We start from the raw sequence: 55,191 nt of genomic DNA, 5'->3' as shown, positions 1-55,191 counted from the left end.
AACGGAATGATCCGACTGTCACCACTCTTTGACTTTGCTCCCATGCGGTTGGCGAAAGAGGGTGTTGTGCGATCTACCCGTTGGGCCTCCATGCGTGACGGCGGCCTGGACCATTCTCCTGACTGGAAACGGATTTGTGCTGAGGTCTGGCCGGACCGCGATGTTCAGAGGAAGCTGATGTCAGAGCTGCAGGCTTTCGCACAGCGCCTCAGACTGGTGCCGAGCCATGCGAAAAAGTTGGGAGCGCCGGACGTCATCATCGAACGAGCCATGATGCGCTGCAGCGAGATCGCTGACGGTGTTGATGACGCGTTCTCTAAACCGGAAGGAGCCTGATCAAAGTGGCACGCTGGAAAAAGCCGACGAAAGAGCAGGTTTCGGTGATGCGCCAGGATCTTGCAGAACAGGCGCGACGCGGCGGCTTGCATTTGCCGGATGCTGTGGTGGATATGCGCAAAAGCATAGGCCTCACGCAGCAGGAGTTTGCCAACACCCTCGGCCTTACTCGTAGACAGGTCGCGGAAATCGAAGCGGGCACTGCTAACCCGACATTGGAGACGTTGGACAAGATTGGCCGGCTGTTTGGCTTCGCAGTGGGTTTCGTGCCGAAGCGACGGCAGGATCCTTAATCAGGTTCTCGCTCGACGTGTTGCATCCGTTCTGGAGGTTACCGGATCGGTTGGCCGAGATCCTGTGCAAACGCGAGCAGCGCTATGTCTGAAGCTCAACGGCGATTGGCGTCAGCAGGCTGATGGCATGAACTCCGATGCGCTGAGGGCCCAGGCCCCCAGGGCGAGCGTATACTCTCTGCTCCAAATCAGAGTGAGAGCTTGCAATCATCCACGCAGGTGACCAGGGGCAGACTCCAGGCTAATTTCCGCACACGATCAACAGACTGCAGGCTGATGCGTTAATTGATAGAATCATACTGTAGCGTGAATAGTGCATGTTGATAATCAGCCTGCATGCTGATAAAAGTTGTTGTACGATCAGCTCACAGTCTGAAGAACGTGGATGAAAAGCGATAGTCGCAAAAGGGGGCGCCTGCGCCTCGATGAAAGACTTCGGCCGCTCCAACCAATCGATCGGTTCAAGGCGCCGCCGAAAGGATGGGTGCGTGCACTGCGTGACGCGCTCGGGATGACGGGTGCCCAGCTCGGCGCGCGCATTGGGGTGCGACCCCAAACCGTAGAAGCCATAGAGAAGTCGGAAGCCGCAGGCACGATCCAACTCAAAACCTTGCGTCGCGCAGCTGAGGCGCTGGATTGCACGCTCGTTTACGCACTTGTTCCCAACAGTTCACTGGAGGCTCTCATCGAGGCGCGCGCAAGGAAGATCGCGACGCGGGAGCTTCACCGCGTCGCGCACACGATGCGGCTCGAAGCTCAGGGCACGGACGAAGCTGACCTCGAATCCCGTGTCCAGGCATACATTCGCGACAGGCTCTCCGAACGCGACCTCTGGAATGAGACATGACGGACCTGTTTCAGGAGCCTGAGGACGCAACACCCCTGGAACCAAATGAGCGCGAGGGGCTCCTTCAGACATGGATCACGCACCGTCGTGATCTCAACGAGGCAGAGCGGGAGAACATTGTCGAAGGTGCGGCCTGGGCGCGTGGTCGTCGACGCGTATCGCTTGAGCGACTGCTCAGCGAGGATTTCATGCGAACACTGCACAAGCGGATGCTTGGCGACGTCTGGGAATGGGCCGGCGTCTTCCGAACGACGGAGCGCAACATCGGCGTCCAACCCTACCGCATCGGAATGGAGCTGGCGGGCCTGTTAAGCGACGTCCACTATTGGATTGGGCATCAGACATTTCCGGCGGATGAGATTGCGATCAGGTTTCACCATCGCCTGGTTGCCATCCATCCATTTCCCAACGGAAATGGTCGTCACGCTCGCTTGGTAGCCGATCTTCTGATCGAGCGCCTTGGCGGCGAACATTTCAGCTGGGGTGGCGGGACGCTGGCCGATGTCGGCGAGCTTCGCACCCGTTACATGGCGGCACTTCGTGCAGCCGACAACCATGATATCGCACCGCTGCTGCTATTCGCGCGCACCTGACAAATGTCGCCACTGGTCATGGGTAGGGCTTGGGCCCTAGCCGACATAGATTGCGGAAATCGAAGCGGGCACTGCCAATCACCGGAGACACCGGAGAGGATCGGCCGGCTGTTCCTGGTTCACGCCCAGTGCGTTGTCGGAAAACCCAAATACTGCCGTCGGCGGCATCCTCCAGCATGCCGTTCGTCTAATTTAAAGTGATGTGGCGTCCAATTTTGAACCAAAGAACACCAATGCGGCAGATGCCTTTGCAACACCCGTGCTCAAAGTAGCCTACCGGAACGCTTCGGACGGGGGCAGTCGGTCCCGCTTCCCTTCGGGCCACTATGTTGAAGCTCCTGCGGCGGCCCTTTTTCCGCCTTCACGTAACGCGAATTCCCGCTTTCCCGCGAGGACGCGGCGCTATGCTGAAAGCTCCGATACGCTTCTTTGTGAAATGACCGAGCCTATCGGATCGGTTGAAGGGGGCCGAGGGACTTTGCCCCTTCTCTCCCCCAAACAGTCTTCCGCCCACCTTCCTTCGCTGCGCTTCCGTGCAGGCGGTTCCCCGCGAAGACTGCTTTCCCCCTCCGTCCCCACCGCTCGCGCGGCCCCGGGAAGCAGGACGCGGCCCTGCTTCGCGGTCCAAGGGAAAAGGAGATCTAAGTATGAGCATCTACGCCAAAACCGCCCGTTTCGACACGGGTCGCGCGCTCTCCGAGGATGAGATGCGCACCATTGCGCCTTCGATATTCGCGACTTCGGCACACGAAAGCCGCTCCAAGCGCTTCATGCCAATCCCGACAATCGAAATCCTGCGTGGGCTGATGAAGGAGGGCTTCGCGCCGGTCGGAGCGCGCCAGTCAGTCAGCCGCACGGAAGGAAAGGCCAACTTTACCAAGCACCTTATCCGTCTTCGTCGCCTCGATGACGGAAATGTCTACAAAGTGGGTGACACCGTCTGCGAAATTCTCCTCAAAAACGCAAATGATGGAACGAGTGCCTATGAGTTGCTCGCGGGGCTATTCCGAGTTTGCTGCCTCAATTCACTCGTGGCCCACACCGGAACGATTGACGCGATCAAAGTCCGGCACTCCGGAGATGTTCAAGGCAAGGTGATCGAAGGAACCTATCGCGTGCTCGCGGAGGCCGAACGAGCTCTGGCAGCGCCCCAAGACTGGTCGAGCTTCACAATGGGGCGGGATGCAAAGGAGGTGTTGGCGGAGGCGGCGCATCTGCTTCGCTTTGGTGACGCCGACGGCGCTGTGACGACACCGATCAAGCCAGAACAACTGCTTGTGCCCCGTCGCCAGGAGGATCGCGCTGATGACCTTTGGACCGTATGGAATGTCGTTCAAGAAAACAGCATCAAAGGTGGGTTGCGCGGTGTGGGCCGCGATGAAACTGGCAGGCCGCGCAGATCAACGTCACGCCCGATCAATGGCATCGATCAGGATATCAAGCTCAACAAGGCTCTTTGGCTTGTAGGGGAACGCATGGCCAGATTGCTGCGCAACCGATGATGGTTTCAATCGCCTCGCGTCCAGAACAGTCTGGATACGAGGCGATCTTCGACGGCAACTTCTTTTCCGGTTGGATTGCGTCAGATCCGGCACAAATCGGGATGGGCAAAGCACGCCTCCCAGCTGACGGATTGAGGGGCGCCCCAAAGCCCCGCCCCTCAAACACCCCTGCCCGCCCGAAAATTTATCCACATCCGTGCAAGCCGATGGTAATCGTCGCGTCGCGCGAAAACGGTTTTTCTTTCATTGCAGTAGGGTTTGCCTATCTTGTGGACGACCGGTGGAAAGACGGGGGATATTTAGTGCGTCCCCGCCGCAATCTTGTGCCCGCCCCAAGTTGACCTAGAGTGTTTGAGCGGTCGATCGAAACCGCGAGTGTAGCAACTATCAGATTGGGGCTGGCGTCGTCGCCGGCCCCTTTCCAACCTACATTCGGTTCGAACAACGATGCGACCGGCGTTGGGTTAACGTTGCTCGCTGACCTTAGCCGGAGCAGCCGCCTCCTGTCCGGTCCGTGTCGTTTCAAGCAGCTCGTCGCTCGCCCTGAGATCTAACTTTCCCCAGATCGACGTTTTCCGCGTGCCGGACTTCGGATTGCGCGACTGTTTAATCTCAACGATGAATGACGTTGTCTGCTGGCGCATGGTTCCCCCAGGTGACGAATCCCAATCGAACGATCGTGCGCTAGCCCATTGGCAACTCTGCCTTGATCGAGGATGGAGATGCGGTGCGAGCGGGCCGGTACAGAGACGAAGTCCGCAGGATGGTCCTGTTTCACCTACCTTGCCAGGGCAATGTTCTCTCTTGCTGCGGCAGCGTCCTGCGCGGGCTCGATGGGCGTGTCTGACCGGAAAGCGGCTGGAGCCTCGATCGTCCTCCCGCAACGGCATCCGCAGTTTTCTTACCCCTGGCGGCTCAAGCCGCCATTCCTCGCCATCGAACAAAACTGCTCCTTGCCGCCCTCCATTTCATTTTGGCCCTATGGGTGCGGTCCGATCGTCCCCGGTCCTTTCGACAGCCATCGAGGCCGCGAAGGGCGCGGCCCGAAACACGAGAAAGGAACTTCGACATGGCAACCATTGGCACTTTCACCTCCACCGACAACGGCTTCAACGGGTCGATCCGTACGCTGACCCTCAACGTCAAGGCTCGCATCGCACGGATCGAACACCCCTCCGACAAAGGTCCTCACTTCCGCATCTATGCCGGCAACGTCGAATTCGGTGCGGCCTGGCAGAAGAGCTCCGAACAGACTGGCCGCGACTACCTCTCGGTCAAGCTCGACGACCCGAGCTTCCCCGCTCCAATCTACGCGACGCTTGCGGAAGTCGAAGGCGAAGACGGCTACCAGCTGATCTGGTCTCGCTCCAACAGGGACTGAGGCAACTGGGCCCCGCCTCCAGGCGGGGCCACCTCTCGTGGTTCGCCCAAGCGATTACGACCACCGTTCGCGGCCGCATCGGTTCTCACTGCGTTCGGCGAACTTCGTCGTCACTTCGAGGGGCGTTTTACCGCTGGCCGATATCCCCGGGTGCGCTTCTTCCTGAGAACGTCGAGAAACAACGCGACCGCCTCTTGCTCGTTGTCGAAATGATGGACCATCGATTGGCCTCTTTGACCGATCCTTCCCCAGCGCCGCGTCAGGCAGGCCTCTCCAAATAGCGTCCGATCGATCGACAGCGCATAGAACCGGGCCATGTTCCTGTTTGCGTCGGTTCGTTCGACATATAGATGGTAGGGCTGACTGAGCATGGGAGTACCATCGGCGATGCCCGGATTCCCGTCCAACGAGTGTTTTGAATCGATCCGGCCTGATCGATTCATGATTGTGATGGATCGTCGGGAAAAATCAGGTGGTTGTCGGCGGAGTGCGAAATCTGTTTTGCTTGACGCAGCCTCGCATGTCGGCGCGCCTGAACCATATGGCGCGACCGCATCTCAAAGGCGCGTTTCCCGCCGTAAACACGATCTGCTCGTCAGCGCGCATTCGCAGCACTTCGTCCGGTTGGATGAGCGGCCGCGCCGCAATCTGCTTCGAGCGCGTACGTGACGACCCCCGCGATTGGAAACTGCGGCTCAGCTGATCGACTTCGACGGTCGTCGCGCCGCAGCGCCTTGAAACGTACTCGGCCGTTTCAGGATCGTTGATGGCGGCAAACGAGATCCAGCTCGCACTCTCGAACCATTTGCTCGTGGCGTCGCGGCCGCCGAAGGTCTCGCGCATCTGGCCGATCGACTGAAAGATCAGCGTGAGTGATATCCCGTACTTGCGGCCGGTGTCGCGTGCCGTCTCAAGAATGCGCAGGTAACCGAGGCGGGCCACCTCGTCGAGGAGGAACAGAGCCAGATCGTCGCCGAAGCGATTGCGATTGTAAATCGCGTTCACGAAGGATCCGATGATGACGCGAGCAAGGCCTGGATGCATTTCCAGTGTCTTCAGATCGATATTGATGAAGACGTCCAGCGATCCGTTCAAGAGCTGTTCCGTCGAAAAACTCTTAGCTGAGACCAGGCCTGCATAGTTTTCATAGGAGAGCCAATGCGTTTCCTTCACCGCGTTGGCGTAGACGCCGGAAAAGGTCTCCGGTGTCATGTTGACGAATGCAGCGACGTTTTCTCTCACGAAGTCCGAGCTCGAGTTCGCGTGAATTGCCTGCAGGCGTTCGCGCAGCTTCGGTTCCGGTTCCGCAAGGTTCTTGCGAACCTGCCTGAGCGTCTGGTCTTCTTTGCGCGTGTGACCAGACAAGCAGACATCGGCAATGAGTGCGGTCAGCAACTGCAGCCCGGATGCCCTGAAGAAATCGTCGCGCACCCCGATCGCGCGACCGCTGTCGCTCATGATCCAGGACGCAACCGCGCTGATATCCTCCTCCTTGGTTCCGCCATACCGGCCGATCCAGTCGAGTGCATTGAACCCCGCCTTGGGTTTCTTCGGGTCGAGTGTCCGAACGTCCCGGCCGGCGGCTTTGCGATGATCGACCACCATTGGCGCCACTTCATTGGAAGGGTCGAGGACGACGAGCGTGCTTCCCCATTTGAGCGCTGTCGGTACCGTTACCGAGGTCGTCTTGAAGCCGCCTGAACCAGCAAAGACGAGACCGTGCGACGAGCCGAAAGAGCCATCGAAGCACAAAAGCTGCGACCGACCGGCCGCACCCCAGGTCTCAGGCTTGTCTGCTCTAAACGGTATGGCCGCGACGCTGTCTTCATCGACCCGGTAGCCCTCGCCAATCACGATCCCCGCCGCCTCCGGAAAGAGCCTTTTTGCGTGTGAAAGCTTCATCCAGTTGGCTTCACCGTAGATCGCGCGCATGCCACGAACGCGCCTCGGCTTGGTACTTGCGAAGGCAGCGTTTCCGATCATCGCGACCCGCAATCCGAACCCTGACGATGTAAGTGCTGCGACCGCGCCAATGAGCGCCGACGGTTCAATGGGTATCATCTGGAACTGCAAAGGCAGGAATGGGTCTTGGTCGGTAGTGTGATGGTACCCGTCGATGAGCGCGAGCACGCAAGAAACCAGCCCTCCCCCGAATGCGCCCCATCCCGCGAAGCGGATGTTGGCGGATCCAGCGGCGGTAAACAGGAAGACGATGCCGGTGATCGCGGCGAGAACATAGGGCAACGCGGCACCTGCTCGGGCGAATAGCGCGCGCTGAGGTTCCGTCCTGCCGAACCCCACGAGCCAGTCCTCCGCCCCTGTCGTGGCGATTGAGGTTAGCACCATCAGAGTGACAGGCGCCGCCGCGAGCGCGATCCTACCCCCGCCCATTGCGAAAGGCCTCCGCGCCGATTGCTGTCAGGCGTGGACGCTCGCCTTCGTCGCGCTGCAGCCGCTCGCCAAGTTCGATCAATGCGCCGAGCAGCAGTGCGCGCGTCTCGTAACGCAAGCCCGCTTTGACGATGAGGCCGCCCAGTTCGATCTTTTCCCGGGCATCTTTTCGCCGGGCATCGGATTTGATCGCGCGTGCCATCCGCTCAAGCCCCGTCAGTGCGGCTCTCAGCCGCGCCAGCGTCGAGCGGCGGGGTCGCCTTGTTTCTTGCTGCCGTTGTTGCCCCGTTGTCGCGAAAGCGTGCCGCCAGTTTCTCGAAGGCGGCCTGGAGATCGGTCTCGTCGAGCTCGATCTCTCCGAGGCCCGCCTTCAAGGCAATACGACCGATCCGTTCGGCTTCGCGGGTTTCGGCCTGTCGCAATTGTTCCTGGAGTTTTGCGATCTCCTCTCGAATTCTCGAAGAAGGCTTTTTCATTCCGATTGTCCTTTCGTGCCGTGTTTCGAACGGCACGAGATTTCCCTGGATGGGTCGGCCCATCCAGGGACAAAACTGTCCGTTGGCACCGCCAACGCCTTTGACGATTATCCCGGTCGTTCCGAAGGAGCGGCATCCAAGGGCGCAATTATACGTCGCTGGCGCGACGTCCTGATTTGCGATCTCGGCAATCTTATCCCTCCTCTCGAAACGCGTTGATTTCGCTTGCGATCAGGAGTGTCTGTCGAAATGGCCGTCCCTCATTTCTCAGTCAGCATCGTCGCCCGCGGCGCGGGCCGCAGCGCCGTGATGTCGGCCGCCTATCGCCACTGCGCGAAGATGGACTTCGAACGCGAGGCCCGCGCTGTCGATTATCGCGCCAAGCAAGGGCTGCTGCATGAAGAGTTCGTGGTACCCGCAGATGCGCCAGCCTGGCTTTCCTCCTTGATCGCCGATCGCTCTGTGTCAGGCGCATCGGAGGCCTTCTGGAACAGGGTCGAAGTGTTCGAAAAGCGCTCCGATGCTCAGCTGGCCAAGGATGTCACGATCGCCTTGCCGATCGAACTTACAGCGGACCAGAACATCGCACTTATGCGCGAATTCGTCGCGAGCCACATCCTTTCCAGAGGCATGGTCGCTGATTGGGTTTATCATGATGCACCAGGCAACCCGCATGTTCACCTGATGACGACGCTGCGGCCGCTTACGGCCGAAGGGTTCGGAGCCAAGAAGGTACAGGTGTTGTCGCCGGACGGCCGGCCTTTGCGCAACGATGCCGGTAAAATTGTCTATGAACTGTGGGCCGGCGGCGCCGACGATTTCAACGTCTTTCGAGACGGTTGGTTCGAGTGCCAGAACAGGCATCTGGCACTTGCGGGCCTCGACATCCGCGTGGACGGGCGTTCCTACAATAGTCAAGGGATCGAGGCGGAGCCGACGATCCATGTCGGCGTCGGCGCCAAGGCGATCGAGCGGAAGTCAGCCGCATCGGAAAAGCAGCTTTTGCTGGACCGCCTCGAACTTCAGGAGGTTCGACGCCGAGAAAATGCGGGTCGCATCGTGCGCCGCCCGGAGATCGTCCTTGAAATGATCGCCCGCGAAAAGAGCGTCTTCGATGAGCGGGACGTCGCCAAGATACTTCATCGCTACATCGACGATGCGGGGCTCTTCCGATCGTTGGTGTCGCGCATCCTGCAAGACCCTCGGGCTTTGCGCCTGACCGGGGAGCGTATCGACTTTGAGACGGGGGTGCGTACCCCGGAACGGTACACGACCAGGGAGCTTATCCGGCTCGAAGCGGAGATGGTGAACCGCGCTTCCTGGCTTGCAAGGCGAGCGTCGCATGGCGTGCGGCGCGGGGTTCTGGATACGGCTTTTTATCGCAGCCCTGAACTTTCTGATGAGCAGAAGGCAGCGATCGAACGTCTGACCGAAAATGCCTCTCTTGCTGCAGTCGTTGGCCGCGCCGGCGCCGGCAAGACAACAATGATGAAAGCCGCTCGCGAGGTCTGGCAGGCGGCGGGGTATCGCGTTGTCGGCGGGGCTCTCGCTGGCAAGGCGGCCGAGGGACTGGAGAAGGAGGCGGGCATCGCCTCGCGCACGCTTTCGTCGTGGGAGCGGCGTTGGGCACAAGGTATCGACCGTCTCGACGACAGAACAGTGTTTGTCCTCGACGAGGCCGGCATGGTCTCGTCGAGGCAAATGGCGTACTTCGTCGAAGTCATCGTGAAGACCGGCGCGAAACTTGTTCTCGTCGGCGATCCCGAACAGCTTCAGCCGATCGAGGCCGGTGCCGCATTTCGCGCGATCGTCGACCGGGTCGGCTATGCCGAACTCCAAACCATCTATCGCCAGCGCACACCGTGGATGCGCAGCGCTTCGCTCGATCTGGCGCGGGGCAGGATTGGCGAGGCGGTGGATGCGTATCGCGCCAATCGCAAGATAATCAGTGCGGAGCTCAAATCTGAAGCTGTCGAACGCCTCATCACCGATTGGGACAGTGAGTATCTCCCGACAAAGACCAGTCTGATCCTCGCGCACCTGCGCCGAGATGTGCGCATGCTCAATGCGCTTGCTCGCGCGAGACTCGTCGAACGCGGCGTTGTCGGCCAAGGGGTTGCGTTCAAGACAGCAGACGGAAATCGCGATTTTTCCGCCGGCGATCAGATCGTGTTCCTGAGGAACGAGGCCAGCCTCGGCGTCAAGAACGGTATGCTTGGTCGCGTGGTAGAGGCGGCTCCTGGCCGCCTCATCGCAACCATCGGCGAAGGGACACATCGGCACAACATTACCGTCGAGCAGCGCTTCTACAACAATGTCGACCACGGATACGCGACGACGATCCACAAGTCGCAGGGCGCTACCGTCGATCGGGCGAAGGTGCTGGCTTCCCTGTCACTCGATCGCCATCTCACCTATGTCGCCATGACACGCCATCGCGACGAACTCGCCGTCTATTACGGCCGCCGCTCCTTCGCAAAGTCAGGTGGCCTGGTGGCGATCCTGTCACGTCGCAACGCCAAGGAAACGACGCTCGATTACGGGACGGGACCTCTCTATCGCCAGGCCCTGCGGTTTGCAGAGGCACGCGGCTTTCACCTGATGAGCGTTGCCCGCAGGATCGTTCGCGACCGGCTTCATTGGATTATCCGGCAAAAGCAAACGCTCACGGACCTGGGCGCGCGACTGGCCGGTGTCGCTTCCTCAATCGGGCTCGCGCGGGGCAAGCTTGAGTACGCGGCCTCGGTGTTCGTCGTTCAAGGACCCATGGTTTCCGCGACTACGGTTTTTGCGAGATCTGTCGAGCAAGCGGTTGAGGATAGGCTCGCGTCGGACGTGGGCTTGAGAGAGAGATGGCAAGACGTCTCGACACGCTTCCAGCTCGTCTACGCCGAGCCGGAGGTCGCGTTTGCGGCCGCCAAGGTCGATGCCATGCTGAAAGATGCGTCGCTCGCTGCGGCCGTCCTGCAAAAGCTCGCCAGCGAGCCTCAGCGTTTCGGCGCGCTCAACGGCAGGACCGGAATGTTTGCGGGCCGATCCGACAAGCACGATCGCGACACGGCACTTCTCAATGTGCCGGCGCTCGCTCGAAACCTCGCGGATTTTATTCACGCACGCACTGAGGCCGAACGCATGTATGTAGCGGAGGAAAATGCCCTTCGTTCGAAATTGGCGATCGAGATCCCAGCTCTCTCTCCGGCGGCCAAGCGGTCGCTCGAACACATGCGCGAAGCGCTCGACCGGCATGATCCGGCACGCCTTGAACGCACATCGCTCGACCCGTCAGTCAGAACAGAACTGGAGCGATTTTCAACGGCGGTTAGCCAAAGGTTCGGCGAGCGCACCTTCCTCGGGGTTGTTGCCAAGGTGCCGGATGGCGAGATCTTTGCGTCCGTCACCGCGGGTATGACCCCTCAACAGAAGACTGAAGTGCGACTGGCCTGGGACCTGATGCGCACGATCCAGGAGCTTTCTGCGCGTGATCGCCTCGCCAAGGGCCTGAAACTGTCTGAAACGCACCGCCAATCGCAAACGAAGGGGCTCGGCCTCAAGTGACAAACGTCTCCCCTCGTTCAGGAACAACGCGCCAATGGCGTCAAAGACCGATCCTGGTGATGTTGGCCGGATTGCTGCCATCGCTCACCATTCTCTTTTACGGTTTGGCTTGCGGCTATCGGCTCAACTGGACGCCAAGCCAATCGCTCGGTCTTTGGCGCATCCGTCCGCTCACGGGTGCGGTCGCGACTGGTGACCTCGTCTTTGTTTGCCCGCCTGACGCCCCCCGGTTTCGCGAGGCGCTCTTGCGCGGCTATCTCAGGGGCGGCCTTTGCCCTGGCGGATACGGTCCGCTCATAAAGACGGTGATCGCGCTTGAAGGAGAAGGCTTTGAGATCGGTCGCGTCCTTCGGATTGACGGTCGCGTGATCGAACACAGCGATGTTCGAAGCAGCGATGGTCGTGGCCGCCCGCTTTCGTCTTTTAAGAGCGGAATTGTGCCGGCCGGCCACGTGTTCCTCCATTCCCGTTTTTCCGCTTCCTGGGACTCCCGGTACTTCGGTCCGGTACCTGCAGACGGAGTTCTCGGTTTGGCTGAGGCGGTGCTGACCTATGCGCCCTGATCTCATGCTAACTGGAGTGCTGGCGATTGCTGCCATTCTGGCCGGATGGATCGGTTGGAGCGGAAATGTGCTGCTGTTGCCGGCGTCTTGTGCGTTCGCTCTGATCTGGTCGAGGGCGCCGAACAGGATGGCGGTCGTGCTCGTCTCCGCCGGGTATTTTATGGCGGCATCGCGAGGGCTTCCGCATGGAGTTTCACACTTCTATTCAACGGACGTCTGGGCGGGCCTCTTCTTCTGGCTCGTAGCGTCCGTGAGTTTCGTCCTGGTTCATCTGGCGGCCTGGAGCAAGCGCCAGGCCCGAAGGCCGCTTGGCTTTCTTGTTGCGATGCTGGTGATGGCGGTTCCACCCCTCGGGATAACCGGTTGGGCACATCCGGTCACCGCCTCGGGCGTTCTGTTTCCAGGCTGGGGATGGTGGGGATTGGCGGCCATGACAGCCGGGCTCATGGGCCTCGCAACCCGCATGGGACCGGCTGTCGCCGTTGCTTTGACAGGCTTTTGGTTTTGGTCCGCCGCTATCTGGACCAATCCAACGGTACCGTTCTCATGGCGTGGCGTCGACCTCGAAATGGGGTCTTCGCTTGGCCGCGACGCATCTCTAGGGCGGCAGCGTGACCTGATCGCAACGGTTCATGAGGCCGCAGACCAAGGCGCACGCGTCATCGTTCTCCCGGAGAGTGCTCTGGGGTTCTGGACGCCGACGCTCTCGACATTGTGGAGGGATAGTCTGCAAGAAAGCGCGGTCACCGTCATTGCCGGCGCCGCGGTGCTCGATCCTGCAGGATACGACAACGTGCTCCTCATGATCGATGGCGGCGGCAGTGACATCCTCTACCAGGAGCGGATGCCTGTTCCGGTCTCCATGTGGCGTCCCTGGGGCCCATGGTTCGGTGAACAGGGTGGTGCGCGTGCGCATTTCTTTGCCAACCCCGTTGCCGAGGTGGGCGGTCGCCGGATTGCTCCGCTGATTTGCTATGAGCAGTTGCTCGTCTGGCCGGTTCTTCAGTCGATGCTGGAAGGGCCCGACATCATGGTCGCCGTTGGGAACGGCTGGTGGACGGCAGGCAGTTCCATCGTAGATATCCAACGCGCCAGCGTGGCCGCATGGGCCCGACTGTTCGGCACACCGCTCGTGATTTCCTTCAACACGTGATCTGGATCAATCATGCTTGAGGCGCTCCTGATCGAGAAATGCGCAGATCCGTCGCTTGAGGCAAATGTGGTCGATGCCTTCGTCAACGCGGTTGGCGACGGCGATCCACTGGCTGTGACGGTCAAGGTCGGTCGGAAGACGATCCTGGTGGAAAAGGCAGCGACCCCCGATGAGGCGCTCGCAATCGCCCGCCGGTATGTCGGGCAGGCGACCGTGCGGGTTGGAGTGACTTCGTACCCCGCTCACCTTGGGATCGAGAGTGGCATGGAATTGAGCCCTGCCCTCTTCGATGCCTGCGAGAACCTTCGCATGGGGACAGCCATGTTCGCAAAAGTCATGCGGATCGTCGCCGCGTGGTATGGCAGCAACGCGAGCAAGGAAGCGCTACCCTATGTCCTGTCCGACAGCCTCAATGCGTGGGTTTCGGGTGAGTTCGAAGGGAAGGATGTATTCCGGGCGCAGGACCCAGGCGGACGGATGTTCCTGCAAGGGGTCACCGCCGAGGGGCAATCTTCTACGGATGAAGCGCCATTGCCGGTGCGTGGCGAGGTCGAGGCTGATGACGTTACTTCTGCCGGCATGCGGGTGGATATCTCGCGCACCGGTGTGAACGCAGCGGGCGAGCCGGTTAGATAGGCCGATCACCTAAGTTGAGCCTGCAAGGGATGCGATCCGAAATCCGATCGCCCTGGCGAGGATGTTCTACGAGCTGTGATGCTCGCGCGATCACTGACCTGAATTCCGATATCCGACCCCCGCAAGTGGTCGCCGATGAGCACAAACTGTGGAAGATCGCCTGTCGAGGGGGCGCGAGCAACGAAATCCGGTGACATCGCTCGCGCTCACGGGGAGGATCGTTTCCGTCAAAAAACAAGGAGGAACAGCTTTGACGACAACGAATGAAATCGCTGAAAAGCTATCGAGCGAACACGGTTTGACAAAGGTTCAAAGCAAAGCCGTTGTCGAGGCGGTGCTTGCAGCGATCACTGCCGCGTCGGTCTCCGGCAACGAGACGTCACTGCCCGGCTTCGGAAAATTCAAGGTGAAGGCCACGCCGGAACGCGAGGCCCGAAACCCCGCAACGGGAGCGACGATCAAGGTTTCCGCCGCCAGGAAGGTGACCTTTGTGCCAGCAAAGGCCTTGAAGGATGCGCTGAACAGCTAGGAAAAATGGCCCCGCACCCCGGCGCGGGGCCATTCAAGGTCGTGACCGTGGCACACACCAGCCAAGCGAACGAATAACGTCTGTTTGCTCAGCGGTGCTTTTCGTCGATCGATCCGCAGCGCAAAACATGCGCCAATTTGGCGATCCATGGCCTGCAGGTATTTCTACCCTGCCGACCAGCCGTTTCGGTTAACTCTTTGCAAACCATAGTCAGCGGGCGGCTCGTACAGCCGGCCTGGCATCATGACGATCGCCGTTCATTTTGAAAAATTGATAGAATCGGTACCGTTTGATGACAAGCATTCTGACGAACACTTCAGCTAGTTCCGCAGTTCAGATCCTTCGGTCGATCAATTCCAACCTTGCAGAGACACAAGTCCAGGCCAGTTCGGGGCTCCGTATCCGCACCGCCGCCGATAACGCGGCATATTGGTCTATTTCAACGACCATGCGTTCGGACAAAATGTCGATTTCCGCCGTAGCGGACGCGCTCGGTCTCGGCGCAGCCAAGATTGATACGGCCTATGCCGGGATGGAGGCCGTCATCGATGTAGTGCAAGAATTCAAGGCGAAGCTCGTTGCGGCCAAGGAGCCCGGCGTCGACAAGGCAAAGATCCAGTCCGAACTGAATCAGCTTAAGCAGATGGTCGTAAGCATTGCTACGTCCTCCGGATTTGGCGGACAGAACTGGCTCAATACGGATATCGGACAAATTTACGACCTCAATGCGAACAAGGTGTCGCTCGTATCCTCCTTCTCCAGATCGTCAGGCAGCGTCTCGCTCGGTACGATCGATCTCCACCTTGACGAGATCAGCCTGTTCAACACCACAGGCGGAGGTTTGCTCCAGGCCGATCCTCGCGACGTCAAGACAATCGGGGGCATGAGGTACGACACTGTTTATCCTCAAAGCGGTTCGTCCACGATCTACTACACCGAAACAGGATCGAGCTGGATGAACCCAAGGTGGAATGCCGGGGTGGCGGGAAGTTTCTCCTTTGATTTTCCAAATGGATCGCCCTTGGATTTCAGTAGCCCGGGCGCTGAAATCAAGTTCGATATCATCCTGGACAGGGAATACGACCCCTCGGGGGATACCGGGATCACCGCAGAGCTTCGCGATCTCCCGGGCCCGTACTACCCTGGATACACGAAGACAATAACGATTACCAAAGCGCAGGTTGACGCCTATGACGCCAGTCTTGGGGGCATCATCTCCACGAACACCCAGTTCGCCGGCTTGCTGAATACGCTGCTAAATCCGGAAGGAGCGTCTGTCAGCGCAAACTATGGCCACTATCAGCCACCGGGCTCGAACAACTGGATTCACGACGACGTCCTTATGAGCATTGCAACGCTCCAGACGCACGGAAACGGCTCCTACGTCGAGATTGTCAATCTGAGCAGCATCGGGGTCAGCACGGGCGGTCTGATACAAAAATCCAACTACGGTGAAAGAGGGTCAGCGCTGTCGCTGCAATTCGACCCATTTACGCTCCATATGGACGGCGACACCCCTGACGGCGTCGAGGTCAGTTTTCAATTTGCGATAAACGGTGCCCCCTCGAAATCGTACTCCTTTGACCGGACATACGTGAACAACCTTCTTGGAAAGGACACGGGTGCCATCGAAACGGCCGACGAGATGGTAACCCTGCTGCGGTCCCTGCTCGATGCGGACTGGCCGGACACGGTCATCCAAGTCTCGAGCGCCGATCCGAGCAAGATCATCGTCAAGTCAGACCCTCTGGTTGATCGCAAGTGGGGCGCCGGAACGCGCGCGGGGTTTTCGGACATCGTCGTCAGCATCGAGCCGCTTCCAGCTATCAACTTCCTCAACATCGACATCGAGCGGAACCCTGACCTGGTCGACCACTATATGAACTACATCGAAGTGTCGGGACAGCGGGTGGTAGACGGTGCGGCCGTTCTTGGCGCCCTCAAGCAACGCATCGACATGCAGTCGGAATTCGCAAACAAGCTTATTGACACCATCGACAAGGGCATCGGCCGCCTCGTCGATGCCAACATGAACCAGGTGTCGACAAGGCTCAAGGCGCTTCAGACGCAGGAGCAACTTGCGATCCAGTCGCTGCATATTGCCAACAACAACAGCGAAGCGATCCTGCAATTGTTCAGGTGATCCAGAGTTCTCCTGCCTACACCTGATGCCTTGCACCAGACAATCATTATGGTGCGATGCTGTGCCCGCGTTCGATGTGCGTGGCGATCAGCATGGCCACGAGATGGACCGTGTTCCTGGCTCCAAACCTTTCCTTCATCCGCTCCAGACGGTGTTCGACGGTGCGATGGGAGATTGAAAGTGCGGCGGCGATTTCCTTTGCGGTCGCGCCCTCTATCAGCAGCTGGATGATCGCTTCGTCAGCGACGTCCATTTGTTCGAGCCGTCGTGGCGGACTGAGCAGGAACTGAGCATAGGAGGACGAAATGATCCACTTTGGTCGATCGATGTTTCGCTGGGGTAGCAGGATGCGATCATAGCCGACGTTGACGCCGAAAAGACGCGTCTTGACGAGCTCCATGGAAGGCTGCTGGCTGGATACGACCTGCTGGAGCCGCGGAATAACGGCCTCTTCCATGTAGCTCTGATCCTTGAAATCACCGATGTAGGCGTCGGAAAATATCTTGTTGATGTTCAGAATGCGGGACGTGAAGCCGGAATGCCGGATGGCTTTCATGAACCATCGCTTCGGGTCGTTGCCTTCAACAGTGAACACGGTCAGGCGCATTTTTATCGACAGCATGTCGACGATGTCGCGATATACAATTTCTGGTGAAGTCGGCTGCTCGGGGTCGGTCTGAAGCCAGTTGTCGAGCATCTTGCGTGCGACTGCGCTGAAGGGTGTTTCTCTCGCCATTGCCATGCTTGCCAGTGAAATTATCATACGAAATACAATCTAAAGCAGAGCAGCCGCAATAGGGAAAAGTACCCTGAGACGCCTTCGAAAGGCTCCCTTCAGACCACAGCGCATGTGATGAATTAATATGCCTAGGACATTAATCCTAGGGATCGCCGATTAGACCCATGGACTCCCGGGGGGCACCATTCGTTCTGTTTTCAACGAATGGGAGAGACACCGTGGGAGCGAAACGCTTGCTTGCGTCTTTGTGCCTGACAGTTTCGGGCATCGGTACCGGATCGGCGGGGGCCGAAACGCTAGTCATCAACAGCTATGGAGGCCCATACGAGGACATCATCCGGGAGCGGATCATCGAACCCTTCGAGAAACGCTCCGGTATCGACGTCGTCTATGATGCCGTCGGATCTGCCCAGCAGGACTACGCCAAGATCAAGGCTACCAAGGGCCGGCCTGGGTTCGATCTGGTCGTCATGACGGCATCACAGTCACTTCAAGGATGCAAGGATGGCCTGCTCGAGAAACTGACGCCGGCGTCGATCCCGAACCTCAACGCCCTTCAAGCCGATCTAGCGGCGGTCGCGGGACCTTGCGGAGCAGTGCACGAGGTCCAGTACCTTTCCCTCCTTTACCGCACGGACAAGCTCGCCACAGAGCCTGGCTCCTGGTCTGCATTGCTCGAGCCCGAACTCAAGAAGCGGGTCATCCTCCCCACCTTTCAGAACATCATGGCCGTCTATCTGCTCGAGATGATGTCGGTCACGAACGGAGGCGATCTTATCGACAATGTCGGTCCTGGATTTGACGCCATGGCAAAGGTGTCCGCCCAATCGGTGGGGTTTGAGCAATCCTCGGCCATTCTCGAAAGCTATCTGCGCGAAGGCTCCGTCTGGGCCATGCCCTTCTGGAACGGCCGCGCGCAGCTGATGGTCGATGAGGGCCTGCCGGTCGACTATGTTCGGCCGAAGGAAGGGACCATTCCACTTGTCGCAACCCTCAACATTCCAGTCGGCGCTGCAAACAAGGAGGCCGCCCGGAAGTTCATCGATTTCTTCCTCGAAAAGTCGAGCCAGGAAGCATGGGTCGCGGGATATAGGGTCGGTAGCGCGCGCAGCGATATTTCCGTGCCCGACGAGCTGAAAGACCGCCAACTCACGCGTGGATCTGACAACGAACCTCTGCACCTGCCCGATCTGCTGCGACTTCAGGAAAAACTGCCGGATTGGGCGGAACGTTGGGAACGCGACGTCGTTCCCAACGCCCGTTGAAGGGACACTCATGAAAAGCCTTGCTCTCGACTTGCATCCGCCGGCCCGACGCCGGCACCCTCCACAGTGGTTTCCGATCGCGGCGCTTACGCCGTCACTCCTGGTGCTCTCGGTGTTCTTTGCGCTGCCGATGGGAATGATGATCGGAATGAGCTTTGCTCAGACGGAAACGTTCTCCCCTACCCTCGAACACTATCAGCGCTTCTTCACGGATCGCCTTTCGCTTGCCGGTTTCTGTCGCACTGCCTTGATGTCCTTGCTGGTCGCGATCAGCGTAACCGTTCTCGGCTATCCGGTCGCCTACTTCCTGGCGCGGTCGACGACGCGCTGGCGGGCCGTGGTGTTCGCGCTTGCGCTTGCCCCGGAACTCGCCGGCGTCGTGCTTCGAACCTACGGCTGGCTGATCATCCTGGAAGATCGGGGGTTCATCAATGATTTGCTCCTCCATCTTGGCCTCATTACCTCGCCGCTTCCCTTGTCGAAGAACCTCTTTGCCGTCGTCGTCGGCCTGACGCATGTCGTTCTGCCCTTCGGCATCCTTTCGCTGATGACGAGCATTCAGGGCATCGATCCGAACCTCGAGCGGGCAGCGCAGATGCTCGGCGCCTCGAGGCTGGCGGTTATCCGGACGATCGTACTGCCCCTTTCCGTGCCGGGGATCGTCAGCTCGATGTTGATAGCCTTCACCATGTCGGCGAGCGCCTATGCCACGCCGGCTCTTCTCGGCGGCGCGGGCTTCAAGGTGCTGGCGACGATGATCTACGAGCAGGTCCTCTTCTACATCGACTGGCCGTTCGCTTCAGTCATGGCGATGGCGCTGCTCCTCATGATGCTGGCCATCTCGTTCGTCGGCGTTCGCTACGAAAGCCGCCGCAGGTCGCGGGCCTCTGTCTCATCGGGAGGTGAAAGATGAACAGGCTTATTTCCATACTCTACTGGGTTTCGCTTGGCGCAGTCCTCTCTTTCATCACCCTGCCGCTCATCGTGGTCGTCGCGGCGTCGTTGAGCCCGACATCGGCTGTCACGCTACAGCCCTGGGAGTGGACCGGCCGGTGGTATGCGGATCTCTGGTCAAGCCGCTGGCTCGACCCGTTCCTTGCGAGCTTCAGAATTGCGACGGTCGTCGCGGCGATCAGTGGCGTGCTTGGATTGTTCGCGGCTTATGCGGTCGTCTACGAGCGTATTCCGGGCAGCGACGGCCTGATGTCCTACCTCCTGTCCCCGCTTTCGGTGCCGCAGATCGTCAAGGGCGTTGCAATCGTGCTCTTCCTTTCGATGATCGGGCTTCAGGGGTTTCTCGGCACTCCGGCACTGATCGCCGCGCACGTCGTGCTCGCCCTACCCTTCGTGACCCGCATGGTGGCGACGTCGCTCGCCAATTTCGATGCTAACCTCGATCGGGCGGCCCAGATCCTTGGAGCGAACAAGCTTCAACGCATCCGGCTGGTGGTGCTGCCGATGATCAAGCCCGGGGTTCTGTCAGGCGTGACCTTCGCGTTCATCATCTCATTCAACAACATCCCGCTTTCGGTTTTCCTGGTCAGACCCGGCGACAGCACGTTGCCGATCACAGTGATCAACTACCTCGAATACAGCCTCGATCCGGTGCTGGCGGCGGTGAACGTCGCGTCGATGGCCTTCATCCTGACGGTCATCTTCCTCTTTGAAAAGATCGGCGGGTTCTCCGCGCAACTCCATGGTGGCAGCAAATGAATGCACTCGACATCGAACTCGTCTCGGTCAGCAAGTCCTACGCCAGCATGGCTGTCGTCAGGGATATCGACCTCGCTATTCCTCAAGGCGAATTCGTCAGCATCCTCGGCCCTTCGGGCTGCGGGAAGACGACCACACTCAACATGATCGCCGGCTTCACCGCCCCCTCCCGCGGTGACATTCGCATCAAGGGGCGAAGCCAGGTCCGCGTACCACCGGAACGCCGCAACATCGGTCTGGTGTTCCAGAACTATGCACTCTTTCCGCACATGACGGTCACTGAGAACGTTGCCTTTGGCTTGAAGATGAAGGGGGTCCGGCGGGAGGAAGCTGCCGCGACCGTCAAGAGCGCGCTTCGCAGCGTTCACCTCGAAGGCATGGGCGAGCGTTATCCGCGCGAGCTCTCCGGAGGTCAGCAGCAGCGGGTAGCACTTGCCCGGGCGATCGCGCCCCGTCCGTCTGTCCTGCTTCTCGATGAGCCGCTCTCGAATCTCGACCTGAAGCTCCGGGAAGCGATGCGGATCGAACTGAAGGAGATCCAGCAGCAACTCGGGATGACCTTCGTCTACGTCACCCATGATCAGGAGGAGGCCATGGCGATGTCCGATCGGGTGGTGGTCATGTGGCAAGGGGCGATTGCGCAGCAGGGACAGCCGGCTGACCTCTACCGCGAACCGAACTCACGCTTCGTGGCCGATTTCATTGGCAAATCCAATATCCTTGCCGTGCAGACCACGGCGACGGGGCAAGCGCATCTCGAATTGAGGGTCGGAGAAGGAGTAATCCTGAAGGCCCGCAACACCGAGCCCTCGGCTGAGGTCCGATACTGCTCGATACGCCCGGAAAGCATCGCGGTCCTTCCTCCTGGCGCCGGCGGCGATGAGTTCGCCAATCGTCTCGACGGGACCGTGCGGCGTGTCGTCAACCTCGGGGCAGCCTTCGAAATTGACGCCGATCTCGGCTCGGACGTGCATCTCCACGTCTTGCTTCGCGCGACCCGCGCGAGCGTTCCCCCGAAACTGGGTGACTCCATTCGCCTGGGTATCGACGACGCCGACATCCAGGCCCTCAGCGCGTGACAAGTGATCCATGGGGTGGGGCGATCAATCCGAAAGCATCGTTATTGGAACCACTGGAACCTTGCATCCTACGATCGTTGTGACCTCAAGAGGTCGCTTTAAAGGAGATGAAAATGCTTGATAAACAGAGGCTTCGTGCCGTTCAGCATGAAACGAATGTCTGCGCCGACATCGAGGGTTTCGACTTCGACAACTACACCCAGGAGGACATCGACGCCGTCCGGCGCTATTGGCTTCAATACGGCGTGCTGCGCTTCAAGAAGACGTCCATGAGCGACGCCCAGCAAGTCGCGTTCTCACGCCATTTCGGGGAATTCGTGATCCATCCGAAGCAGCTGCAGGAGGGTGGTCATCCGACCCACAAGGAAATCCTGGTCATCAGCAATGCGATGACGGACGGCAAGCCGAGCGGCGCCATGGGCAACAGCGAGGCCACATGGCACACGGACACCTGGTTCTATGAGCGGCCGCCGGCGGGCGCCATCCTGCGGGCGGTCGCCGTGCCACCGACCGGAGGTGACACCTACTTCCTCTCCTCCTACCGTGCTTACGAGACCTTGCCGGAGGCATTGAAGAAAGCGGTCGATGGACGGCAGATCTTCTTCCAGAACGTCTACGACAAGACAGGCAAGCTCCGGCTTGGCAAGTCCGCACCAAAGACCCGCGATTTCCGCGAATGGAGCGGGATCGTTCATCCGCTCGTTCGCCTTCACGGCGAAACCGGGCGCAAGTCGCTCTATCTCGGTGGAACGTCCGAAGGCGCGTGGATCGTCGGCATGCCGCTCGACGAGAGCGAGTCCCTTCTCGCCGAGCTTTGGCAACACACCACCACGACCAGCGAGGTCTTCATCCAGCAGTGGGATGTCGGCGATATCATGATGTGGGACAACCGTTGCACGATGCATCGGCGGGACGGGTTCGACCCGAACTCGATCCGCATCATGCATCGCACCACCACATCAGGCGAACGGCCAGTCTGACCTCAAGAACGATCATCAGGAGGTCAGAGAAGATGCCGCACTACCGGATCAATGACAGTCACCCTCCCCTTCCCGAGGAACTCATCACACTGATGGGCAAGGCCGAAACCGCCACGATCGGCCATGTCGAACATGTCGGCTTCGTCAGCAATGGGGTCCTGCCTGTGTTTCCGGCAAGCGCGGCGGGTTCGGCCGTTACCGTCGCGGCTCCCGGGCGGGATGGCACGGTGATCTACCGAGCCATCGACCTCCTGATGCCCGGTGACTTTCTCGTCATTGCGCGGGTTGATCATGACGACATCGCCTGTGTCGGTGGCGGGGTCGCAACTGCGGTGAAGGCCAGGGGCGCCGTCGGCGTCGTCATCGACGGTCCCTGCACCGACGCCGAGGAAATCGCGGCATTGGGCCTGCCGGTCTGGTGCCGCGGGATCTCCTCAAAGACCACCAATCGGCGCATCTCGATCGGCGGTTCGATCAACGAACCGGTCGCCTGCGGCGGAGCCGCGGTTCTGCCGGGCTACGCGGTCCTTGCCGACAGGGAAGGCGTGTTCGTCGCGACGCGCGATCGCATGCTCACGCTGGCGCGCGCCGCGATCGCGCGCCAGCAGAATTCAATCGCCGTGCGTCGGCACCTTGCGGCAGGCCACTCCATCTTCGACTTCCAGCCGGAACTCCAATCATGAAAATCGCACTCATCCAGATGAACTCCCAACCCTATCGCGCTGCAAACCTGCGGCAGGCCGAAGAACTCATGCAGCAAGCCCTCTCGGGGAGACCGGATCTCATCGTGTTGCCGGAGCATTTCGATTGGACCGGGGGCACGGCGGTGCAGAAGCGCGCGGCAGCCGATCATGTGCCAGGCGGCGCGGCCTACAAGCTGGTCCAGAGCTTTGCTGCGCGAAACCGCGTCGCAATCCACGCGGGCAGCTTGCTCGAAACCAGGGTCGGTTCCAAACGGATCCACAACACGAGTGTGGTATTCGACGCCCATGGCAACGAGATCGGTCTCTACAGGAAGATCCACCTGTTCGACATCGTGGCCCCTGATGGAAAGGTCTACAACGAGTCGGAGACAGTCGCTGCGGGTGATAGCCTTCTGATCTACGAGATCGGCGGCATCAGGATTGCCTGTTGCATCTGCTACGATCTTCGCTTCTCCCGGCTGTTCGACCGCCTGGCCCAGGAGAACGTCGACATCTTTGTTTTACCCGCTGCCTTCACCAGGCAGACGGGGAAGGATCATTGGGAGGTGCTTTGCCGTGCCCGTGCGATCGAGTTTCAGGCCTATGTCGTGGCCTGCGGTCAATGCGGGCACTACGAAACGCCTGCCGGAGAGCGACGTGACATGCACGGACATTCGATGGTGTGTGATCCCTGGGGAAAGGTTGTGGCCGAGGCGGGCGATGAGGTTGGCGTCCTTGAAGTCGAAATCGATCCGACCTGCATTACCGCGGTACGCAGCCTTATTCCGATGGCAACTCACCGGGTCGATCTGCAGAATGTGCAACTCGCGGTCCGCAAGGCCCAGCGCTGATCGATGTGGTCACGTATCGGCGTCACCATCGGGCCTGACCAGGTCCATGTGGCTGACCCCAAGCGCCCGAGCGATCTTGTAGAGTGATTGGATCGTCGGGTTGCGCTCACCGCGCTCCAGACCGCTGACATATTGCTGGCTGATCTCGGCTGACGCGGCAACGTCCTCCTGCGTCAGTCCCTTCTCCCGACGCAGGCGCGCAAAATTCCGGCCGACCAATTTGCGCATATCCATGCGCTCTCTGATGGCAGGCCTGAAACTTTGAGTTTATCAACTATAATATGTAAACGCATGTGATGCGGAAGGGCGGAGCTACTTGAAGATTAGCGGGTTCGCTTCGGCCGAGGGCTTGTTTGGGGGCGAATGAGCAAGCAATCGCAAATGTCGAACGACGTCGATGTGGAAGTGGGGCGCCGCATCGGCACGCTTCGGCGCAAGATCGGCATGCGGCAGCAGGATCTCGCAATGCACCTCGACGTTTCGGTCCAGCTGATCCGGAAATACGAAAACGGCCGCATCAGGATCAGCTCAAGCCGTCTTGCCGCCATAGCCGTCGCCCTCGATGTTCCGGTTGCCTTCCTTGTTGATCGTGACGAGGCTCACTTCGACACCACGGCAAGTCGGGAACTGGCCGAATTGGCCGCTTTTCTTGTGACGAAAGAGGGAAACGCCCTTAACACGGCCTTTCAGCGTATCAAGTCCGCGGCAGTGCGTCGTTCATTGCTCGCATTGATCGAAGTGTGTAGCCAGCCGCTCTGAAATGGCAGGAACGCATTATTCTCGGGCTGGCAAGTGGGAAAGCTCCCAAAGGATTCCCAGCAGACATTCTGAAACTTGTGGCGTCGATAATCTCGAGTTCGTCGACTGCCACTAAGATCGGTATGAAGGAGACCGAACGATGACAACATCCGGGCGAAATCCTTCGCGAGGAGTACCTCTTCCCTTACCACATGAGCGCAGGAGCGCTCGCCAAGAAGCTGAACGTTCCTCGCACCCGTATTGGGCGCCTAGCGAATGAACAGACTGCTGTAACTACAGATACAGCACTGCGGTTGGCTAAGTTTTTCCGCACAAGTCCTGAATTCTGGATGAACCTGCAAGCTAGCTATGATCTCAAGATTGAGGCCGCGGCGTTGGAGAAGGACCTTGCGGCAATTCCCGAAATAGATCCGGAATACGCCCTCGCTTCATAGGCGGCGACGTACGATCGACAAAGGTGACTGGCGCGCCGTGAGCGCTCGCGCAGTTCCAATCTGCTCGAACCAATCCAGATCCGGTACTTTTCCGTACTGTCTCCGAATCTTTTTCGTGCTCTGACCGTCACGTCACCTGCGTGTTCAAGCATTCTCCAAACCTTCGCCTCGCCGCCTCAGCCATTCCCGTATGCTCGGCTCTTCATCTATGGGAGGCGAGCATGACTTTGCACGAACCCGTCCTCAATGTCGTATCTACCGAGGAACTGCGCCATCTTGGTGCGGAGCTGTCTGTAGCCGAGACGCACGAAGCGGTCGAGACAGCGTGGCGCGACATCCGACGCGGCTCGTCGGTCGGTGGAAAGGCCGTTCTTTCTCTGCCCGAGGACGAATTCTGGGCAATGCCCGAATTTATTGCACAGCGTGAATCTTTCGCTGCGGAACGGTTGGGGTGGAAGCTCTCATCCCTCTACAGTGTCAATCCTCGGTTTGGCGGCGTCAAGATTATCGGCGCCAATGCATTCAACCGTCGGCGCGGCTTGCCCCGGTCGACCTCGACCTACCTACTTCTCGACAAGACGACGCTCAGGCCCGTTGCCATCTTCGATGGAACCGCGCTTTCGGCCGCGCGGACGGGAACCTACGCCTCGTTGGTGCTGGAGACCTTCGTCGAGACGCCAATGAAGATATCGGTCTTTCTCTTTGGTGCCGGCCCGGTCGCAAGAAGCGTCATCGACTGCCTTTCGTTGACGGGTGCGGAGCGCATAGAGCGCATCTTTATTCGAAGCCGATTTCCGGAGAGTGCCGCCCGGTTTGCGGAGGCGGCAGCGTCGTCCACACCGATTGCCTTGGTTCCGGTGGAGGATAATTCCGCGCTTTCCGAATGTGCGTTTGTCGTCACGGCCACGAATGCGCGCGAACCGATATTCGAGGATCATGAGCTTGCAAGGGATGCTGCGACCCTCCACCTCGGCGGCGACGAGATCCCTGAGGCCTATTTGAAGCGTGCTCTTCGCACCGGCACTGTCATCTGCGACGACTTGAAGACCGTTTCCCGTCGAAACTCTCAGAGCGTTTCGCTTTATTTTTCACGCAGGGACCTGAGCCTTGAGACGGCTGGCCCGCTGCTTGGAATTGGCGAGTTGTCGGCACCAACCGGCTGGCAAGATTCCGGCCCCGGACCCGTTTGCGTGACCTGCGTCGGGCTCCCGATGCTCGATCTCTATGTCGCAGAAGCGACTTGGGAAAAGCTCTTGAAGCGACGCGTTTAGATAACTGGCTCGCCAAGCTCAGACCCGCTGCCGGGAGGCCACGTTGCCCTTGATCACAGAAGTTCTTGCCGAGCACATTCTGGTGACGTCACGCCGTCAGCCGAGCTGTGACGACAGGAACATGGCCCTGAAGTGCGTGCTTGACCTTGTTGGCGCGGCAATCGCCGGCCGGGACATGCCGGGTCCGACTGCCGTCAGAGCGACAGCGCGTGCACTTATGGGGGCTGGTTCGAGGTCCATCTGGGCGACGGGACAGACGGCTTCGCTCGCAGGCGCCGTATTTGCCAACGCTGCGGCCGCATCTGCGCTCGATCTCGACGACGGACATCGGCTGGCGCGTGGGCATCCGGGGGCGGCAGTCATTCCCACGGTTCTGACGCTGCTTCCCGAAACGAGTGCCGGGGCAAACGATTTGATTTCGGCGATTTCCGTTGGCTATGACGTCGGAGTGCGTATCGCGTCGGCGCAAATGCCGAAAATGATCGCGACCCGTCAGACCGGGCGTTGGGCGTCGGTCGCAGCGGCGGCGGCAGCTGCGCGACTATTGCGTTGCCGCGAGGATCAGGTCGCCCATGCGCTCGCCATCGCCGCGGTGCTTGCGCCAAACCAGCAGGCCAATGGCAGCTCGGGCTATTCGCAACTGACGGGTAATGACGTGAAGGAGGGCATCGCCTGGAGTGCAACCCTCGGGCTCGCCGCCGTCCAGCTGGCGATCGGCGGGCACTCCGGCCCAACTGATGTTTTTGATCATCCTGACTACTACAACCGGCAAACGATCGTGGCTGACCTCGGGGAGCGATCTCACCTCGTCGGCACCTATTTCAAGCCCTACGCCTGCTGCCGCTATATCCATGCCGCGCTGGATGCGTTCCTTATGCTTGTCGACAGGAGCGAGATTGATGCAAGCGACATCAAATGCGTCGAAGTCGAAACCTTCGGCTGGGCGCTGAAACTTGGCAACAAGCGTCGGCCAACCACCCTCGTCGACATGCAGTACAGCCTGCCCTATTGCATCGCGATCGCCGCGATCGAGGGGCGTGATGCACTGGCGCCCCTCGGGGAAGATCTCCTTGGGCGCGAGGACCTTTCAACGTTTTCCGAGAAGGTACTGCTATCGATAAACGACGAGATCGATGCGCTGTTCCCGGGCGAGACGCTTGCGCGTGTCACGATATCGACGTCCTCTCGGCGATTGTGCTCTGAGATCCTCGGCCCGCTTGGCGATCCGAAACATCCGATGTCGTTCGAAGCAATCGAGGAGAAGTTCCTCCGCGTAACCTGTCGGGCACTTACGCCCGAGCGGCAGCGCCAGATCGTTGGTGGCGTTCTCGATATGCCCGATGACCATTGCTCCGGGCTGCTCATGGCGCTTCGCTAACACGCCGGACGTCAAAGAATGCGGCAATTCTCGATGACCAGGCGCCCCTTAGCGATCACATGACGTACACGGGCAAGGTTATGGGCGTCGCAGATGACGATGTCTGCTTGCTTGCTCTTTTCGATCAATCCACGGTCGCCGGCAAGTTCGGGGATTGCCTTGGCGACGTTGCCGGTTGCAAGCGCCACGGCGCGCGGTGCCGGCATCTGCTTCTTGGCGATCATGCGTTGGATCGCCGAAAGGATCGTATCCCAATCGCCGCCGGCATAGTCCGTCGACAAGGTGTCGATCACCCCTTCGGTCGCAAGAAGATCAAGGTTTTCGGGGCCGTTGCGCCATCGGGTCGTGATACAGTCGAGCGTCGACACGTCGATCGTAACACCCCGTTCCTTCAGCAACCTTGCCGTTGTCAGAGCTTCCTCAGGCAGGAACATCGGGTGGTTCGAATGCCCGGCGATCATCCGGGCTCGGGGATAGGCTTCGGCCAATTGCACGAGGGTTGCAGCCGTCGGCGCGGCGTTGTGGAATATCGCCGCCATTCCGACACGTTCGGATTGGGCGGCGATCTCGGAAAGCCCCCTCATCGCCAGGTGAACCGGCGGCATGACGGTCTCAACGACGATCTCGCGGAGTTGCGCGGCAGTCAGATGGCCAATAAGGGCGTATTGGTCGAGGAGCGCTTCGAGCCCATCGTTCGAAGCGGCCGCTGCGCCATCCAGCCTTCGTCCGAGGACCGCCTCCTTGAACAATCGGGCGATCTTCGGGTGAATGGTGACACCGGTTGCCTGCTCTATGGCTTGCGGCAGATATCGGTAGTCTTGGGCGCCACCGCCGAGCGTCTGACCACCGCCGGCTTCTCCGAGCGCTTTTGCGCCGCGCGCAAGCATGTCGTCGATGGTGGCAGAGAGGTGGTGCGCCGACAGCCCCGCTCCGTCCGAGACACGGGCAGCCCCGAGGCTGCTCGGGGTGTGGGCCGTCGAAACCTGAACGTCCAACGCGTGGGACGCAAGCGCGCCGGATCCGATTTCATCTGGAGTAGCGAGACCACAAACGTTGAGAAGCGTCGTCGTGCCGCTTAGCAGATGGCGGTTGCGTTGATAGGAGATGTCCTGCGCTGAAAGTGGCAGCGATCCGGATGGCATGGAAGGGCCGGCGATGCAGCCATGTGCGTGAGCATTGATGATGCCGGGCAAAACAACTGCTCCGCCGGCGTCGATAATCCGGTCCCCCTCGTTTGCCGTCACTTGGTAAGGCGTCACGTCGACGATCTTCGTTCCTCTGATCCTGACGCTGGCCTTTTCAAGAAAGGTGATCCCGTCTCCGGTGATCAAGCTGCCATTGACGATGACCATGTCCATGTCATGCCTCCAGTCGCAAATCGGTGAGCGGGTGGTAATCCGAGGGATGGTCGAAGCCAGGAGCAAGCGGCGCCAGTCCGTAGCCGACGCCGCGCACGGTGCGGATCCAGTCGTAGCCGGTCGTGGTGATTAGCGCTTTTCGGAGCCTGGCGACATGAACGTTGACAGTTCGAGGATCGACAAAGATCCCGCGCGGCCAGGCCTGTTCGATCAGCTCACGCCGCGTGTGAACCTTGTGCGCTCCCCCGATCAATGTCCCGACCAGTCGAAATTCGAGAAGGCCCAGATGAAACTGCTCTCCACGCCAGGTGGCGCGGTGGCTTTGAGGGTCGACCGCAAGTCCGCCGGCATGGAGTAATCCAGTCCTGGCGCGCGTATCGTCCAATGCCGACAGATGGTGCTTGAGCGCGTCGAGGTAGCGTTGCGGTTCAACCGGGCAGACGAACACGTCGTCAGCACCGGCGCGGATGAGTGCCGGAAGTGCAACGGCCGCCTTGGCTCGCAGCAGTGCTATGATAGCAGCCGATCTTGTTGAGGTGTCCTGCTTAAGGCCTTGGCAGAAGCCAGCGACACCTGCATCCGCGGCATCGAGCAGGACGGCCTCGACCGATCTTCCGACCGTGATCGATGCGAAGTCTTCGGCGCCGAGCGACAGATCAGTGGAGTATCCCGCTGCCGCGAGAATGTGGCGATGGGTGAGGCTGAAGCCCGCGTCACGCGAGCTGACCACGATCAAGGGTCCGTTTTCGGCGGTAGGCATCGCTTGCCTCCCGGTCGCGGTGCTTGACGCAATGTCGAATGATTGCACGCACAGGTTTCGCTCTCAAGGTCTGCGGCTCGAAGTTCTATTAAGAATTGTTGCAGACGATTCCGACGTGATCCCTTCGCAAGGAAGACTGATCGTCGGGCCATATGAATGCAGCGCCTGCTCAATTGGAGGCTTCCGGCGGGCGGGTTCATCATTGGGTGGCATTGAAGGAGGAGCGCGATGCCGAACCCGGAACACGGAGCTATTGATAGGCAGAACGATGATCGGCTGACGGAGCGCCCCAAATGCCGAACGCCAGGAGAACGTACGGCGTGTCACATTTGTCCGCGTTTCGCTTCGGGGGCGTGTGGTTCGTTGCCAATTGCATGTCGCGAAGAGCTCGCCAATGGTGGCGCGCCGAAAGAATTGGAGAGTTATAAGGTTTTCGCGAAAACATTATAACCGACGGGGGACAAACGTGCGTCGGCCTCCCGCCACGGGCCGGCGATGCGCGTCAATCGAGCTCGCGTTTCAAAAGGGCGATACCGTTAAGGGGCATTTCTGTGCCTTGAGCAGACCCGTTTGCGGCGTTAGCTCCCCAAGAGGTTGCATGGCAATCACTGCCCATGCCGACTTTGCAGGGAGTTTCGTTGTCCAAATATAAGCGGATCGCCGGCCGTTCAAAAGTCGTTCTGGCAGTGATCGACGATGAGGAAACGCGTCGTCGGTTTGCCTCCCTTCTCATCGGCCACGGTTACGACATCCACCTCACCAACGCCACACTGGCCCTTCGGCTCTTAAAAATCCGGAGGTTTGACCTGCTTGTGGTTGAGGGAAAACTGCCATCTGCCGCATCCCTCCAGTTTTGCCGGCAGGTTCGTTTTGTGAGCGACATTGCGCTCGTTCTTATCGTTGACAGACACGATGACAGCATCGTTGTCGAAGGACTAAACGCCGGTGCGGATGCCTGTGTCTTGAGGGTTGGCGAAGAAGACGCCACGCTTGCCCGGTTGCGCAGCCTCCTGCGCCGTGCCAGCTCCGCTAGGGCTCGTGTCGAGGATACGCGAGTATTGATGTTTGACGGCTGGCGCATAGATCCGGGTAAACGCACGCTCCACGACCGCGATGGGCAGACGAGGACACTGACCGCCGGTGAGTTCGATATCCTGCTTGCTCTTGCTCGCAACCCTGGAAAAGTCCTCTCGCGAGAGGAATTGCTTGAGGCTACTCGCTTTGGGCTTGCCGGTCCATCGGAGCGCAGCATTGACGTGCATGTCCGGCGTCTGAGGCAAAAGATAGAGCCCGATCCGGATGAGCCGACCTATGTGAAGACGGTGAGGCTCGGCGGCTACCTGTTGGCACACACCGTGGAAATTGAATGACTTAGCCCGGTGAACCCTCCCCGCGAAATGTTAAGTTTTGTTGCGACAGTGTTACAATTGATTGCATGCGAAGGCGCCTGCATCTATACCGTGTGTCGTTGCCCGCCTGCGAAAGGCTCAATCCGACCAATACGCGCCGGAGGTGAAATCGCATGAACGAACGACGCATTTTCGAGCGAGTGATAGACCTTTGTCAGGTTCAGTCATCGTCAAACACGCTTAACAAGTCTCTTGCGCGCTTGGCAGGAGCTGCCGGCTTTGACCATTATGCCTATTTCAGAGCCCATCCGAACGACAATTTCGTGGCCACCGACTATCCGCTTGAATGGCAGCGGCTCTACTTTGCGCGTTCCTATGTGACGCTCGACCCGGTGGTGACGACGGCCAAGCGCGGAACCCAGGTCTTCCGCTGGTCTGTCGACGACGTGCGGCCAAGAGTTTGCCGGGAGTTGCGGCGCTTCTACACGGAGGCTGCCGATTTCGGATTGAAGACGGGGCTGTCGGTATCGGTATCGGCCGGTTTCGGACGGTTCGCCATCCTCACCTTCACATCATCGTCACTGAGCAGTGCGCGCGGCTGCATTGCCGGCGAGATAACCGGGCTCGGCATAACTGCCGCAGCCTTCCTACACTCAAGGATGCGAAACATGGAACATCTGGAAAGCAATTGCACGCCAGCGCTAAACGCTCGGGAGCTCGCCTGCCTCAAGTGGTCGTCCGAGGGAAAGACGATGCTGGAGATCGCCGACATACTCGATATCACCTATACGTGTGTGCGCCGCAATCTCAAGCGAGCCATGGACAAGCTCGGTGTCTGCAAGCTGTCTCAAGCGACCGCGGCCGCCACCCGGCGCTTGCTGATCTGAAACCAAGCGTATGGGAATGCTGCCGCAGCTGGACGTGCCTGTCTTGGCCAATCTCATCGATAGGCGCCGGGAAAGACGATATCCTGGTCGACGAGGACGTTGAAGACGTAGCCCGGTCTGATGCTGAGCGTGGGCTGCACGTCGAGGTTTTTTGCAATTGTCCGTTCGGCCACCCTGCCGAAGGTCTCGGCAAAACTGCGACGGGCGGCGTCCGAGGCCGTATCGCGCCCTCTGTCGCGCTGGTCGGTTGGAAGTGACATATCGATACCCGCGCCGATCAAGGCGACGAGCGCTGCGGAGCCAAAGGTTCTAAGGAGATGTCGATCGACCTTGTCCTTAAAGCCGCCATAGCCTTCGGCGTCGGTGCCGGCCATCCCGCCGATCTGCAAGGTAGAACCGTTCGGAAAGATGAGGTCGGTCCAGACCACCAGCACCCGTGACTGCCCGAAAGCGACTTCGGCGTCGTAACGGCCGAAGAGCTTGGTGCCTTGGGGAATGATGAGATGGCGACCGGTGGCGCTGTCATAGATCGGATGATTGACCTGGGCCGAGATACGACCCGGGAGGTCGGAGTTTATGCCCGTAATCAACGTTGCGGGAATAACCGAGCCTCGCTTCAGCTCGAAAGGCGATTGCGCGGCAATGACCCCCTTTGGCAAGTATCCAAGCTCCTTGATGTCAGAGTTGAAGAAGGCCTCCTTGGATGCCTGGAGGTTGGGATCTGCCTCCTTGCCCTCGAGCGCTCTTGCCAGGACCTCTGCGGGATTACGAGATGCGGGCATATTGCTGCTTGGTGCGCTCTCCATCTTCGTGGGTTCCGCCCCTTCTTTGATCTCAACGGTGAGAGGAGAGTCGAGGGCTGCGTCTCTTGCCTGAAGTCTCGCCATGTCCTGCCGATGGCGCTCACGAAGAAGCTGTTCCTTTCGTTCACGCTGGAACTGGTCCAACCAATCATCTTCATTCCCCTGGCTCCTGGTTTCAGCAGCGTAGGCCGGAAGCGGCGTCTTCTCGGGGGCAGCTTGGACGTCCGACGAAGGCACCTCGGTTGAAGGCTCGGCCGCAACGCCTCCAGTGCGCGTTGTCTCCAGCGGTTCGGCGATGATGCCGTCGGCGACGCCCCGCTTGATGCTTTCGGCAAAGGATGATGCCGAACCGCCTGAGGACACCTCCGCCCCAATGTCGGTTCGGTGTCCGATTCCTCGCGAGGTGAGGCCGGCGACGATGACGGCGAAGAAAATGATTATCATCGCGCCCGCGACAAAGAGCGGTAGCCGATTGACCCTGCGGATGTGCTTCGGGGCGTGAGAAAGCTGCAGCGATTGAGCCATGGCAGGTTCCTATCGATGACGCGTGACGGCGAGCGGTGTCGCGGGCTGAGCACCTGCTGGACTCGTCCGGTAAGCGCGCGTCAGGGTAACCTCAGGTGTCGATAGCCGCACGAGAACGACATCTTCGAACGCCGTGCTGCCATAGGTGACCTCAGTTGCCGGATTTTTCGCCGGAGCCTGTTCCTCTTTGGCGAGCACCGGGTACCCCCAGAGCTTGAGTGCAATTTCGAGCGCTTCGCCCGATCGGTCGCCTGGGGACACAGAGATCGAAGGCGGCTTCTCGTTTCCCATCGCTTCGACGAAGCGGCTTGCCATATCGCCGGCAATTGCTGTTTCGGCACTCATCGAGATTTCTTGAGGAAGCGCGTCAATCGTCGGCGAAGGCGCGCCACCTTGGCAACCACTCACAAGGACTGCGACGAGAATAGGCGCAGCAAGACCCCTCATCACCTACCCTCCCCTTCTGATCGTGACTTTCTCCTGGCGCCATCCGACGCCCGAGACGAGAACTGCGCGCTCAACATCGAAATCGACGATCATCACCCCGCTCTTCATTCGGTAATTGACGACCCTGTTCTGGCCGCCGGAAACAACAAAGAGGACTGGCGCGTCCTGGCTGGCGATCGACTTCGGGAACTGGATGTAGGTTTTCTGTCCATCCGAATAGACCCGTGTCGGTTTCCAGCGGGCTCGACCGTTGATCGAATAGGTGAAATCGAGCCGTTCGGCTGGGACGCTGCCGGCGCCCGCCTCCAGCCGGGCATTGGCATCGGCGATGCTCGCGGACCTGTCCTCCTGATAGGCAAAGCCGACGCGCGCCATGTAATGGGTCGGATGAGACTTCAGCTGGATATGGTAGGTGCGCCTCGACGTCGTCACCACCATGGACGTTGTTATCGAAGGTTCGGACGGCTTGATCACGAGATGGATCGCCTGCCCGCCGGCGGCGCCAGATGTCGCCGCCTCAATCTTCCAGCGAACGGTATCGCCAACGAGCACGTCACGCACGATCTCGCCCGCCTGGAGCTCGATGTCACACACCTGGAGTGGGGAGCACACGATCGATGGTTGGCTAGCGCCGTAAAGGAAGATGACCTTGCCATCGGGTCCGGTCGTGGTAACGCCGGAAGCTGCCCGCCATTTTGCCGACAGCCGGGCCGCGTTCGCTTCCTTCGTCGTGATCGCTTCGCCGTAAACGGCTCCGCTCGGCACCAACGAACCCAAAATCAGTGCCAGCAAGGCTGCTCTACCGTAACTCACGACTTTTCTCCTTCCCGTCAAAGCTGCGCCGTCCAATCGAGGTCCCTGAGGTAGAGTCCGATTGGATTGAAACGGATAACCGCCTCATCCTGTGGCGCCGTCAGGGTGACCGTCGCGATCCCGCGGAACCGCCGCACGCCGGTCTCCTTGCCGGCCCGGTCGCGTTCGAACTCGGTCCAGTCGACCTGGTAGGTCTGGTCCGAAAGCGCCACCACGTTGTTCACCTCGATCGCGACGGTTGCGCGGCGCGCCCTTTCGAATGGCGAATTGTCCCGGAACCAGGCGTTCACTTTGCCCGTCGCCGGATCGGCGTTCCGAAGCAGCGCATAGGTTCGGTCGATGTATTGCTTCTGGACGACGGCGTCAGGCGTTACGGACCGGAAACTGGCAAAGAAGCCTGCAAGCGAGGCACGCACAACGCGCTGGTCGGCGTAGTCAATCTGCTCGGGGAAGCCTGCGCTGACGGCCGCTCCGAGCTTGTCGACCTCGACGACGTAGGGCACGAGCTTGACCTTCGAACTCTGGTAGAGCCCATAGCCGAAACCGATGATCGCAATCGCCATGGCGGTCGTCCCGATGATGCGCCAGGCGATTGCTGATCGAACATAGGAGCCGTAGCGTTCGTTCCACTCCTGGCGCGCGGCGATGTAGGGGTTCTCGGGGGCGTCTCGGGCAGCCATTGATCATGATCCTCCTTGAGCGCTTCAGTGGTCTGTAGGGTCGGGCGGCGATCGCCTGCCTCTGCCTTGGGTTGAGGCCTTGTTGTCGAGCTTGTCATTGGCAAGGCCCATCAAGGAGGCGGCGTGAGCGCCGGGCGCGCCGATTGCCTTGTCCTTTGCCGCGGAGCCTGCCGCCTGCGCGCTGGCGGCGGCACCATGCTTCATGCCGTGAAGAGCTGAGGCCGTAGCCGATGCACCCGCCGCACGGGCGGACTTTGCCGCGGCAATACCGGCGGCCGTCCCTCCGGCCGCGAGAAACGCAGCGCCGGTCGTAAAGGATGCCGCCTGGCCGCCGTGCCGAATTGCCTCCATTCCGCCGGCGACGGATGCGCCTTGGACGACGCCCTGCAGAATGTTTGGAACGTAGATCGCTATGATGAAGACGACGACCGAGATACCGGCGATAGCGAGCGTCGTGACGAATTGCTGTGTTTCTCCAGTCGGAGCGCTGGCGAGACCCAAAAGCACTTCCGAACCGATCCGGGCAATCATCACGAGCGCCATCAGCTTCAGCCCGACGCTGAACGCGTAAACGAGATAGCGCACGGCAAAGTCCTTCGTATGGGAAGAACCTCCGAGCCCCAGCATGATCATCCCGGCCAGGAGGCCGACATACATTTCGACCATGATGGCGACGAAGATTGCTGCGACGAGCGAGAAGGAAATCACCACCACGACCATTGCAAGGACCGCCGCGATCGCCAGCGCATTGTCCTCGAAGAGCCCGAACTGGATCTGCTTCGACATGTGCGATGCAACGCGGATTCCTGCGTCGAAGATTTCTGCGGGAGAGGCCGATCCACCACTGGCGCCGATCTGAAAGAGGCTGTCGACGACCCTTTTTGCGAAGTCGGGCCCCTCTTCGAGCGCGAAGGCGAAGAGGCCTATGAACATGATCCTGCGCACGAGTTCGGCAAACCAGCCGTCGAGAGAAGCTGCCTGTAGGGCGAGCCAGACGGCAGCGATCGCCACTTCGATACCCGCGAGGATCCAGAACAGGGAACGCGCGGCCGAAAGCACCCGCGCCTCCCAACCCTTGGCAGCGGCGGCGACCTGGTTTTCGAGTTCGGTCAGGACGCTCCCGTCCTGAGCCTGAACCTCGATCGCGGACGAAAGCAGCAGGCAGCACATGAGGAGAGCTAACCGCGATGTGGACCTGCGCGCGAAAAAACTGCCGGCAGGGCCTTTGCAGAGATGTGAAGCGGTACTCACCAGCGTGGCTCCAAGGTTTGGCCGTCTGGGATGGAGGCGCGCCCGCCGTCGAAGAAGCGCTCGCGCCTGGCTTGGGAGAGATCCTTGTCCGTCTGGTTGCTTTGGTACCAGGTCGCCATCATCGTCATCTGCTGGGACACAAGGCCCCGCAGCTTCTGGATTTGCCCGACTTGCTCGGCCGCTATCTGGTGGCCGACCTGAAGCGCCTTCATTTGCCCATCAGAGGTTTCCGAGAGCGAACGAAGCGAGCGCATCGTCGCCTCTTCGCTCGAAAACTGCGCCGCGGTGAGGTTCGCAGCCTTCAGTGTGCCGGTGATGGTGTCGCGATTGGTGTCGGACCATGTCTGATAGTGCGACGAGAATGTTCTCCCATCAGGCAATCCGGTCTTGAAGTCGGCGTAGCTTGCGAAGCGCTGGCGCAGGACGTCATCGGCGTTGCCCATGGAGAAGGATATTCCCCGGCCGCCATCGACGACCTGTTGTAGGCGACGGAGATCCGCTTCGATCTTTCCCCACGCGTGGTGCGGAAGGCGAGCGGTGTTCTGCAGCATGTTGTCGTAAATCTTCAGCTGGTTCTGGATCTGCTCGGCAAGCTGACCGATCTGCTTTACCTGGTTCTCGATCTGGACGCCGGACTTTTCCAGCAGGTTGATGAGCTCGGCATTATTGGCAAGCTGGGTCCATTCGGTGGCCGCACCCGTGGCCCCGCCAGCGCGTGCCGGATAGTTGCTTGCCGCAATCGCAAGGAGCGACAGGACCGCGAACTCAGTCATCTGCAAGAAGCGTTTCCGCATCGGGAATCCCCCTCGATTTGAGCCATAGGGTGGGCCAGTTTCGGCCGTGATCGTGATGAAGCGCGCGAATGCGCTTTAGATCGTCCTTGCCAGTTGCACCGGTGAAGGCGAGCGCGAGCGGACCGAGGGCCATGTCGAAAAGGCGCCGGCCCTCCGGAGAGGTCACGTAGTATTCTCGCTTCGGCGTCGCCGCTGCGATGATCTCGATCTGGCGTTCGTTGAAGCCCATTCGCTGATAGAATTCTCGGGCGCCCGGCTGGCGGGCGGCGGCATTGGGAAGGCATATCTTCGTCGGGCAGCTTTCCCTCAGCACATCGATGATGCCGGAACGTTCGGCGTCCGAGATTGACTGGGTTGCAAGCACCACGGCGCAATTTGCCTTGCGCAACACCTTCAGCCATTCGCGGATACGATCGCGAAAGACCGGATGGCCGAGCATCAGCCACGCCTCGTCGAGAATGATGAGGCTCGGGGCGCCGCTCAGTCGCTTCTCGATGCGGCGGAAGAGGTATGTGAGTACCGGAACGAGGGTGCGCTCGCCGAGGCTCATCAGTTGTTCGATCTCGAAAGTCTGAAAGTCACCAAACGAGAGTGTATCGGTCTCGGCGTCAAAGAGGCTGCCCAATGGACCGTCGAGCGTATAGTGCCGGAGAGCATCCTTGATCGCCTTGAGCTGAACACCGCTCACGAAATCGGACAGGGACCGTCCGGGGGACCCGGCCATTAGTTCGATTTGACGGGAGATCGCATTGCGTTCATCGGGCCCGATCGATGCGCCCTGCAGTTCTGCGAGTGTCTCGATCCATTGGCTCGCCCATGCTCGGTCCCCCTCCCCTTCCAGATCGAGAAGCGGGCAGAAGCAAAGAGCGGCCCCCTCCCCTTCCCCTCCGATATCGTAGTGATTACCGCCGACGCCAAGCGTCAGGGGCAGCATCGAATTTCCCTTGTCGAAAGCGAATACCTGCGCTCCGAGGTAGCGGCGAAACTGCGCAGCAATCAGTGCAAGCAACGTCGATTTTCCCGATCCCGTCGGACCGAATACGAGCGTATGGCCGACGTCATCGACATGGAGGTTGAGACGGAAGGGTGTAGAGCCAGAGGCGACCTGCATCAAAGGCGGCGACTGCTGCGGCAGATAGGGGCATGGTGCAGTTGGGTTCCCGGCCCAGACCGTGTTGAGGGGCATGAGATCGGAAAGATTGCGCGTATTGATCAATGGCTCGCGAAGATTGCAGTACCAGATGCCGGGGAGGCTGCCGAGATAGGCTTCGGTCGCATTGAGCGTTTCGATCCGCGCTCCGAAACCTTCCGCCTGGATCGCTTGCCTGATCATCTCGCATTTGTCGCGGACAGTAGCGCTGTCGACCCCAAAAACAATGACGACGGGCGTGTAGTAGCCATAGGAAACCAGTTCGGATGATGCCTGGGCGATCGCGTCCTCCACCTCGGCGACCATGGCGATTGCATCCTGGTCGACGGATCGACTGTCCGTCTGAAAAAGCTGGTCGAAGAATGGGCGAACCTTTTGCTGCCATTTCTTGCGGGTGCGTTCGAGGCGTTCACGAGCTTCCTCGGGATCCAGGAAAATGAACCGTGACGACCAACGGTAGCTGAGCGGCAGGCGATCGAGATTGTTCAGAATTCCGGGCCAGCTTTCCGATGGCAGCCCATCAATCGCCACCACCCCCACGTGGTGGCTGTCGACGATCGGGTCGAGACCATGGTGGAGCTCGGCTGTCGCCAGCCAATCGAGGTACATCGGTATATCGGGCAATCTGACCGGATGGTTTTCCCCGGTGATGCAAAAGCGGATGAACTGGAAAAGCTCATCGAAGCGGTGCCTTCGTGCTCCGTCGCGTGGTTCGAGCTCTCGCGTTGCCATGCGGCGAAGCGAGATCCAGTTTGCGAGATACTGTTCGACCTCGCGGGCACGGGTCCGAAAAAGATCAAGCGCCGCGTCGGCGAAGCCCTTCTGACGACTTTCAGGGTCGGCGTAGACATATCGCGCGAGCCCGCGTCGATTTGCTTCGAGCGGACGTTGCGTAAGGATGAGGCCGTGGCGGCTCTCGAAATGTGCCCCCTCCCTTTCGAAATGCTTCCGGCGCTCGGCGTCGATCGCTTTCGTTACCGGATCGGGAAAATGCGAGCGGTCGGTGCCCGGATATGTGGCGGCGTCTACCCGCAGGGCTTCTATCTGGATCATCCAGCCAGATCCCAACCGAGCGAGAACCGCGTTGATCTGGCGCGATATTTCGTTGCGCTCCAGGTCCGTAGCACTCTCGCTGTCGGGGCCTGCGAAGTACCACCCGGCCATCAGCGAGCCGTCTTTCAAAAGGATGACCCCATTGTCGACAAGTGCGGCATAGGGCACGAGGTCGGCAAAGGAAGGTTCGGTCGAGCGGAAGCGCGCTAGATTGACCATCGCGACACCATCAGCCCTTCCGCCATGGCGTCGCGGTCGGACGGTAGGTCCGCCGATAGCGCACGTGGCGGATGTAGACCTTGCGCATGAGGGGATCTGCTTTTGCCATCCGCCTCAAGACGCCGATCGCCAGGATCCAGAGGGTAAGGCCGATCAGCGCCGAATACACGGTCAGGACGACAAAGATCAGGATGGCCGTAGCAAGCCCCGTGACGAGAACGAGCTCGCGATCGGCGCCCAAGAGCAAGTTTGGGCGAGAGAGGGCACGATGGATACGGTTTCGCTCGAGTAGGCAGAAGACCTCAGGCATTGCCCGCGCCTCCCCTCGTTTCGGTGTGGAAGACGTTGAGCGAATGGTCGCCGATCGATGCGCCGGTTGCGCCGAACAGCTGGACGATCTGTGTCGCGCCGAGCAGGAGACCGGCGACGAGCACGATGTAAAACAATCGCCTGGCGAAATCGTTGAGCTCGCCGCCGAAGATCAGCATACCGCCTGCGACGGCGACCGCGGCAAGCGCGATGAAGCCGGCGACAGGGCCTGTAATCGACTGCTGAATTTGTTCGAGTGGACCCTCCCAGGGCAGACCGCCGCCCGAGCCGGCGAACACCGGTTCCCCGCTGAAGAAGGTCAGCAGTCCCGCGAGAGCTACCATTGCGATTCGTGTTTCACGCTGCATGTCGTTCCCCGTCTTGATAAGGTTCCAGGAGGTAGGCCGTCCCGTCGTGTCCAATGAGGCGCATAGGCTCTCCGAGCCGCCGGCCGGTCGCCGTGCGTTCGATCGAAACGACGAGATCGACTGCTTCGGCGATGACGTCCTGCATTGGCTGCCGGCTTGTCTCCGCGGTCAGCTGCTCCAGCCTGCGAAGTGCCGAACGCGCGGAATTGGCGTGCACCGTCGCGATGCCTCCGGGGTGCCCCGTGTTCCATGCCTTGAGAAGAGAAAGGGCGGCCGCGTCTCTGACTTCGCCCACGATGATCCGGTCCGGTCGCAGCCGGAGTGTGCTCTTCAGCAAGCGCGCCATGTCGATCTCGTCGCTGGTGCGCAGCGAAAGGACGTTGTGCGAGCCGCAACGTATTTCGACCGTGTCCTCAAGGATGATGAGGCGGTCATCCGGTGCGACCGTCGCGATCTCGCAAATGAGCGCATTTGCCAGTGTCGTTTTGCCGGAGCCGGTCCCGCCTGAGAGGAGGATGTTGAGCCGATCGGCAACAGCCCTTGCTAGGAGACGAGCCTGCTTCCCCGTCATGAAGCCATCGTCCACATACTGCTCGAGAGGAATGAGACGCGAAGCGCGCTTGCGTATGGAGAAGGATGGTGCAGCGACGATCGGTGGCAGCAGCCCCTCGAAACGGTGTCCACTGACTGGCAGCTCGGCCGACACGATTGGTCTGTGTTCGTCGACCGCCGTACCTGTCGCATGGGCTATGCTGCCGATTGCGATCTCGGCGGCGGCGGTATCCATTTCTCCAAGGCGCGCGATCGATTGACCGAGGCGTTCCACGTAGAGGCTGCCGTCCGCGTTGAGCATGATCTCGACGACGCTCGGGTCATCGAGTGCAGCCCGAATTGCTGGACCAAGGGCTTCCTCGAGCTTGCGGACAAGGCGGGGAAGGGAGCGGCTATGCGTCATGACAACACCGACGAGGTCGGTGCGGCGGGGCGATCGAAGGTTGAGACATATCCAACTGGCTTGAGCCGCTCGAATGTCCCTGAGTCAACGGCGAGAACACCAGCCAATGCTCTTGTCCGGCCTACCCTTTGTGGTGGTCCGAGCCGACGAAGTAGCCACCCAGCACGTCCAAGGATGCGCTCGATGGCAAGGTCGGTGACCGTGACCACCTGGGTGTGTCCGCGCGAAAGGCACCATTCGAGGATGCCGGCAAACATGAGGCGGGTAACATGGTGGAGACCGCCGCGACCCTTCCTTTGTGTGGTCGTATCGACGCAGAAGCGCGAGCTTTCAACCATCTGTGCGTGTGGGGAAAACGCCTCATCCGAGACGAGTTGCGGGAACACGGACATAAGCATCGTCGGCCCCGTGGCGGGGAGAAGGCGAACACAGCCGACCACGTCATTCTTTGCAGTGACAGCGAGTATGTAGACGGGATCAAGATCGTCGAACGTGTCGCGCTCCCGGCCATCGCGCGCGGCGACCTGCCAGCCCAGGCGTTCATCGAAGACCTTCGCACGAAGGCCATACATCTGGTCGAGGAAGCGCCGGGTGTCGCTCCAACTGCCCTTCTCAATGGCGATCACCATCATCGGTCGTCCTCCTCCGTTTACTGGGGGAGAAGTGCTACGACTGAGGACATCGTCGCGAGGGGTAAAAATGCTCCTGAAATTTCGCCACGTCGATTCTAGGGGCAGAGAGATCTTCCCTGACCGAACGGATGTGCGGCCCGTCGGAGAATAGTCAGCGCATTCTGAACGTCGAAATGTGACCGGTCGTGGCTGATGCGCCGAGCTGATTCGGGCGGGTGGGGTGCAATGTGTGGGAGATCGCCGCGCTAACGACGCCGTTCAGGTGAGCAAAAGTGTGCGTAAACTCATCGGGTGGCCTAGATTGCATTCAGCAAAAAAGAGTGCAATTTCAGGGAGTAGGCCGGTTTTCAGCGCTAAGGGCTCGGGTTTGGCGTTAAGGCTTTGTTAACCCTATAATTCTGGACGGTTCGGGAGAATCGTGTTCTACCTCTTGGCGGGCAATGGTCGGTAAACCGGCTTTAGGCCGCCAAGAGGGAAAAATGGCGATAGCTAGACGCGCAGAAACTGACGTTCAACTCAAGGAAGACGCTGCCGCCAAGATCTTGCGGCACGCCGGTCTTTTGTCGAGCCAGCTGCAGCAGCTGCGGACCCGCATGTACCCGCCGAAATCCGAAAAGACCTTGAGGTCATTTCTCACGAACGAAGTTTCGAAGCTGACATCCATACCGGATTCGACCCTGAAGCTGATGTCGTCGGAAGGGCGCGGGCCGACGCCAAGCCGCCTCGAAAACAACCATAGGGTCTACACGCTCGCCCAGATCAACGAGCTTCGTGAGCTGTTTGCCAAGCAGAAGCCTGTCGAGGCCCTGCGCTTTCTGCCTCGCCGTCGCCCGGGCGAGCACTTGCAGGTTCTCGCGATCGCAAACTTCAAGGGCGGAAGTGCCAAGACGACGACCTGTGTTCATCTTGCGCACTATCTCGCTTTGCAAGGCTATCGCGTTCTCGCACTCGACCTCGATCCCCAGGCATCGCTCTCCGCAATGTTCGGCGCGCAGCCGGAAATCGATGTTGGCGCCAACGAAACGATCTACGCGGCGCTTCGCTACGACGACGCTGAGCGACGGCCGATCAGGGACATCATCCGCAAGACCTACTTTGATGGCGTCGATCTCGTTCCGGGCAACCTCGAAGTCATGGAGTACGAGCACGAGACCCCTCGTGTCCTGGCGAATAAGTCGAGCTCCGGTGCGATCTTCTTCGAGCGCCTGAAGCTTGCGCTGGCGGAAGTCGAACAAGACTACGACATTGTCCTTCTCGATACGCCCCCGTCCCTTGGCTTCCTGACGCTCAGCGCGATCTACGCTGCCACAAGCATGGTCATCACCGTTCATCCGGCCATGTTGGACGTGGCGTCCATGAGCCAGTTCCTCCTGATGATGGGCGATCTGATCAGCGTTTTGAATGAGAACGGTGCCCAACTCGACCAGGACTTCATCCGATACCTCGTGACTCGGCATGACCCGAACGATGCCCCTCAGTCGCAAGTCGTTGCGATGTTACGGCATATGTTCGGGACCGACGTCCTCCTGCCCACTGCCATCGAAAGCACAGCGGTTGAAGCGGCCGGCCTGGCGAAGCGTTCGATCTACGAGCTCGAAATGGGCCAGATTGGCCGTGATACCCATAAGCGCGCGCGCGAAGCTGTCGATGCGGTCAATGAAGCGATTATCCGCCTCGTCAACAATAGCTGGGGGCGGCCATGAGCAAGTCTTCTCGCAAGTCGATTGTCGCGAGCTTCGGTTTGCTGTCTCAAGAACTGGAGAACAAGCTCGCGGACGACCCGCAACCTGCGCCCCCTGCCCCGTCGCCGCGTGTCGGCGCGGGCGTCGTCGGTGCAGCACATCGCGCCATCGATGACATCAGGGCCGAGCGGGACCGTTTGAAGGCGATCGTCGAGGCAGGTGGAGGGACGATCCTTGATCTGGATCCCGCGTTCATCGATCCTTCCCCCTTTCCGGACCGGCTGGCGGACGATGACGCCGCCGATTTTGAGACGTTCAAGCGTTCGATGGAGTCAGAAGGGCAAAAGGTTCCTATTCAGGTTCGGCGTCACCCGTCGTCGACTGGGCGCTATCAGATTGTCTATGGCCACAGGCGTTGGCGTGCTGCCAGGGAACTTGGGCGCGCCGTTCGCGCGCTCGAGGTTGAGATCACCGACCTGGATCTGGTCGTCGCGCAAGGCATCGAGAATGCCAGCCGGCAGGACCTGACCTGGATCGAGCGGACGCTGTTTGCATCGCGAATGGATGATGCCGGCATCAAGGCGCGGAACATCTATGCGGCGCTGTCGATTGCGGACGCGGAACTCGCCCGAATGCGCAGCGTCTATCGGGCGGTCCCTGCCGACGTGATCGAAGCGATCGGACGCGCGCCCAAAGTGGGTCGGCCTCGCTGGATAGAGTTTGCAAAAACGATAGAAAGCGATCCAGGTTCTCTAGCTGTGGTCCGTCGGGTGCTTACGGATGCGACTGACGGCGTCTTGGTGTCGGATCAACGCTTCCAGCGGGCTTTCGAAGCCATAAAGCCGTCGGACAAGCCTCGAGATGACAGCAAAGAGCTGTCGGACAGCGCGGGCAAGAAACTGGGTGCCTGGAAGATGTCGCCCAAGGAGCTTCGAATATCGGCGGATGGCCCTCTCGGACTGGAGTTCGTGAAGTTCGTTGGGAAGGAGTTGCCAACCCTCATTGAACGCTTCTCTCGCGAGCGTGAAAGTTAGAAACCCTGACAGCTGTCAGAGGATCTCATTCGACAAGGGAATACGGAAAGGAACACCGCAAAAGAAAAAGGCCCCCAAACGTTGCCGTAGTGGAAGCCTCTCTCATATCTGGACAATCTGAGAATCGCATTTCCACGAATCCCCGTCAAGAGTGATTGGCACCGAATTTGGTGAGCGGACTTCTTTTGCCTTTTGAGAGGTGAAGGAAATGCAGAGTGGAAGTGTGACGACGCCTTTCGGGCGGCGGCCGATGACGCTTGCGCTGGTAAGACGGCAGGTGGCATCCACCGAGATGAAGTCGAACAAGACGGCTGACAAATGGAAAGTGTTTCGTGACGCCTGCGAAGCCAGGACGCTTCTCGGGCTACAGGATCGTGCACTTGCCGTTCTTGACGCGCTCTTGAGCTTCTATCCGGAGACCGATTTGCGCCAGGGAGACTCTCTCATCGTCTTTCCGTCGAATGCTCAGTTGTCGGTCCGTGCGCACGGTATCGCCGGCGCCACGTTGCGGCGGCACTTGGCGACGCTTGTTGACGCTGGGCTGATTGTTCGCAAAGACAGTGCAAATGGGAAGCGTTATGTCCGGAAGGACAGGGCTGGCGACATCGAGGATGCGTTCGGGTTCGATCTTTCCCCGCTTCTTGCCCGATCGGAGGAGCTTGCGCAGATGGCCCAACAGATGGCGGCAGAACGCGCACTGTTTCGCCGGACCAAAGAGGCGCTCACCATTCGCCGACGCGATGCCCGTAAGCTCATCTCGGCAGCGATCGAAGAAGGCGCGAGCGGCGATTGGGGCAAGATTGAAGGCGTGTACCTGGCGCTCGTAGCCCGGATACCGCGATCTCCGACGATCCACGACCTAGCATCGATCCTCGAAGAGATGGATCTTCTCTGCGCAGAGATAGTCAATCAGTTGGATGTTTTGGATATTTATGAAAATATGAGCAGCAATGATGCTCATATTGAGCGTCACAAACAGAATTCAAATACCGAATCCACCAATGAACTTGAACCTAGCTCTAGAAACGAGCTGGGGGCGAAGGCTGAGCCAGAAAAGCCGCCACTGAGGGAGCCGCTGAAGGCATTCCCGTTGAGTATGGTGATGCGGGCCTGCCCTGAGATCACGATGTACGGACAAGGCGGGACCATATCGAGCTGGCGCGACTTGATGGCGGCGGCCGTGGTGGTGCGTTCGATGCTGGGGGTGAGCCCGAGCGCTTACCAGGATGCTTGCGAAGTGATGGGACCTGAAAATGCGGCGGTTGCCATGGCGTGTTTGCTCGAGCGGGCAGGACACATTAACTCGGCCGGAGGTTACTTGCGCGATCTGACGTCAAAGGCGCGACGCGGCGAATTTTCACTTGGCCCTATGCTGATGGCCCTGTTGAGAGCGAGCGGAAGCCCCGACCGGCAGGTTGGGTAGACGATTTCCGTCCCGGTTTTCGCATTGTCGTTCCTGGCGGAACCGGGCGCGGCAGTGGCAACCCGTGCAGTATGCGGCCGATCCTGAGAGGAGAGCACATTGGCTTCTTCTGACGTGCGGCCGACAAAGTCGGACCGTTCGTGTGGACCCCCGCTTGAGGCATGCGCTTCTCGATGGTGGACAGTTTCTGTGGCGGGGCTCAAGCAGGTTTCCGAGAAGATCCGGCGCCGCCGTCTGTGCACCATCGGTGTAGAAGCAGCTATCATGAGATAGATCCGGCCGAGTTACCGCCACGCCCCTCGAACAGTCGCAGCTCATTGTCGGCGACCAGGAACGGTCCCGACCTGGGTCGATCTGTACCCAACCCTACCGCGAGGTCCCGGGTAACAGCCATGTTTCGCTCGACGTTTTGCCTACTCCGGCCGCGGAAACTGTGGCTCCAATTGAAAAAATGCCATCATTGCACTATATGCAATCAATGATGACTGGAGGCGATTTACATGGCCAGCATGACCATTCGCAACATCGACGATCGATTGAAACAGAGGCTGCGAGTCCGCGCAGCGACCCATGGCCGATCGATGGAAGACGAGGCCCGTGATATCCTGAAAATGGTGTTGGCGCAGCAGGAGACAACGGCGGGAAACCTCGCTGGCGCGATCCGCGCGCGCTTGCAGCCGCTTGGCGGCGTCGAGCTGCAAATTCCCGCGCGCGAACCGATCCGTGACGCTCCGGATTTCTCTGCAATATGATCGTTCTCGACACAAATATCATATCTGAGCTGCTGTTACCGGCTCCCGAGCCCGCGGTTGTCGATTGGCTTGCGGAACAGCCTCCCGCCGCCATCTTCACGACCACGATCACTGAAGCCGAAATCCTATATGGTCTACGCCTGCTTCCCGAAGGTCGCCGCCGGCGCGACCTTGAAGCGGCAATCTTGCCGATCTTTGCGCAAGACCTCGCCGGTCGCGTGCTGCCGTTCGATCGGGAGGCCGCAGACGTTTATGGGATGATTGCAACTGAGCGGCGCAAGGCGGGTCGCCCGATCAGTCAGTTCGACGCCCAGATCGCCGCCATCGCCCTTTCGCGTGGCGCCGCGCTGGCAACTCGGAATGTTCCGGATTTCGAGGATGTCGGTTTGGTAATCATAAACCCGTGGCGGGACAGGTAAGGTGGCGGACGCCGCAAATCGATCGACGTTACTGCCGGCTCGATACTGCATCGAGCCGAGCAACTCGACGCGCTTGATGCCATCCTGCCGTTCGACCGTCGCGACCAACTCGCTGCCCTGTTGACGGACGACGACGTCGCCACGGGCAGCCCCCTCCCCTGGTCGGCGCCGGAGAGCCTGCTACTTAAGTTCGTCGCCCACCATCTCAGGGACCCGGACAAGTGCGCGGAAGATCAAGCCATGGCATGCCGGCGGAGGTGGAAGCTGGCTTGCGTTGAGCGCCGACGGGCCGCATGCCCCGACGCCATCTCTGCCTTCAAGTGATGCGAGCGTTGGAGGTCGGCGGCGCGCTCGGCATTTTGTCGCGGATCGTAGAACACGCCAATTTGCGCACCGGCNCGACGCCATCTCTGCCTTCAAGTGATGCGAGCGTTGGAGGTCGGCGGCGCGCTCGGCATTTTGTCGCGGATCGTAGAACACGCCAATTTGCGCACCGGCCGCCTTTCGCTCCGCTTCCAACTCCGCCGTAAGTGTGGCCAATTCGGCCTTCACCGCAAAATAGCGTTTCATCACGACGATGAGTTCGCGGTCGTCCGTTTTCATCATCGCTCCCGAGATTCTGTTTGCATGAGGACAATGATGATCAACAACAAGGGCAGAATCGCGATGGTTCATTAGACCTCACAGTTTGGCGCAACGAAAAATGTCTGGCGTAGAAGGAGGTGGGCCACCCTAGCGTGAGTGACCGCCAGCGGAGCACGAGGAGCGCTGCCCGTTGGACCGAAGCGCTTCAGGAGGCGTGGTTGCTCCAATAACATCGCATCAAAGATCGGCCCTGGAACGGCGTCGCTGCCGGTNCGTTGGCCGCGGCCGCGAGCTTTGGTTCATTAGACCTCACAGTTTGGCGCAACGAAAAATGTCTGGCGTAGAAGGAGGTGGGCCACCCTAGCGTGAGTGACCGCCAGCGGAGCACGAGGAGCGCTGCCCGTTGGACCGAAGCGCTTCAGGAGGCGTGGTTGCTCCGATAAATGGATAATGGCGTTACCGCGCAGTAAGTCCAAGCCATCACGCCGGGCGGTGTGGTTTCTGTCAGACGTTACTGCAAGCGAAAAAGCCCGAGCAATCCCGGCCCTCCCCAAAAGATCGCCGTGCGAAATCGGCCTAGGCCTGCAAATTGTCCGCCGACATCTTGCCTGACTTGCGGTCCGAAACCAGTTCGTATGTGATCTTCTGACCATCTTTCAGCTCTCGCAGCCCAGCCCGCTCGACCGCAGAAATGTGGACGAAGACATCAGCGCCGCCGCCATCCGGCTGGATGAAGCCAAACCCCTTCGTCGCGTTGAACCATTTCACGGTACCAGTCGCCATAGTGTCTTCCTTCGATCATTTGCCGTGCCGCCCCAACGGCGGACATGGCTTGCCTCTACGCGTGAACAATTAGACGCTTTCGCGCCCCGGACAAGGGTGAATTCATCTCGAAGGACTGTCAACCTGGCGTGGTTCCGACGGCACGATCATTTCTGTGGTGCTTCATCTTAGGAGGCGTGTTTCTCAACTTTGCTGCCGGCAGGCGCGCTTGAGCGCATCAGCGCCATAGCATTGGCCCGAGCGAAAACTTTTAAGTATCGATAGGGATCGATTTAGAGTCGCAGACGACCTGCGTTCGGGGCAATCACAGCCGATTAAGAGCCAAAGTCTTGCGCGCGAAAGTCCGGAAGGTTCGGCCAGATACGATGTCCTGGCGCTTGTGTCCCAGCCGGAGCGAGGTAGAATATAGACGATTAGGCACCCAGGAACCAGAGAATGGCACTGAGCATCAAAGATCTAGAGACGGAACGCCTTGCCAAGGCACTGGCCGAGAAGACCGGTGAAACCATTACCATGGCAACCCGCCGCGCACTGGAGGAACGGCTGCGGCGCCTCGCAAATGCCGCAAGTCGCGATGTCCTTCTCGAGGAACTGGCCGCCAGCCGTAAGCGTTGGGCCAAGCTGCCGATTGTCGACAACCGCTCTGCCGACGAGATCTTGGGGTATGACGAAAACGGGCTCCCCAGCTAATGGTCATCGACACGTCCGCCATCGTCGCGATCGCATTCAATGAGCCCGAAGCAGAAACCTACGAACAAAAGGTCGTCGACGCGCCACGGCGCTTCATTTCCGCGGCGACAATCCTTGAACTCGCCATCGTCATCGAGGCGCGCCTCGGCGAGGCAGGTGCCGCAGAGCTCGATCTGTGGCTTTACAAGGCGGGTGTCGAAATCGTCGCCGTCGACGCGGAACAGATCGCGGTGGCAAGGCGAGCCTGGCGCAGCTATGGCAAGGGCCGACATCCGGCCGGCCTGAACTACGGGGACTGCTTCTCCTATGCGCTGGCCAAGACACGCAATGAACCTCTGTTGTACAAAGGCGATGATTTCTCCCGCACAGACATCGAGGCGGCATGACATGGCATCCATTGCACCAGGGAACCGCAAACGCAATGATCCGAGATATCAGTCGGCAGGATGCTTGTTCGTCAGCAGTTCGGCATTGAGATGATCAAGGCCCGGGTCCATTTCGGACTTTTCGACGGCTGCGCGATCGGCGCCGCGCAGGTCCGCCGTCGCCTCGACGCGACGGTCGCGCCGCGACAGCCGCAGATAATCCTCATAGGCAAGCAGCACGATGCGCGGCCGGCCATTCTTGGTGATGATCACCGGCTCACGCACGGCGGCCTCCTGGTAGGCGCCGAAATTCTTCGAAACCGCCGCAGCGGTGACGGTCGACGTCATTTTGATACTCCTTTTTCCGGAAAGAACGGATTGTCGTAATTTCGGCAAGGCCCCTGGAGACTGTGGTCCGATGATCGACAACCATAGAAGGGCGGCTTCTGACAGCCAAGCGGTGCATCGAGAGCATGACGCGCTCGACGCGCTCGACGCATCCTGCCGTTTGATCGGCGCGACCAACCGGCTGCGCTGCAGGATCAGGTATCAATCATGATGGATCTGGAGTCGGAAACGCCGTATGTCAGCCGCCCTGGATCACCGGAAACGCCGGAAATCCAGGCATTGCAGTCCCTTCCTCACCCTTGTTCAGCGGACTCATTTGCCCGATCGGATGGCCTGGACCTCACCCGAGATTTCGTTGGACAGACCCCTGGTTAGAGAGGCAGTGTAACGGCACGGTCCGTGAGCGGGGGCGCATCAAGGTGCAGGTTCGGTCATTAGCGTCGCATTTCGTGCCGGTGCTTTGTGCGCTTTTGCTTGTCTTGCTGTCATCGGCGATCGCATCAGCGCAGCAGGCCGATGTGGCGCTGGCGGTCGGCACAATCACCGATGACAACTATCCCGGTCGGGAGTCTGCTGGCAACGGTCTGGGCGAGGTTATCTTGCACCACCTCGTCACCATGCTGGGCGACGGCGGGGAGTTTGCATGGTGCGCGGGAAAGGTCGTCGAATGGCGGCGGATCGACGAGGTCATTAAGGAACAGAAGTTTCAGCAGTCGAAATATGCCGATCCGGCCACGGCGATCAAGAAGCTGGGTACTATCGCACCAGACTTTTTGATTGGCGGCCGCATCACATTCGGCGCCGGAAAAGCCGACTGGACCATAGAGACAAGAACCAACCCTGGCGGTGACCTTGTCGACAGCTTCACCGGCTTTTCAGACGACGATGCGTATCTGGACGAGGCTGCCCGGATTGCCGAACATGTGCTGGACAAGCTTTGTCCCGGCCCGTGGACGGTCACCGGCGGCGGCGCCCGGATCAAGGTGAGCGGAACCGTGGCGAAGTTGAACGAGGCGTTCAAGGTCGTCGGCAAGTTCCCCGGTGGCACCGCGGATTTCGTCTACACGCCAACGTCGCGCTCCGGCGGGACTGTGAAATATGTGCTTGCGGGGGGCGGCTTTTCAGGCGCCGGCAGCGGCACCTATACGATCGGTCCGTCGGGCGATGGCTCTAGGCTGACGATCAAGCAGACCACGAAGGGCTGCATCAACGGCGTACCGGGTTCGTGCAAGACCAACAGCGAGGTGCTGACCCTGACCCCGGTTTCGCGCTAACGGTCCGCTGTGAGTGCGGTTCTCAGCCTACGGCCAGGAGCGGCTTCGCGGTGTAAGCCCAAGTCGGCCAAAATCACGGCTTTGGGCCGACTGGGCTATAGCTGTACATCTGTTGCGGCGGGCGGACCATACGATGAACGGCGCGTCGGAGCCGCTCAACGATCCAGCCCTACCCACGGCGGTTGACAACCCGCACGAGGTTGTCCCAACTCTTTGTGTGGAACAACTTGCACCGAAGATTATTCGCTCGTGTATGAACACTATCGCTCCGATCGCAATGTTGGCATTGTTTCTCTCGTCCGGCATCGTCGCTGCCCAGGGGCTTCGGCCGGTAGGCATCAACACCGCATCACTTGCTGAAAGCGCTTAATGCCGGCGCCGACTTTGCACCCGGCAAGACGGTTCAGGTTGTGGGGACGGGCCCGCCAAGACAGGGGAATGTCAAGCGGATCGAGGTGAGTAGAAAAATCGGACAGGTGCTCGCCTATGAAGAGGCAGGAAAGCTGCTGGCGGCTTATCCCGCGACGGTTGGAAGCAAGGATAATCCATCGCCCTACGGTACGGACAAGGTCAAGGGCGTCGCCCGGATGCCCGTCTATAGGTACGATCCGAATGTGAACTTTAAGCAGGGCAAGAACAACAAGGTTCTTATCATCCCCAAGGGACCGAATGGCCCGGTCGGCAGCGTGTGGATCGATTTAACCGAACCTATGGGATCCACGGAACTCCCGACCCCGACCTCATCGACAAGGGAGCGTCGCATGGCTGCGTCCGCCTGACGAACTGGGGGATGGTCAAGTTCGGCGTCGTCGTCAAGTTCGTCAATTGATCGGTGCGGACCGCATACCAACTCGGCCGGGAAAGGTGAGTTTCTATGATCGCGGGAGCACGGTCGCTAGCGTGATCCCCACGAATGGACGCTGTTCGTCACCGCCGCCCACCCTGTCGATCTGGCTGAACTGTTAAAAGGGTGCTTTGTACTCTTCCCCCATGTTCAAGGACCATCGCTACACGGTCGGCTGACGGGCGCTTGATGCACACGATCTTGAGCCAGAAGGGGCGCGCTCGATGCGGGTGGACGGTGTGGTGATGGTGCCGCTCACGGGAATGCTAAACGATCTCACCTGGGATCTCGCGATGGCATGGAAGCCCCGTGGCGCCCGCCGGGCGCTGCTCGCGTTCGTCGATCCCTGCGGCAGAGCTAGGCGGATCCCCGCAGGACGCAAGAAGATCATAGTTGCCGGCATGATCTGAGCAACCTTTCCCCCTCCGTCCGCGGGCGAAGTACGGAAACCTAATCCTAGGATGGCTGCTCCTTGGGTTGCCGGCCGATGAAGAACCCTGCTACCGACGCCCAGAAGCCTTTCGGCTTGTCGGCGAGTAACGAGCGAACCTGGCGGGCTGCCACCGCCGCGCTTACCGTCGTGCCAAAGCGGCAGTAGCAGACAACGTCATGCAGTTCGTCATCGCTGATTTCGAAGAAGCGCTTCGCCTCGCCATAGGTGTCCGTTTCCATACCTGCAGCACGGAGCACCGGATCCCTAAATGCGATCGTTATCGGCGAATAGTCGCAGCGCAGGGCATTTCGCTCATCCATAACCTGGAATTCGGTTTCATGAAGCGTGTCCAGGTGTCTGTACCTGATTAGTTCCAGAAGCTCGGCCCAGCGCTCCAGCCGCTGCCGGCGCGTCATACCGTCTGGATCGAAACAGGGCTCAACCTGTGCGATGGTCTGCAGTTGTTCCAAGGTGTGATGCTTCATTGTCGCCTCCAATCAAACGACGTTGCGAAAGCAGACCCCAGCAATAGAGTGATCCGTGTCAATTGCGCTGTCCAATCACGATGCTGGCGGCGGGCCTATCGTGTGAATTTCATTTGAACGATATCAGATAGTTAGCCTCGCACGTAATTTGAGAGTTGGCGTTGAATTATATGAGAACAGCGCTGGGCCGTTTCCACGTCAACTGAGATTCAGCTGGGGCGTGCATGATAGCGGCGCAATTAGACGCGGCCTTCAGATCGCGTTGCTCGACGAGAAGCACGTCAATCCGGAGATCGTTTTCGATCTGGCACGGACGTTTACGGTTCTTGGTTGGTATCCCCTTCCTCTGCCGCGTATGGCAGAGTCGGTCGAACACCGAGCGGATACCGTCGAAACTGCAGTCGCTTCGATCAACTGAGCCTACAGCTCAGACTAATTGCCCGACCTATAGAAGATGACCCTTCCGCCTGGCATGAGTTGGAGCAGATAGTCGAATTCGCTCACATTGGCGGTAAGCACGGTAAGCCCGAGCTTTTGGGCCTGCAGAAACAAGACGCAGTCGTGCAGCGCTCGCAAGCGAGCATCGCGCTGATAGCCCTGGAGGCGACCCAACATGCCTGACAGCAATGCGGCGCGTCCGAGGACATCCGCATCGGGTCTGAACACGCGATGGGGCCGCATGGCCTCAATCGTCGTCCTGATCTGTTGAATGGCAGGTTTCGTACTCGGGTGTGCTCGATCGAGTACGCCCACCGTGTGCATCAACTCCTGGATGGCGATCGTGGAATGGTTGCTGTGACGGAGTTCGAGCAGGTCTCCAACAACTTCCGGCGCCCGCCCTTGCAAACCATCGATGTAGACGCAGGTCTCGAGGAGAAGTTCCGGCCCTGCTTCCGCTTGCTCCCCAAGAAAGGGCAACTCGTTGTCAGGACGCCTTGAGAGAGTCCGACCGGGATCGAACTTCATCCAGCGAAGGGCCGCATCGAAATCAAACATCGTAGCGCCGGAGAGCGTGCGCCGGAAAAAAAGGCAAAATCTGACAAGTCAGAATCCCAGCTTACGATTTCGGTTCGGTCTTTCGCAAGACCCGTGGAACAGTCGATCCTGAGTTGAGCCTTTCGCCTAAGATCGCGCAGATAGCTGCGGGTCGTGTTGATCTGCGCTGACCTTTAGCGAATTCACGCGATGATTGCTGCGGCATTTCCTCCATTGAAGGCCGCTGGCGCGTTTTCGTGGACACCTGCGGGAGATTGGTCATCCTTCATGCTGTTTCGGTTCTGGCGGCCTTCCATTCACATAATAAAACACGCTTGCAACGGAGCAATTTCTAACGCATTTCTTATTTGTACAAAGCACTTCGAAACGAGGCCGTTAAAAGCGCGATGGCGAAGCGACAAACCGTTAACGTCCAACAGCCACTCAAGCGGCTGATCGGCTACGCCCGCGTCTCGACCGACGACCAGGTCCACGATGCTCANCCGTCCTCAGTATCGATCCGGAGCTTACCGATAGCTTCGAGGAGGCCGTTAAAAAGCGATGGCGAAGCGACAAACCGTTAACGTCCAACAGCCACTCAAGCGGCTGATCGGCTACGCCCGCGTCTCGACCGACGACCAGGTCCACGATGCTCAAATCGACGAACTGCGCGCTGCCGGCTGCGATCGGATCTATCAGGAGCATGGCTCCGGGGCATCGCGCGCTCGCCCAGTCTTGACCAAGTTGCTTGGCGAGCTCACCACGGGCGACGTCCTCGTCGTCGTCCGCCTCGATCGGCTGGCCAGATCGGTGAGTCATCTCTTGGCGGTGATCGAAGACCTTGAGGCGCGCGGTGTGCACTTCCGGTCGATCCGCGACCCGATCGATACCTCGACGCCACAGGGCATGTTCTCCCTCCAGGTCCTCGGCGCGGTCGCCCAGCTCGAGCGGGCGCTGATCGCCGAACGCACCAAAGCCGGCATCAAGGCGGCGAAGGCGCGCGGCAAGCTTCCCGGAAACCCCGGCCTGCGCGAACGGCGACCGGAGGCAATCAAGGCCGTCTCCAAAGCGCGCGAGAAACGCTATCTCGATGAGCTCATTGCGTCCGCGCAGACGTGGTTGCCGATGGTACGGCAACTCCGGCCCCAGCACAGTTGGGACAATGTCGTGCGGGTGCTCAATCGCCGCGGTCACGA

57 protein-coding genes and 5 pseudogenes (1 of these 62 only partly in view) are annotated in these 55,191 nt (G+C 59.8%); 37 read left to right on the top strand and 25 right to left on the bottom strand.

Features of this window, described 5'->3' with window-relative positions; all coding sequences use genetic code 11:
- The 5 genes from ASE60_RS15720 to ASE60_RS15700 form a co-directional block, all read left to right on the top strand.
- On the top strand, positions 1 to 336 hold the end of the coding sequence (locus ASE60_RS15720) for a HipA domain-containing protein (RefSeq protein WP_057251503.1). It extends 1,002 nt beyond the left edge of the window; only the last 336 of its 1,338 coding nucleotides appear in the window; the start codon falls outside the window, past its left edge; it ends in the stop codon at positions 334 to 336.
- Positions 337 to 341: 5 nt separating this feature from the next.
- Entirely contained in the window at positions 342 to 629 is a 288-nt protein-coding gene (locus ASE60_RS15715; protein WP_057251502.1) for a helix-turn-helix transcriptional regulator, read from the top strand.
- A 385-nt stretch (positions 630 to 1,014) separates the two neighbouring features.
- A complete protein-coding gene (locus ASE60_RS15710; RefSeq protein ID WP_057251501.1) occupies positions 1,015 to 1,476 on the top strand; it encodes a mobile mystery protein A in 462 nt (153 codons plus the stop codon).
- Positions 1,473 to 2,069 (top strand): mobile mystery protein B, encoded by a 597-nt coding sequence (locus tag ASE60_RS15705; protein ID WP_057251500.1) that lies wholly within the window; start codon positions 1,473 to 1,475, stop codon positions 2,067 to 2,069. The genes ASE60_RS15710 and ASE60_RS15705 overlap by 4 nt, the downstream gene beginning before the upstream one ends.
- A gap of 647 nt (positions 2,070 to 2,716) precedes the next feature.
- Complete coding sequence (locus tag ASE60_RS15700; RefSeq protein ID WP_057251499.1) at positions 2,717 to 3,571, top strand: DUF932 domain-containing protein; 855 nt, start codon at positions 2,717 to 2,719, stop codon at positions 3,569 to 3,571.
- A gap of 464 nt (positions 3,572 to 4,035) precedes the next feature.
- On the opposite strand, the gene ASE60_RS35375 is transcribed toward ASE60_RS15700, so the two are convergent.
- Positions 4,036 to 4,215, bottom strand: a complete 180-nt coding sequence (locus tag ASE60_RS35375) for a hypothetical protein (RefSeq protein ID WP_057251498.1) — start codon at positions 4,213 to 4,215, stop codon at positions 4,036 to 4,038.
- Between the two features lie 425 nt (positions 4,216 to 4,640).
- Between ASE60_RS35375 and ASE60_RS15690 the strand changes: the two genes are divergently transcribed.
- Positions 4,641 to 4,952 (top strand): DUF736 domain-containing protein, encoded by a 312-nt coding sequence (locus ASE60_RS15690; RefSeq protein WP_057251497.1) that lies wholly within the window; start codon positions 4,641 to 4,643, stop codon positions 4,950 to 4,952.
- Between the two features lie 110 nt (positions 4,953 to 5,062).
- Here ASE60_RS15690 and ASE60_RS15685 read toward each other — a convergent pair whose 3' ends face one another.
- The 4 genes from ASE60_RS15685 to traC are packed head-to-tail and all read right to left on the bottom strand — an operon-like array spanning position 5,063 to position 7,819.
- Entirely contained in the window at positions 5,063 to 5,395 is a 333-nt protein-coding gene (locus tag ASE60_RS15685) for a WGR domain-containing protein (protein ID WP_113133049.1), read from the bottom strand.
- Positions 5,396 to 5,420: 25 nt separating this feature from the next.
- On the bottom strand, positions 5,421 to 7,343 hold the full coding sequence (gene traG, locus ASE60_RS15680) for a Ti-type conjugative transfer system protein TraG (RefSeq protein WP_057251496.1): 1,923 nt from the start codon (positions 7,341 to 7,343) through the stop codon (positions 5,421 to 5,423).
- Positions 7,330 to 7,545 carry a conjugal transfer protein TraD gene (gene traD / locus ASE60_RS15675; RefSeq protein WP_057251495.1) on the bottom strand — a complete coding sequence of 72 codons (216 nt, stop codon included), beginning with the start codon at positions 7,543 to 7,545 and terminating at the stop codon, positions 7,330 to 7,332. Before traD ends, traG begins: the two co-directional genes overlap by 14 nt.
- A 4-nt stretch (positions 7,546 to 7,549) precedes the next feature.
- On the bottom strand, positions 7,550 to 7,819 hold the full coding sequence (gene traC / locus ASE60_RS15670) for a conjugal transfer protein TraC (protein ID WP_057251494.1): 270 nt from the start codon (positions 7,817 to 7,819) through the stop codon (positions 7,550 to 7,552).
- A gap of 249 nt (positions 7,820 to 8,068) precedes the next feature.
- On the opposite strand from traC, the gene traA reads away from it, so the two are divergent.
- The 7 genes and pseudogenes from traA to ASE60_RS35685 form a co-directional block, all read left to right on the top strand.
- Complete coding sequence (gene traA / locus ASE60_RS15665; protein WP_057251493.1) at positions 8,069 to 11,374, top strand: Ti-type conjugative transfer relaxase TraA; 3,306 nt, start codon at positions 8,069 to 8,071, stop codon at positions 11,372 to 11,374.
- Between the two features lie 59 nt (positions 11,375 to 11,433).
- Positions 11,434 to 11,937, top strand: coding sequence for a conjugative transfer signal peptidase TraF (gene traF, locus ASE60_RS15660; protein ID WP_244495630.1), 504 nt, complete (start codon positions 11,434 to 11,436; stop codon positions 11,935 to 11,937).
- Entirely contained in the window at positions 11,927 to 13,090 is a 1,164-nt protein-coding gene (locus ASE60_RS15655; RefSeq protein ID WP_057251491.1) for a conjugal transfer protein TraB, read from the top strand. The genes traF and ASE60_RS15655 overlap by 11 nt, the downstream gene beginning before the upstream one ends.
- 12 nt (positions 13,091 to 13,102) lie before the next feature.
- The gene (locus ASE60_RS15650; protein ID WP_057251490.1) at positions 13,103 to 13,726 is read left to right on the top strand and encodes a conjugal transfer protein TraH; all 624 of its coding nucleotides are present in this window, start codon (positions 13,103 to 13,105) and stop codon (positions 13,724 to 13,726) included.
- A gap of 250 nt (positions 13,727 to 13,976) precedes the next feature.
- On the top strand, positions 13,977 to 14,255 hold the full coding sequence (locus ASE60_RS15645) for an HU family DNA-binding protein (RefSeq protein WP_057251489.1): 279 nt from the start codon (positions 13,977 to 13,979) through the stop codon (positions 14,253 to 14,255).
- A gap of 292 nt (positions 14,256 to 14,547) precedes the next feature.
- Positions 14,548 to 15,102: pseudogene (locus ASE60_RS35690) on the top strand (flagellin/flagellar hook associated protein); the annotation flags it as partial.
- A gap of 1,041 nt (positions 15,103 to 16,143) precedes the next feature.
- Positions 16,144 to 16,398: pseudogene (locus ASE60_RS35685) on the top strand (flagellin); the annotation flags it as partial.
- A gap of 46 nt (positions 16,399 to 16,444) precedes the next feature.
- On the opposite strand, the gene ASE60_RS15635 reads toward ASE60_RS35685, so the two are convergent.
- On the bottom strand, positions 16,445 to 17,134 hold the full coding sequence (locus ASE60_RS15635; RefSeq protein WP_057251487.1) for a helix-turn-helix transcriptional regulator: 690 nt from the start codon (positions 17,132 to 17,134) through the stop codon (positions 16,445 to 16,447).
- Positions 17,135 to 17,370: 236 nt separating this feature from the next.
- Here ASE60_RS15635 and ASE60_RS15630 point away from each other — a divergent pair, with 236 nt between their 5' ends.
- From ASE60_RS15630 to ASE60_RS15600, 7 genes are all read left to right on the top strand, one after another.
- Positions 17,371 to 18,402, top strand: coding sequence for an ABC transporter substrate-binding protein (locus ASE60_RS15630; RefSeq protein ID WP_244495629.1), 1,032 nt, complete (start codon positions 17,371 to 17,373; stop codon positions 18,400 to 18,402).
- 10 nt (positions 18,403 to 18,412) lie between these two features.
- Positions 18,413 to 19,315 (top strand): ABC transporter permease, encoded by a 903-nt coding sequence (locus ASE60_RS15625; protein ID WP_057251485.1) that lies wholly within the window; start codon positions 18,413 to 18,415, stop codon positions 19,313 to 19,315.
- A complete protein-coding gene (locus ASE60_RS15620; RefSeq protein ID WP_057251484.1) occupies positions 19,312 to 20,115 on the top strand; it encodes an ABC transporter permease in 804 nt (267 codons plus the stop codon). The genes ASE60_RS15625 and ASE60_RS15620 overlap by 4 nt, the downstream gene beginning before the upstream one ends.
- Positions 20,112 to 21,194: an ABC transporter ATP-binding protein gene (locus tag ASE60_RS15615; RefSeq protein WP_057251483.1), complete on the top strand. Its 1,083-nt coding sequence runs from the start codon at positions 20,112 to 20,114 to the stop codon at positions 21,192 to 21,194. The genes ASE60_RS15620 and ASE60_RS15615 overlap by 4 nt, the downstream gene beginning before the upstream one ends.
- A gap of 113 nt (positions 21,195 to 21,307) precedes the next feature.
- Complete coding sequence (locus tag ASE60_RS15610) at positions 21,308 to 22,174, top strand: TauD/TfdA family dioxygenase (protein WP_057251482.1); 867 nt, start codon at positions 21,308 to 21,310, stop codon at positions 22,172 to 22,174.
- Positions 22,175 to 22,206: 32 nt separating this feature from the next.
- Positions 22,207 to 22,857, top strand: coding sequence for a dimethylmenaquinone methyltransferase (locus ASE60_RS15605; RefSeq protein ID WP_057251481.1), 651 nt, complete (start codon positions 22,207 to 22,209; stop codon positions 22,855 to 22,857).
- Positions 22,854 to 23,708: a carbon-nitrogen hydrolase family protein gene (locus ASE60_RS15600; RefSeq protein WP_057251480.1), complete on the top strand. Its 855-nt coding sequence runs from the start codon at positions 22,854 to 22,856 to the stop codon at positions 23,706 to 23,708. The genes ASE60_RS15605 and ASE60_RS15600 overlap by 4 nt, the downstream gene beginning before the upstream one ends.
- Positions 23,709 to 23,717: 9 nt before the next feature.
- Here the strand turns inward: ASE60_RS15600 and ASE60_RS15595 are convergent, their stop codons facing one another.
- A complete protein-coding gene (locus ASE60_RS15595; RefSeq protein WP_057251479.1) occupies positions 23,718 to 23,942 on the bottom strand; it encodes a helix-turn-helix transcriptional regulator in 225 nt (74 codons plus the stop codon).
- A 147-nt stretch (positions 23,943 to 24,089) separates the two neighbouring features.
- On the opposite strand from ASE60_RS15595, the gene ASE60_RS15590 reads away from it, so the two are divergent.
- The 4 genes from ASE60_RS15590 to ASE60_RS15575 all read left to right on the top strand — a co-directional run bounded on the left by ASE60_RS15590 (position 24,090) and on the right by ASE60_RS15575 (position 27,550).
- Positions 24,090 to 24,467, top strand: coding sequence for a helix-turn-helix transcriptional regulator (locus ASE60_RS15590; RefSeq protein WP_057251478.1), 378 nt, complete (start codon positions 24,090 to 24,092; stop codon positions 24,465 to 24,467).
- A gap of 158 nt (positions 24,468 to 24,625) precedes the next feature.
- The gene (locus ASE60_RS15585; RefSeq protein ID WP_057251477.1) at positions 24,626 to 24,901 is read left to right on the top strand and encodes a HigA family addiction module antitoxin; all 276 of its coding nucleotides are present in this window, start codon (positions 24,626 to 24,628) and stop codon (positions 24,899 to 24,901) included.
- Positions 24,902 to 25,122: 221 nt separating this feature from the next.
- The gene (locus ASE60_RS15580; RefSeq protein ID WP_057251476.1) at positions 25,123 to 26,172 is read left to right on the top strand and encodes an ornithine cyclodeaminase; all 1,050 of its coding nucleotides are present in this window, start codon (positions 25,123 to 25,125) and stop codon (positions 26,170 to 26,172) included.
- Between the two features lie 43 nt (positions 26,173 to 26,215).
- Positions 26,216 to 27,550 carry an MmgE/PrpD family protein gene (locus ASE60_RS15575; RefSeq protein ID WP_057251475.1) on the top strand — a complete coding sequence of 445 codons (1,335 nt, stop codon included), beginning with the start codon at positions 26,216 to 26,218 and terminating at the stop codon, positions 27,548 to 27,550.
- 11 nt (positions 27,551 to 27,561) lie between these two features.
- Here the strand turns inward: ASE60_RS15575 and ASE60_RS15570 are convergent, their stop codons facing one another.
- Both ASE60_RS15570 and ASE60_RS15565 read right to left on the bottom strand, forming a co-directional pair.
- Positions 27,562 to 28,908 carry an amidohydrolase family protein gene (locus tag ASE60_RS15570; RefSeq protein ID WP_057251474.1) on the bottom strand — a complete coding sequence of 449 codons (1,347 nt, stop codon included), beginning with the start codon at positions 28,906 to 28,908 and terminating at the stop codon, positions 27,562 to 27,564.
- Position 28,909: 1 nt separating this feature from the next.
- Positions 28,910 to 29,638, bottom strand: a complete 729-nt coding sequence (locus ASE60_RS15565) for a response regulator transcription factor (protein ID WP_244495632.1) — start codon at positions 29,636 to 29,638, stop codon at positions 28,910 to 28,912.
- 644 nt (positions 29,639 to 30,282) lie between these two features.
- Between ASE60_RS15565 and ASE60_RS15560 the strand changes: the two genes are divergently transcribed.
- Together ASE60_RS15560 and ASE60_RS15555 are read left to right on the top strand one after the other, a co-directional pair.
- On the top strand, positions 30,283 to 31,038 hold the full coding sequence (locus tag ASE60_RS15560) for a response regulator transcription factor (RefSeq protein ID WP_057251472.1): 756 nt from the start codon (positions 30,283 to 30,285) through the stop codon (positions 31,036 to 31,038).
- Positions 31,039 to 31,190: 152 nt separating this feature from the next.
- The gene (locus tag ASE60_RS15555) at positions 31,191 to 31,904 is read left to right on the top strand and encodes an autoinducer binding domain-containing protein (protein ID WP_057251471.1); all 714 of its coding nucleotides are present in this window, start codon (positions 31,191 to 31,193) and stop codon (positions 31,902 to 31,904) included.
- Positions 31,905 to 31,957: 53 nt separating this feature from the next.
- Here the strand turns inward: ASE60_RS15555 and trbI are convergent, their stop codons facing one another.
- The 11 genes from trbI to ASE60_RS15500 form a co-directional block, all read right to left on the bottom strand.
- Positions 31,958 to 33,232 carry an IncP-type conjugal transfer protein TrbI gene (gene trbI / locus ASE60_RS15550; protein WP_057251470.1) on the bottom strand — a complete coding sequence of 425 codons (1,275 nt, stop codon included), beginning with the start codon at positions 33,230 to 33,232 and terminating at the stop codon, positions 31,958 to 31,960.
- 9 nt (positions 33,233 to 33,241) lie between these two features.
- Positions 33,242 to 33,577, bottom strand: coding sequence for a conjugal transfer protein TrbH (locus tag ASE60_RS15545; protein ID WP_162261300.1), 336 nt, complete (start codon positions 33,575 to 33,577; stop codon positions 33,242 to 33,244).
- A gap of 105 nt (positions 33,578 to 33,682) precedes the next feature.
- Complete coding sequence (gene trbG / locus ASE60_RS15540) at positions 33,683 to 34,471, bottom strand: P-type conjugative transfer protein TrbG (RefSeq protein WP_057251468.1); 789 nt, start codon at positions 34,469 to 34,471, stop codon at positions 33,683 to 33,685.
- A 38-nt stretch (positions 34,472 to 34,509) separates the two neighbouring features.
- Entirely contained in the window at positions 34,510 to 35,172 is a 663-nt protein-coding gene (trbF, locus tag ASE60_RS15535; protein ID WP_057251467.1) for a conjugal transfer protein TrbF, read from the bottom strand.
- A 24-nt stretch (positions 35,173 to 35,196) separates the two neighbouring features.
- Positions 35,197 to 36,423 carry a P-type conjugative transfer protein TrbL gene (gene trbL, locus ASE60_RS15530; RefSeq protein ID WP_280137711.1) on the bottom strand — a complete coding sequence of 409 codons (1,227 nt, stop codon included), beginning with the start codon at positions 36,421 to 36,423 and terminating at the stop codon, positions 35,197 to 35,199.
- A complete protein-coding gene (gene trbJ, locus ASE60_RS15525) occupies positions 36,420 to 37,217 on the bottom strand; it encodes a P-type conjugative transfer protein TrbJ (RefSeq protein WP_057251505.1) in 798 nt (265 codons plus the stop codon). The genes trbL and trbJ overlap by 4 nt, the downstream gene beginning before the upstream one ends.
- The gene (locus ASE60_RS15520) at positions 37,189 to 39,639 is read right to left on the bottom strand and encodes a conjugal transfer protein TrbE (RefSeq protein WP_057251465.1); all 2,451 of its coding nucleotides are present in this window, start codon (positions 39,637 to 39,639) and stop codon (positions 37,189 to 37,191) included. Before ASE60_RS15520 ends, trbJ begins: the two co-directional genes overlap by 29 nt.
- A gap of 10 nt (positions 39,640 to 39,649) precedes the next feature.
- Positions 39,650 to 39,949, bottom strand: a complete 300-nt coding sequence (locus tag ASE60_RS15515) for a conjugal transfer protein TrbD (protein WP_057251464.1) — start codon at positions 39,947 to 39,949, stop codon at positions 39,650 to 39,652.
- Positions 39,942 to 40,292 (bottom strand): TrbC/VirB2 family protein, encoded by a 351-nt coding sequence (locus tag ASE60_RS15510; RefSeq protein ID WP_244495628.1) that lies wholly within the window; start codon positions 40,290 to 40,292, stop codon positions 39,942 to 39,944. The genes ASE60_RS15515 and ASE60_RS15510 overlap by 8 nt, the downstream gene beginning before the upstream one ends.
- A 13-nt stretch (positions 40,293 to 40,305) precedes the next feature.
- Entirely contained in the window at positions 40,306 to 41,271 is a 966-nt protein-coding gene (trbB, locus tag ASE60_RS15505; RefSeq protein WP_057251462.1) for a P-type conjugative transfer ATPase TrbB, read from the bottom strand.
- A complete protein-coding gene (locus ASE60_RS15500) occupies positions 41,268 to 41,903 on the bottom strand; it encodes an acyl-homoserine-lactone synthase (protein WP_057251461.1) in 636 nt (211 codons plus the stop codon). Before ASE60_RS15500 ends, trbB begins: the two co-directional genes overlap by 4 nt.
- A 479-nt stretch (positions 41,904 to 42,382) precedes the next feature.
- Between ASE60_RS15500 and repA the strand changes: the two genes are divergently transcribed.
- From repA to ASE60_RS35680, 6 genes and pseudogenes are all read left to right on the top strand, one after another.
- Complete coding sequence (repA, locus tag ASE60_RS15495; protein ID WP_057251460.1) at positions 42,383 to 43,606, top strand: plasmid partitioning protein RepA; 1,224 nt, start codon at positions 42,383 to 42,385, stop codon at positions 43,604 to 43,606.
- Positions 43,603 to 44,619: a plasmid partitioning protein RepB gene (gene repB, locus ASE60_RS15490; protein ID WP_057251459.1), complete on the top strand. Its 1,017-nt coding sequence runs from the start codon at positions 43,603 to 43,605 to the stop codon at positions 44,617 to 44,619. Before repA ends, repB begins: the two co-directional genes overlap by 4 nt.
- Before the next feature lie 208 nt (positions 44,620 to 44,827).
- A complete protein-coding gene (gene repC, locus ASE60_RS15485; RefSeq protein ID WP_057251458.1) occupies positions 44,828 to 46,042 on the top strand; it encodes a plasmid replication protein RepC in 1,215 nt (404 codons plus the stop codon).
- A gap of 500 nt (positions 46,043 to 46,542) precedes the next feature.
- Positions 46,543 to 46,794, top strand: coding sequence for a hypothetical protein (locus tag ASE60_RS15480; RefSeq protein WP_057251457.1), 252 nt, complete (start codon positions 46,543 to 46,545; stop codon positions 46,792 to 46,794).
- Entirely contained in the window at positions 46,791 to 47,213 is a 423-nt protein-coding gene (locus ASE60_RS15475; protein ID WP_057251456.1) for a type II toxin-antitoxin system VapC family toxin, read from the top strand. Before ASE60_RS15480 ends, ASE60_RS15475 begins: the two co-directional genes overlap by 4 nt.
- A gap of 21 nt (positions 47,214 to 47,234) precedes the next feature.
- Positions 47,235 to 47,488, top strand: a pseudogene (locus ASE60_RS35680) (integrase); the annotation flags it as partial.
- 124 nt (positions 47,489 to 47,612) lie between these two features.
- On the opposite strand, the pseudogene ASE60_RS15470 reads toward ASE60_RS35680, so the two are convergent.
- A pseudogene (locus ASE60_RS15470) lies at positions 47,613 to 47,819 on the bottom strand (hypothetical protein); the annotation flags it as partial.
- Between the two features lie 555 nt (positions 47,820 to 48,374).
- Positions 48,375 to 48,581 carry a cold-shock protein gene (locus tag ASE60_RS15465; RefSeq protein WP_057251455.1) on the bottom strand — a complete coding sequence of 69 codons (207 nt, stop codon included), beginning with the start codon at positions 48,579 to 48,581 and terminating at the stop codon, positions 48,375 to 48,377.
- Between the two features lie 435 nt (positions 48,582 to 49,016).
- Between ASE60_RS15465 and ASE60_RS15460 the strand changes: the two genes are divergently transcribed.
- Positions 49,017 to 49,271 carry a type II toxin-antitoxin system VapB family antitoxin gene (locus ASE60_RS15460; protein WP_057251454.1) on the top strand — a complete coding sequence of 85 codons (255 nt, stop codon included), beginning with the start codon at positions 49,017 to 49,019 and terminating at the stop codon, positions 49,269 to 49,271.
- Positions 49,271 to 49,657, top strand: a complete 387-nt coding sequence (locus ASE60_RS15455) for a type II toxin-antitoxin system VapC family toxin (protein WP_057251453.1) — start codon at positions 49,271 to 49,273, stop codon at positions 49,655 to 49,657. Before ASE60_RS15460 ends, ASE60_RS15455 begins: the two co-directional genes overlap by 1 nt.
- Before the next feature lie 48 nt (positions 49,658 to 49,705).
- Here ASE60_RS15455 and ASE60_RS15450 read toward each other — a convergent pair whose 3' ends face one another.
- The gene (locus ASE60_RS15450; protein WP_057251452.1) at positions 49,706 to 49,984 is read right to left on the bottom strand and encodes a type II toxin-antitoxin system Phd/YefM family antitoxin; all 279 of its coding nucleotides are present in this window, start codon (positions 49,982 to 49,984) and stop codon (positions 49,706 to 49,708) included.
- A 419-nt stretch (positions 49,985 to 50,403) separates the two neighbouring features.
- Between ASE60_RS15450 and ASE60_RS15445 the strand changes: the two genes are divergently transcribed.
- Both ASE60_RS15445 and ASE60_RS15440 read left to right on the top strand, forming a co-directional pair.
- Positions 50,404 to 51,258 carry a hypothetical protein gene (locus ASE60_RS15445; RefSeq protein WP_156414652.1) on the top strand — a complete coding sequence of 285 codons (855 nt, stop codon included), beginning with the start codon at positions 50,404 to 50,406 and terminating at the stop codon, positions 51,256 to 51,258.
- 353 nt (positions 51,259 to 51,611) lie between these two features.
- Positions 51,612 to 52,087: pseudogene (locus tag ASE60_RS15440) on the top strand (L,D-transpeptidase); the annotation flags it as partial.
- 471 nt (positions 52,088 to 52,558) lie between these two features.
- Here ASE60_RS15440 and ASE60_RS15430 read toward each other — a convergent pair.
- Both ASE60_RS15430 and ASE60_RS15420 read right to left on the bottom strand, forming a co-directional pair.
- Entirely contained in the window at positions 52,559 to 53,020 is a 462-nt protein-coding gene (locus tag ASE60_RS15430) for a hypothetical protein (protein ID WP_057251449.1), read from the bottom strand.
- Positions 53,021 to 53,452: 432 nt separating this feature from the next.
- Positions 53,453 to 54,016, bottom strand: a complete 564-nt coding sequence (locus tag ASE60_RS15420; RefSeq protein ID WP_057251447.1) for a hypothetical protein — start codon at positions 54,014 to 54,016, stop codon at positions 53,453 to 53,455.
- 540 nt (positions 54,017 to 54,556) lie between these two features.
- Here ASE60_RS15420 and ASE60_RS15415 point away from each other — a divergent pair.
- Positions 54,557 to 55,191, top strand: a 635-nt coding sequence (locus ASE60_RS15415) for a recombinase family protein (RefSeq protein ID WP_057251504.1), incomplete at its 3' end; no start/stop codon positions are given.

The organism is Ensifer sp. Root278, assembly GCF_001429285.1.
GTDB lineage: Bacteria > Pseudomonadota > Alphaproteobacteria > Rhizobiales > Rhizobiaceae > Ensifer.
The sequence above is the reverse complement of the archived record's forward strand: the minus strand, read 5'-3'. Positions and strand labels throughout refer to the sequence as shown.

What these genes read in the sequence shown, in the direction of transcription:
- ASE60_RS15465 (WP_057251455.1), bottom strand. Translation starts at nt 48,581, where the DNA reads ATGGCGACTGGTACCGTGAAATGGTTCAACGCGACGAAGGGGTTTGGC.
- ASE60_RS15705 (WP_057251500.1), top strand. Translation starts at nt 1,473, where the DNA reads ATGACGGACCTGTTTCAGGAGCCTGAGGACGCAACACCCCTGGAACCA.
- ASE60_RS15580 (WP_057251476.1), top strand. Translation starts at nt 25,123, where the DNA reads ATGACTTTGCACGAACCCGTCCTCAATGTCGTATCTACCGAGGAACTG.
- ASE60_RS15480 (WP_057251457.1), top strand. Translation starts at nt 46,543, where the DNA reads ATGGCCAGCATGACCATTCGCAACATCGACGATCGATTGAAACAGAGG.
- ASE60_RS15635 (WP_057251487.1), bottom strand. Translation starts at nt 17,134, where the DNA reads ATGGCGAGAGAAACACCCTTCAGCGCAGTCGCACGCAAGATGCTCGAC.
- ASE60_RS15615 (WP_057251483.1), top strand. Translation starts at nt 20,112, where the DNA reads ATGAATGCACTCGACATCGAACTCGTCTCGGTCAGCAAGTCCTACGCC.
- ASE60_RS15685 (WP_113133049.1), bottom strand. Translation starts at nt 5,395, where the DNA reads ATGAATCGATCAGGCCGGATCGATTCAAAACACTCGTTGGACGGGAAT.
- ASE60_RS15455 (WP_057251453.1), top strand. Translation starts at nt 49,271, where the DNA reads ATGGTCATCGACACGTCCGCCATCGTCGCGATCGCATTCAATGAGCCC.
- ASE60_RS15590 (WP_057251478.1), top strand. Translation starts at nt 24,090, where the DNA reads ATGTCGAACGACGTCGATGTGGAAGTGGGGCGCCGCATCGGCACGCTT.
- ASE60_RS35375 (WP_057251498.1), bottom strand. Translation starts at nt 4,215, where the DNA reads ATGCGCCAGCAGACAACGTCATTCATCGTTGAGATTAAACAGTCGCGC.
- ASE60_RS15560 (WP_057251472.1), top strand. Translation starts at nt 30,283, where the DNA reads ATGCCGACTTTGCAGGGAGTTTCGTTGTCCAAATATAAGCGGATCGCC.
- ASE60_RS15500 (WP_057251461.1), bottom strand. Translation starts at nt 41,903, where the DNA reads ATGATGGTGATCGCCATTGAGAAGGGCAGTTGGAGCGACACCCGGCGC.
- ASE60_RS15625 (WP_057251485.1), top strand. Translation starts at nt 18,413, where the DNA reads ATGAAAAGCCTTGCTCTCGACTTGCATCCGCCGGCCCGACGCCGGCAC.
- ASE60_RS15650 (WP_057251490.1), top strand. Translation starts at nt 13,103, where the DNA reads ATGCTTGAGGCGCTCCTGATCGAGAAATGCGCAGATCCGTCGCTTGAG.
- ASE60_RS15430 (WP_057251449.1), bottom strand. Translation starts at nt 53,020, where the DNA reads ATGAAGCATCACACCTTGGAACAACTGCAGACCATCGCACAGGTTGAG.
- ASE60_RS15510 (WP_244495628.1), bottom strand. Translation starts at nt 40,292, where the DNA reads ATGGTAGCTCTCGCGGGACTGCTGACCTTCTTCAGCGGGGAACCGGTG.
- trbB (WP_057251462.1), bottom strand. Translation starts at nt 41,271, where the DNA reads ATGACGCATAGCCGCTCCCTTCCCCGCCTTGTCCGCAAGCTCGAGGAA.
- ASE60_RS15515 (WP_057251464.1), bottom strand. Translation starts at nt 39,949, where the DNA reads ATGCCTGAGGTCTTCTGCCTACTCGAGCGAAACCGTATCCATCGTGCC.
- ASE60_RS15420 (WP_057251447.1), bottom strand. Translation starts at nt 54,016, where the DNA reads ATGTTTGATTTCGATGCGGCCCTTCGCTGGATGAAGTTCGATCCCGGT.
- traG (WP_057251496.1), bottom strand. Translation starts at nt 7,343, where the DNA reads ATGGGCGGGGGTAGGATCGCGCTCGCGGCGGCGCCTGTCACTCTGATG.
- ASE60_RS15655 (WP_057251491.1), top strand. Translation starts at nt 11,927, where the DNA reads ATGCGCCCTGATCTCATGCTAACTGGAGTGCTGGCGATTGCTGCCATT.
- ASE60_RS15450 (WP_057251452.1), bottom strand. Translation starts at nt 49,984, where the DNA reads ATGACGTCGACCGTCACCGCTGCGGCGGTTTCGAAGAATTTCGGCGCC.
- ASE60_RS15475 (WP_057251456.1), top strand. Translation starts at nt 46,791, where the DNA reads ATGATCGTTCTCGACACAAATATCATATCTGAGCTGCTGTTACCGGCT.
- traD (WP_057251495.1), bottom strand. Translation starts at nt 7,545, where the DNA reads ATGGCACGCGCGATCAAATCCGATGCCCGGCGAAAAGATGCCCGGGAA.
- traC (WP_057251494.1), bottom strand. Translation starts at nt 7,819, where the DNA reads ATGAAAAAGCCTTCTTCGAGAATTCGAGAGGAGATCGCAAAACTCCAG.
- ASE60_RS15595 (WP_057251479.1), bottom strand. Translation starts at nt 23,942, where the DNA reads ATGGATATGCGCAAATTGGTCGGCCGGAATTTTGCGCGCCTGCGTCGG.
- ASE60_RS15710 (WP_057251501.1), top strand. Translation starts at nt 1,015, where the DNA reads ATGAAAAGCGATAGTCGCAAAAGGGGGCGCCTGCGCCTCGATGAAAGA.
- repB (WP_057251459.1), top strand. Translation starts at nt 43,603, where the DNA reads ATGAGCAAGTCTTCTCGCAAGTCGATTGTCGCGAGCTTCGGTTTGCTG.
- trbI (WP_057251470.1), bottom strand. Translation starts at nt 33,232, where the DNA reads ATGGCTCAATCGCTGCAGCTTTCTCACGCCCCGAAGCACATCCGCAGG.
- trbF (WP_057251467.1), bottom strand. Translation starts at nt 35,172, where the DNA reads ATGGCTGCCCGAGACGCCCCCGAGAACCCCTACATCGCCGCGCGCCAG.
- ASE60_RS15460 (WP_057251454.1), top strand. Translation starts at nt 49,017, where the DNA reads ATGGCACTGAGCATCAAAGATCTAGAGACGGAACGCCTTGCCAAGGCA.
- ASE60_RS15700 (WP_057251499.1), top strand. Translation starts at nt 2,717, where the DNA reads ATGAGCATCTACGCCAAAACCGCCCGTTTCGACACGGGTCGCGCGCTC.
- ASE60_RS15610 (WP_057251482.1), top strand. Translation starts at nt 21,308, where the DNA reads ATGCTTGATAAACAGAGGCTTCGTGCCGTTCAGCATGAAACGAATGTC.
- traF (WP_244495630.1), top strand. Translation starts at nt 11,434, where the DNA reads ATGTTGGCCGGATTGCTGCCATCGCTCACCATTCTCTTTTACGGTTTG.
- ASE60_RS15690 (WP_057251497.1), top strand. Translation starts at nt 4,641, where the DNA reads ATGGCAACCATTGGCACTTTCACCTCCACCGACAACGGCTTCAACGGG.
- ASE60_RS15605 (WP_057251481.1), top strand. Translation starts at nt 22,207, where the DNA reads ATGCCGCACTACCGGATCAATGACAGTCACCCTCCCCTTCCCGAGGAA.
- ASE60_RS15620 (WP_057251484.1), top strand. Translation starts at nt 19,312, where the DNA reads ATGAACAGGCTTATTTCCATACTCTACTGGGTTTCGCTTGGCGCAGTC.
- repA (WP_057251460.1), top strand. Translation starts at nt 42,383, where the DNA reads ATGGCGATAGCTAGACGCGCAGAAACTGACGTTCAACTCAAGGAAGAC.
- ASE60_RS15600 (WP_057251480.1), top strand. Translation starts at nt 22,854, where the DNA reads ATGAAAATCGCACTCATCCAGATGAACTCCCAACCCTATCGCGCTGCA.
- traA (WP_057251493.1), top strand. Translation starts at nt 8,069, where the DNA reads ATGGCCGTCCCTCATTTCTCAGTCAGCATCGTCGCCCGCGGCGCGGGC.
- repC (WP_057251458.1), top strand. Translation starts at nt 44,828, where the DNA reads ATGCAGAGTGGAAGTGTGACGACGCCTTTCGGGCGGCGGCCGATGACG.
- ASE60_RS15570 (WP_057251474.1), bottom strand. Translation starts at nt 28,908, where the DNA reads ATGGACATGGTCATCGTCAATGGCAGCTTGATCACCGGAGACGGGATC.
- ASE60_RS15555 (WP_057251471.1), top strand. Translation starts at nt 31,191, where the DNA reads ATGAACGAACGACGCATTTTCGAGCGAGTGATAGACCTTTGTCAGGTT.
- ASE60_RS15545 (WP_162261300.1), bottom strand. Translation starts at nt 33,577, where the DNA reads ATGAGTGCCGAAACAGCAATTGCCGGCGATATGGCAAGCCGCTTCGTC.
- trbJ (WP_057251505.1), bottom strand. Translation starts at nt 37,217, where the DNA reads ATGCGGAAACGCTTCTTGCAGATGACTGAGTTCGCGGTCCTGTCGCTC.
- ASE60_RS15520 (WP_057251465.1), bottom strand. Translation starts at nt 39,639, where the DNA reads ATGGTCAATCTAGCGCGCTTCCGCTCGACCGAACCTTCCTTTGCCGAC.